This window comes from Pseudoalteromonas undina, assembly GCF_000238275.3.
In the GTDB taxonomy this organism is placed as follows: Bacteria; Pseudomonadota; Gammaproteobacteria; order Enterobacterales; family Alteromonadaceae; genus Pseudoalteromonas; species Pseudoalteromonas undina.
On sequence record NZ_AHCF03000004.1, the window covers coordinates 288,356 to 346,026 of the forward strand.

The window sequence follows — 57,671 nt, forward strand, 5'->3', positions numbered from 1 at the left end:
TTTCAGTGATTTCGGTTTGTTGCAATGTGGTATTTAAATTAACAGAAAAGCCAGATTCATGATTAAAGTTGTAATCAAGTTCAACACCATACGCTTCGTTCGTTAAAATTTCAGCCGGCACACCCGGGCGACTTACAAAGGTATCGCCTTTTACTTCATTGACAAAAAAGGTGGCGTAGAAGTCGGTAGAGTCTGAAATAAGCTTGTAACCTAGTTCACCTTGCGTTACTTCTTTAATTAGTTTTTCACCCCCTTGGTATGCGCCAAAATTATCTCTAAAGTCATCAAAATATGGCATTTTATAACCACGGTTAACACGTGCAAACACGCCCATGTCGTCATTAATTGAATAGTTTAGACCAGTTGTCCATGAGGTTTTACTTTCATCGTAATCAACAGTTTTAGTGATAATACCGTCAAGGTCTTCATCAACACTGTACTGCACATCATGGTTTTCTTTACGTACACCTAAATCAAGCGTAAATCCATCTGCAAATTTATATTGGCTTGTAAAGTAAAGGGCATTGGTGCGGGCATCGCCTGTTGAGCTAATATCGTAATTAAAACCACACCCGTCAGTGTTTTGGTTACATTCAATACCATTTAATAATTCACCACCGGCTTCCAGCACGTGATACGCCGTATTACCTAAGCTCCACCAATCACTCGCAGATGTGCTTGCGGTGTAATAACCAAAAGTGGCCGATAAATCGCCAAATTGCTTTGAAAGGGCTAAGTCGTTAGTAAACGAGCTTATTTCTTTTAATACTACCCAGCGACCCAGTTGCTGAATCGCGGTATCACTAGCATATTCGGTGTTAGTCACTGCACCGAATGCCGTTTGGCCATTGTCGGCAACTTCACCAACGGTTGTTGCTGAACCATTAGGTACTAGGCCAAATGTATTGGCATCGCCTTTGGTAATATTGAAGCGATCAATAAATTGCCAGCCATTATCAAATTCAAGTTTAATACTACCGCCGGATACATGGCCATCCCATCCTCGGCCATCACCTAGGTCAATGTCGTGTGCTTGCGCATTTGGGCCGGTAAAAATCGTCGCTTGACGGTTTAGTGTGCCAAGTTGGGTATATTCAGCATCAATGCCATTAACATTGAGTGGTGTTGGTAAGTACCATGCGCCATGATCGTCTGTTTGACGGGTATAAAAGTTAAGCTCGCCATTGTCTAACTCTTTAGTAATGTTAATTGTAAATTGGCTGCCTTTTTCAGAAGTAAAGCCTGCATCACGAATACCCGGTGAGCTTTTAACATAGCCGCCTACCATAAAATATAGGTCGTCAGTTATTTCACCACTTACTACAGCATCAACACGCTGTAAGTCGTAATCTGAGGTGGTGTATTTAAACAAGCCTTGAGTATCTTCACTGCCACGTTTTAACCTAAAGTTGGTTGTTAAACCAGGCTGACCATTGGATAGCACAGGATTAGGACCACCTCGCAGTGCTTCCATGGTTTCAATCGTTTCATCGATTCTAAATAACGATGAGTTTTCTAAAAATGAAAGAGTAGGCGCGGGGTAAACTGGCGAGCCTTCAATACTGAGTGTTAAAAATGGCGCATCACCACCTCCTGGAAACCCACGCACAAATACGTTGGCACCAGACTCACCGCCAGAGCTTTCAACCCACACACCGGGAACGGCTTTAAATAAGTCAGCAGTACTTTTAGGTGATAATTTTATAATTTGTGATGAATCAATATTTGTTACAGCGTAGCTGGCATCAATCTTTCTGATCCCAACACCTGCGGGGGTACCAGAAACGACAATTCGCTCAACTTTTTTTTCTTTTGCTTGTTCTGCTGCAAGAGCAGCGTGTGTGCTTAGGGCTAAAGTAATTGCAGAGGCTAGCATGCTTTTTGCTTTATTGAATTTCATGTGTGAGATCCCGTTTTTAGTGTGTTAAACAGTGTGTATTACAGCGAGATTGATTAAATTTTAATGTAAACAGGCTGTATAAATTGAAACTCTAGAGATAAATGCAAACGTTTGCAATATTTATTTGTAAATTATTTATTAATAAGGGCTGTTGTTTTATTGAGCGTAATTACACAAGAGCGTAATTTTTAAGTTAATGGGCAAGCCAGTAAAAAATAATAATGCTATATTGTCAGTAAGTTAGATATAGCAACAGCCGCAGTGGAGCGTTTAGGGTTTTATGAATAATAAAAAAATTAAATTAGCTGATTTAGCAAAGCTTGCTGGGGTGTCTACCTCAACGGTTTCGCGCGCGCTGAATAATAACCCGCTCATTAAGCAAGAAACCCGCGACAAGCTTCAGCAGCTTGCAAAAAAACATAATTTTAGCCTTAACACGGCGGCTAGCCGTTTGCGTACGCAAAAGACCAATGTTGTTGCCGTCATTATTAATCTTGATGAGCAAACCGAGCAATCAATCAGCGATCCATTTTTACTCAAGGTAGTGAGCGAAATTAACCTTGCGCTTAATCAACAGGGGTTAGAGTTGTTGTTATCTAACTCTATTATGGCGCAAGATGACTGGGCTAATTACTTTATTAATGGCCGCCGAGCAGACGGTATTATTGTTGTGGGGCAAGGAAAAAACCAAACTAATATAGAAGCGGCTGCCGATGCAGGTATTCCTTTAGTTGTATGGGGGGATCCAAAAACACAAAGCAATTATCCTATTGTCGGCAGTGATAACTACTTAGGAGGAATGCAAGCGACGGCTCATTTAATAGAACACGGTGCTAAAAATATTTTATTTTTAGGCGATCCTGAGCATGGTGAAATTAGTGAAAGGCATCGTGGTTACGCCGCTGCACTTTCTACCCATAAACTTGAGCAGCATGTTATATCCATTGATCTTACCAGTCGCTCTGCGTATCAAGCAATTAACCAGTTATTACGTGAAAAAGGGTTGTATTTTGATGCGATTATGGCCTGTAGTGACATGGTTGCACTGGGGGCGATGAAAGCGCTGAAAGAGCGCTACGTGAGTATTCCTAACGATGTGGCACTGGTTGGATTTGATGACATTGCCATGGCTGATATTAGCCATCCTTCACTTTCTACAATTAAACAAAACACCCAATTTGCTGCGACTTTGTTAGTTAAAAAGTTAATACAGCAGTTTTCAGGTGAAAAAGTCGAATCACAAGTTATTGATATAGAGTTAATTACTCGCCAGTCAAGCAAACGTTAATCTAGTATGCATGTATATTAATTGTTAAATTTAAAATGCAAACGATTGCAATGGTGTTTATTCTACTCTAAACTCAGGATTCACTGACTAACACACACGGTAATTTACCAGCTATGGGTAATTTGCTTTACAAACGTTATGGCGTATGTCGCTATAAACGAGGCACGCAATGAGTAAAATAAAAATCACACTGGCAATTGCTGCAAGCTATTTTATTTTCGCAATATTATTAAATAGCGTAGGCACTGTTATTTTGCAGTCTATAAACACACTAGGAGTAAGCAAAACCGAAGCGTCGGTTTTAGAGGGGTTTAAAGACTTATCTATTGCAATAATGTCATTTGTTGTTGCTTCATTTATACCACGTTTAGGCTACAAGCTTGCAATGCTGCTAGCACTGATAGTTGTCGCTATAGCGTGTTTGAGTACGGCTGTAATAAGTGACTTTTACATGTTTAAAGTGTTATTTGCTGCTGTGGGTTGTGGTTTTGCGGTCGTTAAGGTGTCGGTTTATTCAATTATTGGCCAAGTGACTGAGGATGCAAATAGTCACTCATCATTACTGAACACCATAGAAGGCATTTTTATGGTGGGTGTATTAAGTGGCTATTGGGTATTCACCGCATTTATAGAACCTGTTGATAGCAATGCCTGGTTGAACGTTTATTACGTATTAGCAGCGCTTACGCTTTTGGTGATTATCAGTGTCGTAATAGCACCAATAAAGCCTGCTATTAAAGGTCAAAAAAGCAACTCGGGTTGGAATGACTTTATTGCTATGCTCAAACTTACCTATCAACCGTTAGTGCTGATTTTTATTATTAGTGCATTTTTGTATGTGTTAATCGAGCAAGGGGTAGGGACTTGGTTGCCTACATTTAATAATCAAGTTTTGCAATTACCAGTAGCTATTAGTATTCAACTAGCGAGTATTTTTGCCGCAGCTCTTGCTTTAGGCCGCTTAGTGGCGGGCCAAGTATTAAAGCATATTCATTGGTTTGTAGTACTTAGCTGTTGTTTAGTTGCTATGGCTGCGTTGATCATTATTACCTTACCACTAACGGAAAACTTACCTAAAAGCGAGGTGAATAGTTTATTTGATGCGCCTCTGGCGGCGTTTGTTTTGCCATTAATTGGCTTTTTTATGGCGCCCATTTATCCGGTACTCAACTCAGTCATGCTCAGTGCGCTTCAAAAGCATCAACATGCTGCAATGACAGGGTTAATCGTTGTGTTTTCAGCACTTGGTGGCACCACAGGGTCGGTGATAACCGGGTATGTATTTGAGCACTTTAGTGGCCAGCATGCTTTTTATCTTTCACTTGTGCCCATTAGTTTAATTTTTATTAGCGTGATTATTTTTAAAAAACGCACCCATGCCATTTCACAACACGCAGTCAATAGTTAATAGATTAGGACAGTTATGAGTTTTTTTAATAGCCAATTATTTAAAGATGTACAAACACAGCACATATTTAGCGACTGTAAAACGTTTGCTGATGCAACCGCGCGTGTTGATTGGCAAAGTGCCTGTATACAGTATGAGCAAATAGCACCCCTTGATAAAACTCAATTAAGAGACTTTGTTGATGCGCATTTTATAACAACGCCTTTATTAACAATGAAAGGGGCTGCAAATACCACCAGTGTAAAAGGCTACATAAACTCACTGTGGAGCGGCCTTCGACGTGAAGCCGATATACCCAAAGCTAATTCTTTACTCGCTTTAAAGCACAGCTATATTGTACCTGGTGGACGTTTTCAAGAGATTTATTATTGGGATAGTTACTTTACTGCGCTGGGTTTAATTGATGCAGATAAAAGTGATGTAGTAGAAGATATGCTACAAAACTTCATAGACTTAATTAACGATTACGGCTGCATTCCCAATGGTAACCGCAGTTATTATTTATCGCGTTCACAACCGCCTATTTTAGCGCTGATGGTTGAGCTTTTATGGCAGCACACACACAGTAAAACACATAATTTAGCTTGGCTTAAATTGTGTGTTGAAGCTTTAATAAAAGAGCACGCATTTTGGATGCAAGGAGCAGGTACACTCGATGATGCGCAAACAAGTGTAAAACGCGCAGTAACAATGCCATGTGGTGGGGTATTAAATCGCTATTGGGATGATGAGGCGGCTCCTCGCGCAGAGTCATTAAGAGAAGACTTAGCGCTTGCATCAAGGTTTAGTGATGATAAAAAACCTGAGTTTTATCGTAATATTCGTGCTGCGTGCGAATCTGGGTGGGACTTTAGCTCGCGCTGGTTAGCCGAGTCAAACTTACTAAGCTCAATTCAAACGACAGATATTGTACCTATAGATCTAAATTGCCTACTGTACAATTTAGAAAATCAGCTTAGTGAATGTTTTAAATTGCTTGGCAATGAGCAACAATCACAAACGTACAGCAACTATGCTGTAAAAAGAAAGTCGCTTATTAATCAATATCTTTGGAGCAATGAGAAGCGTTTTTTTGTTGATTATAATCATAAGCTATCTAAGCCGTCTGCTATTTTAAGTGCAGCGGCAAGTACCGCGCTTTTTGTTAATTTAGCCTCGCAACAGCAAGCTGAACTGGTTGCAAACGTATTGAGCGAGCAGTTTTTAAAAGCAGGCGGCATTGTAACCACTGTTGTTGATACTCCACAGCAATGGGACAGCCCGAATGGCTGGGCTCCATTACAATGGTTTGCGGTAAAAGGCTTGCGTAATTATGGTATTGAACAATTAGCTACACGCATAATGAAAAACTGGCTAACAATGGTAGAACAAGATTTTATTGAAAATAAATGCTTGCTCGAAAAATATAATGTATGCACACCGCAAAAAAAAGCCAGCGGGGGGGAATATCAAGTACAACAAGGATTTGGTTGGACTAACGGTGTAACATCGCGCTTTTATATGCTTACTAAAGATTGATTTGCCTTAACTGCTTTACAGAGTAATCCACTACTAAGGTATACCAAAAGAGCATTGTGTTTTGTAGTTAATTTAGGTAATGTGACATAAACGTTTCAAGGATGAATTTTATGTTAAATAAGAAGTGTGCATTTATCAAAACAACGTTTAAATCTTCTGCTTATGCAGCTAGCTACACTACTGTTTTAAATACGTTAAATGTATTGTTTAAAGATATTAAAATGGATGATGCGCTTCCTAAAATTGGGCAACGAGATAATGTTGAGTTGTTCCTCATCGATGGTGCTGATAAAGATTGGCACTCATTGATCCCTGCCGAATTAATTTGTTTAGCTAAGCAACATAAGGTGATTTTATTTAATGTTGAATCAAGTGCTGTATGTGAGAAAAACTTATTATTAAACCACTTCAATGGTGTTTTTTATAGCTCAGATGCTGCAGAGGATATTTTTAAAGCGCTTGTAAGAATAACCGATGGCGAGCTATGGTTTACTCGTAAAGTGATTTCTGGTGCATTCAAAGATATATTAAATGCAGCCTCATCTCACAATTTATTGCACGACGACATAGTACTTAGTAAATCGGATTACGAAAACTTAACTAAACGCGAAAAATCGGTAATTCAATTAATAGCGCAGGGTGCGAGTAACGATAAAATAGCGAACAAACTCAATATTAGTGATCACACAGTGAAAACCCACCTTTATAGTGCGTTTAAAAAGACTCAATCGCGTAACCGTATAGAGCTTGCAAATTGGGCACAGCGCTATATTTCGGTATTACTTCCATTAGATAATTAAATGAAAAGGCTATATGTATAGCCTTTTATTTTTTAAGCTTGTTTTTTAGCCCAAAGTCCTCGATCTATGCCTTTAGTAATTAAATCAGTAAGCGCTTTTTCTATGGCTTGTGTCACGCAAATACTCATAGGTTCGTTATCACTAAATCCAGCTTCGGCTTCGGCTAAACGTTTGTAACTAACATATCTAAAGAAGCCTGCTCGCATTTCTTGGCTCAATACTTTTTTGCTGGTGGCTACTGATAACAGTACTTGCCCAGTTCTTACATCGACTGCGCGCAAATAAATTGAGATTGCATCTTCACGATATAGCTCAGAGGCACCAATACCAAAGTATTCCATCCCTAATCCGCCAGTTTTTACATTGGTATCGTAGCTAATAATGCCACCTTCTAAAATAATTTTAGCGGTGGTTAATGGCGGTAGCTCGCCTTGACTAGGGTTAGTCGCTTGTGCCGCTCTAATAATTTTTCGTTCAGTCAAAATATTTTGCAAACCCTCACGTTCAACCGGCGTAAACCAGTCAGACTCATGTAATGCTTGCACTAGAATAGAGTTTGCACCTTGAGTGACGGCCGTTGAAAACGAGCTAACATTAGTCTGTGGTTTATATTGACCGGTTTGATCGCGAAATGAATAAACCGAAACTGGAATGCTACCCGCAGGTTTAGGTAAGCTTTTTAAATCAGAAAAAACATCTGTTGGCTCTAACGTTACCGCACTTTGTTTTGACGGAGGAATTAAATTACCCATAGTAGAGCAACCACTAAGAGAAAGAGCGATTGTTATTATAATTACTTTATACATTATCCAAACCTCGGAACTTCAATGATCACCACAGAGTCATCAATTATGTTTGTTATTTTTACAGTGATTGTGTCGGTTGTGCTGGTGATGACTTCTATTTGATAATCACCACTCATAAATATAGAGTCTTGGTTAAAAATACTGTCTTCAATATTTTCGCCAAAGGCCATATCTGTTATTTCTCTAACCATACGGTTTAAGTATGTTCGCTCTAATGAGTCTTGAAATTGCTCAGCGTATCCTTTTTCGACAACCGGTGCTCTATGTTTATTTTGTGCTTGTGCCTTACTAAGTAACATATTGGCATTGAGTGGATTACCGCCAAAGCTCGGGTTAATAGGGGTATAAATAATTTCAGTAGCGGAGACTGAAAAGCTTAAAGTTGTTATTATTGTTAATGCTATTTTTTTCATTTTTACCATCCATTTAATGCCATATCAGGAGAGGAGACTTTCATATTGGAACGCGCCATGGCGTCTATAACTGTGTAAACAGCTTGTTCTACACGTTCATCAAGTGGCTCTAGTCTTCGCCCTAAGTATGTTGCATAAACAACTTGATTATTCATTATTAAGGTTAATTTCGTACCTGCTTTTGGAATGACGGTTTCTTTAATCTCTATATTAAAGCCAGCGGTAGAGGGGAGATCTCGCCAGTAATTAGAAAATTCGTAATAAAACTGATGACCAAAGCGACTAATACTACGATCGAGCAATAAACCATCTATCTCTAGGTCATCAGCAGCCGTTACCACTGGTGAACAAAAGAGTAAAACGGCAAGTAAGTAGGTGTGTTTTGTTTTTATCATAAAGAAAAAAGGGAGAGTCAATCTCCCTCTCATTTATCAATTACATTTGTGTAATTGTTGTTGTATTGCCATCACCCAATTGAGTAACAGAAACAGTGCTATTAAAACCAATAACAGCGCCTTCAACAATATTATCATTACCAGTTTGAGTAACATTAAATGCTACATTTTCACCACCGAGTAAAAATGCTGAATCATCAGTTCCAATAACCCAGTTTCCAATACCTTCTTGTGAAATATCAACGCTATGACCATTTCCTTCAACCATCATATCCACAAGGTTGATGTCGCCATTTTGGGCAATATCAATTTGGTTTGAGTTACTATCTAAGATACCAGCAAGAGTTACGATTGCCTCGTTCTGATTACCAGTTTGGTTAATATCGATATCATTATTGTTAGATGTTAATGCCATATTCGGGTAAGAAGACTGAACTAAAATTGCATTCTCATCACCGGCTTGAGTTAGATTAACGTCATTGTCTGAGCCATTAAAGTTAGCTAAATGCGCTGAATTTAAATTTCCCATTTGATTAATATCAAATTCGTTATTTGAGCCTAATACACCCATGTATGCTTCGTTAGATGCACCATTTTGGTTTGCTTTTAACTCATTATTGTCACCAATAAGTTCTGCAGTAACCATGTTCTCAGTATCAACTTGGGTAATTTCAACTTCATTACCTTGGCCTTCGAACAAAGCCGAATCGGCTACGTTATCAGTACCTTCTTGGTCGATATCAATGCTGTTTTCACTGCCGACTACATCAGTGAAGGCAACCGCATTTGTATTACCTTCTTGCTCAACGAGAATTTCATTAACATCACCTGAAATATTATTAAAAGTGACCGCATTTCTGTCACCTTCTTGCACAACATCAATTTCGTTATCATTGCCTTGTAGCGAAGTAACTTTAAATGTGTTCCAGAAGCCCGCTTGGCTAAGGTATATTAAATTATCATCACCGGTTAGCATTGATACTTCGGCTTCACTCCATTCACCGCTTTGAAAAGCAGTAATTTCATTGGCATTGCCTTGCATGTCCATGTTGTAAAACCAATGTCCACCAGAGCCTTGCTCTACTTCAACGTAGTTATCATCGCCAGTTACAATATTAATAGCTTCGTTGTTAACTAAAAAGCCTTGACCGTTTTGGCTAACGTAAACATTATTATTATTACCTGTAACCTCTGTTAATGCGCCATTTGCAGTACCATCTTGAAAATAGGCTTGATCGTTATTGTCGCCAACGGTCGTTACTTTAGTGTAATTGCCAAACTGTAATTGGGTGACTTCATTTGTATTGTTTTCACCAACGGTTTCTACAATCATGGTGTTACTGTCACCGTCTTGCATGAGCACCGCAGTATTATTGTTAAGGACTTGCTCTAAAGTAATTGAGTTTGAATCACTTTGAATTGAAACTTGTGCGCTTAAAGGTGAGGTCGATACATTTTTATCTGCCGTGTTGGCGTGAACAGCAAAGCTTGATCCCATTGCTATTGCAATAGCACAGCTAAGAATTGACTTATTTAGTCTCATTATTATTCTCCTTGAAATACAAAATTAAACACCTTGATTATTTATTGAGTTTTAATAAGGTGTTTGTCGTTACAGCATGCCGTGCTGTGATAATGTGTGATTAACTTTTTTATTCTTAAACGTAAGGTGCTTTTTAATTATGAAAGTAGAAACCGGCTTTTTGTACTTAATAAGTAAATTTACCGTTACCTAATTCATAACTGCTCAATCACTGTATTCTTCAATGAACTTATTTTGAATCATCTTTTTTAATGGTATTTAAAGTGCTTTATTTTCAATGTCTTGAAGTGTTATTTTGGGGTTTAATTAAATTTACAGTAAAATCTAGTAAAAAATAATGGGTTAATGGCATGTTAAAGTTTATGGGGTTTGCTCATTAAAATGGATGTTTTTTATGTTTTTATCGCTATATTTCTAGTTAAAAATGATGGTTTTGTACCTTGTTTTGCTTTTTTTACTTGAGTTAGTCGTTATTTAGCCGTTTTCTTAAAGCTTGCCACGTGATTTCTTAAATTCTTAGACGTAAATTTTCTACTTAGTAAAGCTAAGTTAACTTTATTACGGATAAAATGATGAAAACAAAATTATCTATTATTACACTTGCACTTTTACCTTGTTTAGCTGCAGCTAAATTACCTGATGCTAACAGTACAACTCAAAAAGTAACCGCGAGCAGTGACTCGATTATTGTTAAATATAAAAAGAATGCTTCGCCAGAAATGCGTAAGCAAGCTCGTTCGTTAGTTAAAGCAAAAATATCAGATTTAAACAGCGATGAAGTTGATGATAACTTCACTTCGTTATTTTCTGGTCGCCTTGCTAAATTTAAAATATCTGGAATGAGTGCTAAAGAAGCTATTGAGCGCTTAAAATCTCATCAAGCCATTGAGTATGTTGAGCCTGACTATCGTGTGAGCATTGCAGCAACACCAAACGATCCTCGCTTTGAAGATTTATGGGGCTTAAATAATGAAGGCCAAACTGGTGGCACTGCTGATGCTGATATTGATGCACCAGAAGCATGGTCAATTTCAACTGGTAGCCGTGATGTTGTTGTAGGTGTTATTGATACCGGTGTAGATTATAGTCATCCTGATTTAGCTGCGAATGTGTGGGTAAATAGCGGTGAAATTGCTGGCGATGGTATCGATAATGATGGTAACGGTTATGTTGATGACGTGCACGGTATTAACGCGATTACCGATGCTGGCGACCCAATGGATGACGAAGGCCACGGTACACATGTATCAGGTACAATTGGTGCCAGTGGTAACAATGGTGTGGGAATTGTAGGTGTAAACCATGATGTATCTATTGCAGGTTGTAAGTTTTTAGCTGCAGATGGTACAGGTTCTACATCTGGCGCTATTAAATGTATTGACTACATGGTAGGCCTTAAAAACTCAGGTGTTAACCTTCGTGTATTAAACAATAGCTGGGGCGGTGGTGGTTATAGCCAAGCACTTGCTGATGCGATTACTGCCAGTGAAGAAGCTGATATTTTATTTGTAGCTGCTGCTGGTAATGATGCGGTAGACAACGATGTAAACCCTCATTACCCATCTAATTATGAAAATGATAATGTATTATCTATTGCAAGCACAGATAGTCGCGACAATATGTCTGGTTTTTCACAATGGGGTTTAACCAGTGTTGATATGGGCGCGCCAGGTAGTGCGATTTTATCAACCATTCCTGGTGGCGGCTATGCAAGTTACTCTGGTACATCAATGGCAACGCCACATGTAGCCGGTGCTGCTGCACTTGTACTGTCAGTTAATCCTGATTTAACAACACTAGAGCTTAAAGAATTACTTATGTCTAGTGGTGATGCTAATGCGGCATTAAATGGTAAAACGGTTGCAGGTACACGCCTAAATATAAACCAAGCACTGATTGATGCTGATCCAACTCCTGGGTTTAAATTATCTGTATCGCCTGTTTCTCAGCAAGCAACTGTAGGTGATACAGTCACTTATACCTTTACGATTGGTTCAATTGCACAATGGGATGGCGATGTTTCACTGGCTTTGGCTGCTGATCTTGCTGATGCATCACTAAGCGCAACTACTGCTCGTCCAGGTGATGAAGTTGTACTTACAGTGGCAACTAATAGCGAAACTCAGTGGGGGAATTATGACTTTACTGTAACCGCGACAACAGACGAGCAAGTTAAAGAGCAAACAGTAAGCTTAATGTTGCAACCTGCAGGTTTGAATGACTTTACTTACACTAGTGATGAAAGTGTTGCGATTCCAGATAATTCTCCGGAAGGTGCAAGCTCTGTCATAACAGTGGCCGATGATTTAACTATTTTTGGTACCACTGCTGATGTAGACATTTCGCATACTTGGTCAGGTGATTTAGTACTTACACTTATTTCAGCGCAAGGTAATGAAGTGACACTGCAAAGCAATGAGGGCGGTAGTCAAGATGATATTGTTAAAGCATTTACTTCAAGTGCATTTAACGGGGAAGTTGCAACAGGTGATTGGACACTTCATGTTGAAGATACTGCAGGCTCAGATACCGGCACAATAAATGGTTGGTCACTTACATTTAGTGCTATTGGTGAAGTAAGCCCACAACCTCCTCGCGCTGGTTTTGATGTTGATACGCAAGGCCTTACAGCCACATTTGTAGATACAAGTCGTGATGCAAATGATGATATTTCACAGTGGAGCTGGGACTTTGGTGACGGTGCAACTTCAACTGATGCAAACCCTGTTCATGCCTACGCTGAATCAGGTAGTTATGAAGTTGAACTAACTGTAACAGATAGTGAAAACAACTCAGATACATTCACACAAACAGTTGTTGTAAGTGATGTTGAAATTGAGTTGAGTCTAAAACGCGCTAATAAGTCACGTCTTGATACTATGCGTGTAGAGTTAAACTGGGAAGAAGTGGGTGCTGAGTCACTTAGCTTATACCGAAATGGTGAACTAGTAGGCACCGTATCAGACAATGGTCGTTACCGTGACTACGTTCGTAACGCAACATTACCTGCATACGACTATCAGTTATGTGTTTCTGAAAACGTATGCTCGAATATTATTACGGTTTCATTTAATTAAACAGAACATACATTCCTAATGTAAACCAAGCCCAGTTTTCTGGGCTTTTTTATGCTCGATTGATAAGTGTCATTTATTTGAGCTTAGTATATGAATGGATTTTTATACGTATAAATAACTAGTCTTATATTATTAATTAGTTAATTAATACTTTTTTTGTTCATTAATTGCACTTTATTTACTTGATATTTACTTTGTTCATGCTAGTTTCATAAATGGAAACTGACAATAGCATTTCTTAACACACTAAGCGGAGGAGCAAATGAGCTCACGGAAAATAATAAAAAATGCCTTCAAATTAAGTGCCTTACCTCTAAGTGCATTTAGTTTAAATGTATACGCATCAACTGATTGCAGTACATTAACGGCATGGGAGTTAGGGCAAACTCATACAGCAGGAAGCCAAGTTAAGGCACAAAATAATGCCTATGAAGCCAAGTGGTGGACACAAGCCAATCCTTTGGAGAATGCAGGTCAATATCAAGACTGGTTACTTTTGGATGTATGTGACAGCGCTGTCAATGATAATCAATCGCCTATAATTACTGAGATAACACCTGGGAATGGTTCTTTATTTAACGATAAAGACAGCGTTGTCATTTTGGCGCAAGCAACTGATTCAGATGGCTCGGTTGCAGGTGTGGAGTTTTTTATAGACGGTACTTCAATTGCGGTTGATAACACTGCGCCGTTTAGTGTTAACTGGCAAGCTATTGCGGGCGAACATCAAATTAGTGCTGTAGCAACAGACGATGAAGGAGCGATGTCTGCTGAAGTTGTTAATACGATAAGTGTAAGTGATTCAGTGATTGTTGACCCTGTTAATCAAGCACCAGTTGCCGCTATTTCATTTAGCACGCTACCGGATAAACTGGTTGTTGGTTCGCAGGTGGTGTTTGCACTTTCTGGAACTGATGGTGATGGCCAAGTAACTGCTCTGAGCTTTGCAGCAAACGGGGTGGATGTTCATCAATCAAGCTCACCAGCGAGCAGTTTTGCATGGCAAGCAACGGCACTTGGTCAGGCAACTTTCACCCTAACGGTGACAGATAACGACGGTGCAACAGCGCAAGTAACAAAAGTATTAACGGTTGTTGATGAAAATACCGGCCCAGTTACGGGCACTGACTGTCGTCCCCAAGGTTTATATCAAACTCCCGGTGTAAACACGCCTTACTGTACGATTTATGACGCTGATGGCCGTGAGATCATGGGCCCAGATCATCCACGCCGTGTAATTGGATACTTTACTAGCTGGCGTAATGGCGCTAATGGTCAACCCAGTTATTTAGTGAACGATATTCCGTGGGATAAAATCACCCACATCAACTATGCATTTGCCCATGTTGATGCAAACAACAAAGTATCTATTGGCGATCCTACTTCAGTAAATAACCCTGCCACTAATATGGAATGGCCGGGCGTAGTTGGCGCTGAAATGGACCCAGAGTTTAACTACAAAGGTCACTTTAACCTGTTAAACAAATACAAAAAACAACACCCAGATGTAAAAACACTCATATCTGTGGGCGGTTGGGCTGAAACCGGTGGTTACTTTGATGAAACAGGCCGTGTTGCAAGCGGTGGTTTTTACACCATGACCACCAATGCTGATGGTTCAGTTAACCATGCAGGTATCAATGCATTTGCACAAAGTGCAGTTGAGTTTATTGAAAAATATGGCTTTGATGGGGTTGATATTGATTACGAATACCCATCATCAATGAATGACTCAGGCCACCCTGATGACTTCCCAATTTCTAATGCACGTCGTGGTGGTTTAAATGCCTCATACCAAGTGCTAATGAAAAAAGTACGTGAAGAGCTAGACCGTGCAGGTGAAGCTGCGGGTAAGCATTATTTACTCACGATTGCATCGCCTTCTTCAGGTTATTTACTGCGCGGTATGGAAACCTTCCAAGCGGTTCAATACCTTGATTATGTAAATATCATGTCTTATGACTTACATGGCGCATGGAACTCGCACGTAGGTCACAACGCGGCATTATTTGATACTGGGTTAGACTCAGAGCTTGCGCAATGGAATGTATACGGCACCAAAGAGTTTGAAGGTATTGGCTATTTAAATACTGATTGGGCAGTGCGTTACTTCCGTGGTGCGATGTCAGCGGGTCGAATCAATATTGGTTTACCTTATTACACCCGTGGTTTTAAGGATGTATCAGGCGGAACAAACGGTTTATGGGGCCAAGCGGCACTACCAAACCAAGCTGATTGTGCTAAAGGTACCGGCGTAGGTGAGAAAAACAAATGCGGTAATGGTGCACTAGGTATCGATAACCTTTGGCATGATAAGAACGATGCAGGCCAAGAAATGCCAGCTGGTTCAAACCCATTATGGCATGTTAAAAACCTTGAAAACGGTATTGTTGGCTCGTATTTAGGCGTGTATGGCTTAACACCTGATACAGACGCTGATGACCGCTTAACGGGTACTTATACTCGTCACTATGACAGCGTTGCCGTTGCACCTTGGTTATGGAACGCAGATAAAAAAGTATTCCTCTCGATAGAAGATGAAGAGTCGATGGCAACAAAAGTTGATTACGTTATCAACAATGGTCTTGGCGGTATCATGTTCTGGGAGCTGGCAGGTGACTTTGACTATGACTCAGCCAAAGGCGAGTACTTCATGGGTTCTACGTTAACTTCATTAGCATACGATAAGTTTAATCAAAGCGGTGTTGCATATGATGTGCATGGCGGAAATCCAAACTTCACAGTGCCTGCTGAAGCCGTAGATATCACATTTACAGCAAAAGACTTCCCAATTGGTGATGATAATTACCCAATCAGCCCAACGTTTGCATTTACTAATAACTCAAGTCTTGATTTAAGTGGTGCAAAAATCTCATTTGATGTGCCGGTATCAACTTCCGCTATTTTTAAATCTAACTGGAATGCACAAGAAAAACTGGGCATGGCTGTAGAAGTAAATGGCTCGAACGCAGCCGGTAACAACATTGGTGGTTATGAGAACGAGTTTCACCGTTTCTCAATCACATTAAACAATGAGTGGGGTGGTCAGCCAAAAGACTTTAGCGCTGGTGCAACTGTGAATGCACAAGTGATGTACTACATGCCAATCACTGGGCCTAGCAACTTTACCATTGAAAAAGATGGAAAAACTTACGCATTCAAAGCTGAATACCCAATGCTACCAGATGCAACACCAGGTGATGGTACGGGCAATCCGGATAACGGAGGAGGTGATCCTGTAGGTGTGTGTGAAGGAGTTGATATAGCCTCGATACCTGTTTATCCAAACTTTCCTCAAACTGACTGGGCGGGCAACCCAAGCCATGCTGCTGGCGGCGATCTAATGGTGCATAACAATGCAGTGTACAAAGCCAAATGGTGGACAACCTCTGAGCCGGGTGTAACAGCTGATTGGAGTTTAAGTTGTAGCCTGTAATTTACAAAACAATGAGGGGTAGGCCTGAGCTTGCCCCATGTATTGAGTCTTATAAAGGATAAAATAATGGCATCAATTAAACTTAACACGATTACGCTATCTGCAATTACCAGTGGTTTACTATTCAGTACACTAGCACCGCAAGTGCAAGCACATGGTTATATGGATAGCCCTAAAGCGCGCCAAGCAATTTGTCAGGTTGATGGCGGGTACTGGTGGCCTGAAGACGGCACAAATATTCCTAACCTTGCGTGTCGAGCCGCATATTTAGAATCGGGCACGGTGCAGTTTGTACAAGCGATTGAATTTTCGGTTAATACTCCTGACTATTTAAATCAAACTGCAGTTGAGGCCAATGTACCAAACGGCACTTTATGTGCTGGTGGCGATACAGCCAAACGGGGTATGGATTTACCATCACCACATTGGCAGCGCAGCGATGTAGTGCCCAATGCCAATGGTGATATTCAAATACGTTACCTTGCATCAACCCCGCACAACCCAAGCTTTTGGCAGTTTTACATTACCAAGCCAAGCTTCAATAGCGCAACTGACGTACTAACCTGGCAAGACTTACAGCTAGTGCAAGAGCACGACAACATTGAGGTTGTTAAAAACCCTGATGGTAAACGCTACTACGAAATGAGTGTTGCAATTCCGCAAGACCGTAGCGGCGAGGCCATTTTATATAGCCGTTGGCAACGTAATGATGTGGTTGGTGAAGGCTTTTATAACTGTAGCGACATCAACATAGTAAATGACGCAGGCCCGACAGATCCAAACTCGTGGACTAGCGTCGGTTATTTTGTTCGCCAAGGGCAAAATGCCATTGCAGGCGACATCGTATGGGCGCGATTATTTGACGAAACAGGCCAAGAGGTAATCAACCAACAGCTTAAAATCAATGCCGACAATCAAGCAAATTGGCAACAAGCATTGGCTGAACAACTTAACCTTGATTACGCGCATTTAGTGCAAATTGGGGTGCAAAACCAAGCGGGCGGCATTACGTTTGATGCAACCGACGTACTGATAAACCAAGTGTATAGCAGCGATGCAAATTATACCTATGCCTTGAGTATGCAAGGTGCGCCAACAAACACCGCACCCATTGTACACACCCCAGATAACCTAGTAGTTGATGAAAACACCACAACAGCAATTCATCTGCATGCCTTTGATGATGAGCAAAGTGAGCTAACTTACAGCTGGACAGTACCTACACCGCTAAGCTTTACAGGCTCTAGTGCCAACATCAACTTAACCACTGCAGAGGTATCAGCAAACACCGATTACACCATTGCAGTATCTGTATCGGATGGTCAATTAAGTACCCAAACCAGTTTTAGTGTCACGGTTAACGATGTACCTGTGGTCGATCCGGTTGACCCTGTTGATCCAACAGTACCTGAATGGGACAGCACTCAGATCTATCAAGCAAACGATAAAGCCCGTTTTGCTAACGTGATTTACACCGCTAAATGGTGGAACAAAGGCCAACAACCAGATACCTCAGCGGCATGGGAATCAGCCTCGAAAGCTGACACAGCAGCCACTTGGAATACCAGCAAAGCCTACCAAGTTGGCGCAGAAGTAACGTATCAAGGACAGCGCTATCGCGCTAAATGGTGGACTCAGGGCGATACGCCAGGGCAAGCCAATGTATGGACCAAACTTTAATAAAGCCTAAGTTTTGCAGTTCAAACTTATTAAATAATTACATAAATAATGGATAAGAGAGACCTATGAATATCAAACAACTAAGCGCAGCCATCGGTGTTGCTTTATTTGCAAGTACAGCATCTGCTGCACCGTCTACACCAAGCATTAATTGGGAACCACAGCAATATTCGTTTGTTGAGGTAGACCTTGAGGGAAACGGCTCTTATAAGCAGCTAGTTACCCGTGTTGAACAAGTTAATATCAACATTCAGTGGAGTGCATGGAGTGGTGATGGTGGCGATAGCTACAAAGTGTACTTTGATGACATGCTAGTGAATGAGGGCACGCTTGCTGCTGGCTCTAAAAGTGGCACTATCACATTCCCTTATGATAAAGCGGGCCGCCATACAATGTATGTTGAGCTATGTGAAGGTGGCACAACCTGTGCGCGTAGTGCAGGCAAACCAATTGTAATTGCTGACACCGACGGCGGACACCTAGCACCACTGCCGATGGATGTAGACCCAAATAACCGTGACATTGGTATCAAACAAGGTTTAGTTACAGGCGCTTACTTTGTTGAGTGGGGTATTTATGGCCGTGATTACGATGTAACAAATATGCCAGCACAAAATCTGAGCCATATTTTGTATGGCTTTATTCCAATTTGTGGTGAAAACGCATCGTTATCGGGTGGTCCTAAACGTGCACTTGAAACCGCTTGTGCCGGCTCTGCAGATTACGAAGTGGTTATTCACGACCCATGGGCAGCAGTACAAAAAGCACTGCCAGGGGTTGATGCAAAAGATCCTATCCGTGGTACTTACTCTCAGCTAATGGCGCTTAAACAGCGTTACCCAGATATTAAAATTTTACCATCTGTAGGTGGTTGGACGTTATCAGACCCATTCGGTGGCTTTACCAATAAAGCTAACCGCGACATCTTCGTTGCCTCAATGGAAGAATTTTTAAGAACATGGAAATTTTATGATGGTGTAGATATTGACTGGGAATTCCCAGGTGGTGACGGCCCCAACCCAGACATTGGCGATCCAATCAACGATGGCCCAGCCTATGTGGCGCTAATGCAAGAGCTACGCGCTATGCTTGATAAACTAGAAGCAGAAACAGGTCGTACTTACGAGTTAACCTCAGCCATTGGTGCAGGTTACGATAAAATTGAAGATGTAGACTACCAAGCAGCTAGCCAGTATATGGATTACATTTTTGCCATGACCTATGACTTTTATGGTGCATGGAGTAACGTAACCGGACACCAAACAGCACTTTACTGTGGCGAACATATGAGTGTTGGTCAATGTAATGGTACCGGGCTTGATGAAAATGGCGAACCTCGTAAAGGCCCTGCTTATACCACCGATAATGCAGTGCAGCTGTTACTTGCGCAAAATGTACCATCGAAAAAAATCGTCGTGGGCACAGCTATGTATGGTCGTGGTTGGGAAGGTGTTTACCCGCAAAATGCAGCGATTGATGGTAACCCAATGACCGCCCCTGGTAATGGCCCGTTAAAGGGCTCTACGGCACAAGGCGTATGGGAAGATGGGGTTATTGATTACAAGGGCGTTAAAGCCAATATGATTGGTGCTGCGGGCACCGGTATTAATGGTTTTGAAGTGGGTTATGATGAGCAAGCACAAGCCGCTTATGTATGGAATCGTTCAACCGGTAAACTAATTACTTATGATAGCCGTAAGTCAGTACTGGCGAAGGGAGCGTATGTTAATCAGTATAATTTAGGTGGTTTATTTGCATGGGAAATAGATGCGGATAATGGTGATATTCTTAATGCTATGCATGATGGTTTAGGGGGCGTAGTTGCTCCGCCAACAAATAAAAAGCCAGTTGTTTCTGTGTCTTCATCAGTGTCTGTTAATTCAGGCGAGAGTATTACAGTAACAGCTTCTGCAACTGATGCAGATAACGATCCACTTAGCTTTAGCTGGAATGCTGATAGCGCACTGGTGGTATCTGGACAAAATAGTGCATCATTAGTCATTACAGCGCCAACAGTGACTGCAGATACACAGTATGTGGCAACTGTTGCTGTATCAGATGGTCAAGCAACTGTTAATCGTGATGTTGTTGTTAATGTTATTGCGCCAACATCAGGAGGCGAAAACACAGCACCGAGCGTTGATGCTATCGCTAATATCAGCGTTGAAGAGGGCGCATCAGCAAGTGTAGCTGTAGTGGCTAATGATGCTCAAAACGACGCCCTTTCGTATACGTGGACAGTACCAGCAGGCTTAACATTAGTGGGCAGTGATGCAAATGTAACTATTGAGGCTGGCGCTGTAGATACCGATACAGACTTCACAGTGTCTGTTGCAGTCAGTGATGGCGCATTAACCACAACGCAAAGCTTTAGCGTAACAGTTATAAACGTTGATACTACAAATCCACCTACAGGAAGCTGGGATGCGAGTGTTGCATACGTTGGTGGTGATGTCGTTACTTATAACGGCGTTGAATATAAAGCAAAGTGGTGGACTCAAGGCGAGCGTCCTGATTTAGGTGGTGCATGGGAAGCAACAACACAACCTACAGATGGTACGGGTGTCGCAGTTTGGCAGCCAACGGCTATTTATAACAGTGGTGATGAAGTTTCTTATCAAGGTAATAAGTACCAAGCTAAATGGTGGACTCAAGGGAACGAACCTGGCTCAACCGATGTATGGTTAGCACTTTAATTTTAACCTGAGAATTTGGGTTTTAAAAAATCATGTAAATTACAAAAGCAGCTTTCGAGCTGCTTTTTTTTGTTAACGACTATTACGAGGGATTAAAACAACGCTTTAGAGCTAATTATTAAGCCGTTTACATCAGCATATACCCAATCACCGGTATTAATTGTGGTGTTTAACATATTAACCGGGTGATCTTTAGCACCTAAACCGCGCTTAGTGGTGCAGCGCGGTGTTGCGCCTAGCGCCATTACAGGTAAATCAAGTGTGGCAAGAATTTCAATATCGCGACAGCAACCATTAATAATTATGCCCTGCCAGCCATTTTTTAGTGCGCGCTCTGCAATCATATCGCCAATAAAGGCAAAACGTTTACTGGCAAAACCATCAACAATCAATACTTTTCCCTCACCGTTTTCATGCAGTATGTTACCAGCAAATGAGTTGTCGTCAGGGCAGGTGACGGTCACTACTTGACCATAAAAGTGAGTTTTATTACCAAAGTGTTGCAAGCCACTGTCAGCAACTTGCACATGGTCGCGATGTTCATCGTATAAATCGGGCGTAGTAAACGGTGTCATTGAGGGCATCCTTGTTTTTTGGCAAAGCCATGTAGGGCAAAGGCAGTAAATTTAAAGTAGTAATAATGTTTATCGTAGGCTAATTAATCACTCAGGTGTAGCTATTATTGCAAATTGGCGTATAGATTTTAGTCGCAATATAAGTACTTTTAACGTTTTTTAATGCTGTTTTTATGAGTAACTTAAGCTTTTACTTAGTTTTATTTTTTCGAATAAATTTCATTTTGTAAGCGCATTAGCCAAACGTCTCATTGTTGCGTGGTTTTTCATATGCTACGTTCAATTGTTATTTTAAATTTTGGGCTGCAATACTGTGCCCTATACACACATACAAAAAGAGAAGCGTGCTTTATGATCATCTTTTTTATTTGCCTGACTATTTTAATATTAGGCTATAAGTTTTATAGCCCGTTTGTTGAAAAACAAGCGGGTATGGACTCGACAGTAGACACACCACAGAAGCGTTTTAGCGAAGGTGTTGACTATGTTGCTATTCACCCTGTTCGTGCATTTTTAATTCAGTTTTTGAATATTGCAGGAGTAGGCCCCATATTTGGTCCCATACTTGGCGCCTTGTATGGCCCAGTAGCGCTGGTTTGGATTGTACTTGGTAACGTTTTAGGTGGAGCTGTACACGACTTTTTCTCTGGCGTAATGAGTATTAAAGAAGACGGTAAAAGTTTACCTGAAATTGCAGGCCATTATTACAACGTAGTATTTAAAGGCTTTATGCTTATATTTACTGCTATGTTGTTATTCTTTGTTGGTGTAGTGTTTATTATGAGCCCTGCAGGATTATTGAGTAACTTAGATGCATTTGAAGGCACCATTTTTGCTAGTAATACATTTTGGGTTCTCGCTATTTTAGCTTACTACTTTTTAGCCACGTTATTACCAATCGATAAAATCATCACTAAGTTTTACCCTATTTTTGGCTTGTTAATGATTGTAATGACAGTTGCTATTGCAGTCTCACTGTTAATCAACGCACCCCATTTACCAGTAGCTGGCGACTTTTTAGCGTATTTTGAAGCCGATCATGCCCACGACTTTTTAGCCCCAAATCCTGATGGACTGCCTACTTGGCCGTTGCTATTTATCACCATTACTTGTGGTGCCATTAGTGGTTTTCACTCAACGCAAGCACCTATTATTGCTCGTTGTTTAACTAACGAAAAATATGTACGCCCGGTTTATTATGGCGCGATGATGTGCGAAGGTATTGTAGGTTGTGTGTGGGCGCTTGCTGGTATTGCTGCCTTCCCTGAAGGTTATGCGGGTTTAAAATCGATGCTTGATTTAGGCGGTCCAGGCTTAGTGGTTAACCATATTGCAAACAGCTATTTAGGTGTATTTGGTGGTATTATGGCTATTATTGCTGTTGCTGTTTTCCCTATCACCTCAGGTGATACAGCGTTCCGCTCACTGCGCCTAACAATGGTGGATGCGTTTAGTATTCCGCAAAGTTTACGTAATCGTTTGTTGTTAGCGTTGCCAATTTTAACCATTGCTTACTTTATGACTAAGCTCGACTTCTCTGTTATTTGGCGCTACTTCGCGTTTTCAAATATGCTGCTTTCTACCAGTGTTTTATGGCTTGCTACTAAGTATTTATTTGACCGTGGTACATTCCACTGGATTGCTAGTATACCTGCTGTAATTGCTTCAGCTGTGACCCTGTCATACATAATGACTGCGGCAATAGGATTAAACTTATCAAGTGATTTAGGTAAACCAATTGGTGTAGCGGTTGCTGTTGTAGGCTTTATTGTATTGGCTTTTGTGCATTCAAAACATAAAGTGCGTCCAGCTTAAAACTACATAGTTATTAATGCAAAAAGCGAGCTTTATTTAAGCTCGCTTTTTTATGCTTGAACAAGTAGTAATTTAGTTAAAAGATTTATCAACTTTCTGATCACCAACCACTTATGTTGACTATCTACCGCTAAAAAGTCGCTTGTTCGAAGTAGCTAATATCATCTAGGGTTTTACTAATAATCATTGCCCCTTCTAATAAGCTAACTGTTTGTATTGCCGCCCGAGCAGGATTAAGCTCTCCATTTATTTGATGTGCTTGAGTTAACCAGGCTAAGTTTTTATTAAAAAACCGCTGAACTTCAACCCGCACTTTATCGGGTAGGCTGTCGCTTTCTGCACCGAGTAAGCCACATAAACACATCTTTTTGTCTATCACGAGCGCATTTCTAAATAACTGAGTGTAAATATCGATGGGATTTTTACCGTTTGCTTTATGTACATTCGGATCGCCAAGTACTGCAATAAAGGCATCGGTGTATTGATGCGCGAGTTCAGCGCCTAAATCAGCTTTCGTTGGAAAGTGATAATGCACACTGGCACTTTTTATACCAATCTCAGTAGCAAGTTCTCTAAAGCTAAAGTTGCTATAACCACCCAGTCGCACTTTATTTTCTGCGGCTTGTAGCAGGGCTGCTTTTTTACTCATTTTGATATTTCCTTGCTGTTATCTGAAAAAATTATCAACCAGTAGGTAGTTATTTTCAAGCTCTTTTGTTTTTAGTTTGCAAACATTTAGCGCTTGCTATAAATTACCTATCAGTAGGTAGTTTCTGTTTACCAATATAAACCTAAGTTGTCGTTAAAAATATAAGAGAGCATTATGAAAATTTATGACGTAGAAAATTACCCAAACCCATTGCAGGCTCGTATTGCACTTGCTGAAAAAAAACCGACTGAAAAAGTAGAGTTTGTTGCTGTCGATTTATTAAATGGGGAATACTGCAGTGAGGCATTTTTGGCAAAAAAACCTTAGCCAAGTATTGGCGTTTAGTTATAAATTAATAATTTGGAGTCAAATATGAAAATTGCTGCCGACTTTAGTCAACGTGTGGTGGTGCATAGTGAGTCACTTGAGTGGATAGCTTCGCCCATGCCGGGTGTTGATAGACGTCCACTTGACAGAGTGGGCGACGAGGTTGCTCGTGCCACTAGCATTGTACGTTATGCGCCAAACAGCCACTTTAGCCCACATACACATACCGGCGGTGAAGAGTTTTTAGTACTTGATGGGATATTTCAAGATGAGCATGGTGACTTTCCAAAAGGTACCTATATTCGTAATCCTCCACAATCAAAGCATACTCCTGGCTCAAAAGACGGTTGTATTATTTTTGTAAAACTATGGCAGTTTCAGCCAGAAGATCGCCAGCACGTGTGTATTCACACACAGCAGATGCAAGGGCAGAAAACCCCCGAGTTTAATGACCTAAATGTCATTTTGTTATATCAAGATACGTATGAAACAGTGAGTATTGTACAGTTTAATGCTAATCAATCTTTAACGCTCACGGTAAGTGGTGGCGCTGAGTTGTTGGTTTTGGATGGCACTTTACAAGAGCATAACGACACACTTGAAAAACACAGCTGGCTTAGAGTGCCTGTTAATAGCCAAATAAACGCTACCGCGGGTAACAATGGCGCAAGAGTATGGATAAAAACTGGCTATTTAAACGATGTAAAAAACCAAGTTAATCGGCTAAAAAAACATAATTAGCTCAAAAAATAAATCTGCATTAAGTGACTTTTTTGATCTGCTTCAAGTAAAAGCTTTTAACTATTGCCTATAATTTAAGCTCTTTTCATTCAAGGGTTGAGTTATGGTTAATTTAACACATGGTTTGTCGATTGGTATTGAGCGCTCAGGCAGTGAGTTTTTCTTAACACTTAAGGCAATTGGTACCTTAACTCACAAAGACTATGAAGTGATCACCCCGATGATCGATTCAGCGTTAGGCGAAGTTAAACATCCTATTGTTAATGTATTAATAGATGGCACTGAGTTAGATGGTTGGGAGCTTCGTGCTGCTTGGGACGATTTAAAACTTGGCTTAAAGCACAACAAAGAGTTTAAAAAAATAGCGATTTACGGCAATAAAGAGTGGCAATCTACCATAGCTAAGTTAGGCAGTTGGTTTATGTCGGGTGAAATACAATACTTTGAAAATGCCACTACCGCTCTAGAGTGGTTAAAAACCAATAATGCATGACGCTTAATAAAAAAGGCCAACAGTGGCCTTTTTTGTAAGTATCTTGGTTTATTTTGACAGTGTTTTTTGCGTGGGAAGCGCAGGAAAAGCGCCTTTAGCTAAGCATGCTTTTGAGCCACAGCGAAGACCAAAGTGAAGCGCTTTTTTTACTATTGACTCATCATTTAGCTTATCAGTAAGTGGCACTGCATTATCGCTGTGGTTTAAGTAGTACAGTACGCCAGCAATAAAAGCATCACCGGCGCTGGTGGTATCTACAGCGGTAATTGTTGGGGCTGCTTCACTGAGGGTAAAAGCGTTATGGTAAACAGTCGCTGGTGCCGGACCATCGGTTAAAAACACCAGCGTGACGCCTAATTCAAGCAGTGATTGTAAGTAGGCTTCAACTGATTGTTGGCGTTGCGTTGCTAAAAAATTTAACTCATCACGTGAGAGCTTAACAATATCGCAATACGCATAGCATGCATGCACGTTTTGCTCAATGTCATTGCTATTTTGCCATAAACTGTAGCGTAAATTTACATCAAAGCTAACGAGTTTGTGGTTGTTTTTAGCCTGCTTTAAAGCACACACAGTGGTTTTTGCTATAGCTGTATTGGTTAAGGTGTTTGAACAAAAGTGTAGGGTACTCAATTTATCCCAATTAATAAGCTTTAAATGCTCATTCGTTAACAGTAAATCGGCTGTTTGATGACGATAAAAGTTAAAGCTGCGTTCGCCGCTTTCATCTAGGCTGACAATAACCATAGCTGTTTGCGCGCCTTCTATGGTAAATAAATACTCAGTATCTACATTATATTGCTCAAGCGCATTAGTTAATTGTTTAGCAAAATAATCATCTCCCATACCGCCACAAAACGCAGCTTTGCCGCCGAGCTTTGCGTAACCTACTGCCACATTAGCTGGAGCACCTCCTGGAATGGGCAAATAAGCACTGTTTTGAGAGTCTTGAGGCAGCATATCAATAAGCAGTTCACCAAGGCTAAGTAATTTGGTCATAGTGTAAATCCTAAAAAACCTAGCATGGCTAGGTCAAAATTCAAGGGAGAATTATTAAAACTAGTGTAACAATCGCTGAACAAACATAGCTTCAGCGATTGTTACACTAAAGTTGGTTAGTTAAACGCGTATTTAAACGTCAATGACGTTGTACGGCCATTAATAGCACGTGCGCGTATAATGTTGTTATCAGGTATTGAGCCTTCTTCTGCTTCAGTAATACCTACCGTATCGAATAGGTTATTTACGTTTAACGCAATATTAAGGTTTTCTGATAAATCGTAGCTTACAAAGCCATTTACTTGAGTGTAACCATCAAACTTAAGATCGTTATTATCTTGAGCATAGGCATCGGTAGTACCAATAAAGCTTAGGCCTGCAGAGCCTTTTTCATAAGTGTAACGTGCCATTAATGAGTAAATTAAATCAGCTTGGCGACGAGGCGTATTACCAACCACTTCAGGGGTAAGTGCATCTTTTGCAATTTCAGCGTCTGTCCACGTTAAATTACCACGAAAATCCCATGCATCAATAAAGTAGGTTGATTCAACCTCAATCCCTTTTGCTTCATATTCGCGGTCAAAAAAGGTTTGTGATGTCGCTTCAAAGTTTTGCTCTTCAGTCTCAGCATAAAATGCCGTGGCAAAAACTGACAGTGAATCAAAGCGCTTTTTAATACCAAACTCATACTGGTTTACTTCATCAACGGCATCTTCATCGGCTACTGAGCCATCGGCGCGAACTTTACCAAATAAAAGTCGGTCAGCATTGGCGCGACCGCCTTTACTCAGTCGTGCAAACGTTGCAAGGCTTGAGTCAATTTGGTAATTGGCACCAATTGAATATGATGCGTAATCCCAGTCGTAATTAACAGGGCTAGCATTTGCAAGGTCAATACCTGCAACATTTTGTTCAGGAACAGAAATCACACCGTCGCGATTCATATCAACGGTTGAGGTAACCGCGCCTGCATAGTTACCACGTGCTTCACCGCTGTCATAACGGGCACTAGCATCAATACTTACGTCACCCACCTTAGTTGAAAATGCAACATAGGGTGCACGAGTGTCGTATTCTGTGTCGTAATCACGTTGGCAACAGTTACCCCAAAAAGGCGTGCCATAAGCGTATAAGCCATTTTCAGAGAATTCAGTCCCATCGGCGGCTGTTACATTTAATAGCGCAGCGTTATCACCTTTGAGCTCCATTAGGTAGGAATTCCATAACCACGACATAGCAATATTTTGGGTTGACGCATAATAGCCAAAAGTAACGCTAGTATCATCGCTTAGCGATTTAGTCAGTTTGAAGTCGTTAACAATTGAGTCAAAGTCGTTCATGGTTACGTCAAACGTATGAATACGCATGGCTAAATCATCGTTAAATGCAGCACCTGTGGTCGCATTACTAAGCGTTGCGCCCACACCACCAATACTTTGCGCTATAGCTGATGCATCGCCAACTTCAGCTGGGATCAATGAATTAAAATTACCGCTTACAGATGATTTACGAAAACGATTTTCAATACGCCAATCGTTGTCTAAATCAAATACAGCCTCAAAACCAATTGAGTCAACTTGCGGATTCATACCATCGCGAATATCGCCGTTGCTTATTTGATTTTCGCCGTTTAAGCGCACTGTTTTAGTAAATAATGCCGAATGCGGGGTATCTGATTGTGCGTCAAACCCAGGAATTGAGTCACCATTTGCATACATTGGCATAGGTAAGTAGCCAACACTTTTATCATCTAAATGTTTGTAATAAAGACGCACGTATCCATTTTCAAAATCTTTGGTCAGGTTGGCTTTAATTTGCCCACCTTTATTTGATGTGTAACCTGTTTCACGTGGGCCTTCACCTTGACGCACAAAACCACCAACATGAAAGCGTACAGTGTCATTTAAATAGGTGCCATATTCAAAGTCTGTTCGAATAGTATCGTAATCTAGACCAAGTGTAGTTGATACGCTGCCCGATTCGTTTTCGCCATTTTTTGAAATGAAATTAATTATGCCACCCGGTGCATTACTGGCTGCGGTAGAGGCTGAACCACCGCGAATAGATTCAATAGTTTGCACTGTATTATCTAAGCGCATAAAAATATCAGCATTACCAAATGCAATATCGCCATATTGTAAAACAGGTAAGCCATCTTCTTGAAGCTGTAAAAATTTAGCACCACCAGAGGCAACCGGTAAACCACGTACTGCAATGTTGGCGTTACCTTCACCGCCGGTTGATTCTGAGCGAACCCCAGGAATAATTCTAAATGCCTCAGCAGTAGAGCGAGGCGTAGACACCTCAACTTGCTCAAGCGACACACTGCTTACAGAAGAACTTGACGCCATTATCGTTGTACGGCGGGGAACACCGGTAACAACAATTGTTTCTAGCCCTTTGTTAGCTTGCGCTTGTGTATTTTGCTCTTGTTGTTGTGCATTAACGCCTTGGCTAACGGCGAGCGCTAAAGCACTGATCAGATATAAAGGTGTGTTGTGTGTTGTCATGTGAACGCCTCGTTTTAAACCCAAAGGGAAGTTGTTATTTTTACTTAATCGATTAAGTAAAAATAACAAAGTTTTTACAATAAGCAAATTGTTTTGTTAATTATTTGCTGTTTTTTTACTCAAACATTGATTTTTATAATGTTTTTATAGCATTAAAAGTTGTTTGTTTACTCAGCGACTAAGTTACTTTGCTCTAATGCTGTTGCTGATGGGTCACGAATATAATTAAATAGCATAGCCAAAAATAATATGACTGCGAAACCCGTAGCTAAATAAAAACCGTAGCGCACGTGTCCAAAGTAATCGCTGATCATACCCATAAATAAAGGTGCTAAGGCGGCTGACAGTGCGGTAAAAAATAATATAACGCCGGCTACTGCGCCGTGTTGATGCACAGGAAAACACGATATTCCCTTAGAATTTAAAGTAGGGTAGACCATCGACATAAATAAACCTGAGAGAGGCAATAAAGCCACAGCCCAATCAACGCCGCCATAAAGAGTGCCAACGTAACACAGCGCAATGCCAAAGCTTAAGTAAGCCATAACTCCTTGCCAACTAAACCTATTCAGTAACCATACCGCAATAAAACGCCCTGCAGCACGTAACACAAAAAAGATTGTAAGTGCGTAAGTGGCCAGCAGCGGCCATGAGCCAGTGTAATCTTTTAGTAGAGTAGGCATCCACACGTATATGGCGACTTCGGTGGCAACATATAAAGCAATTGCAAGTGAAAAACCCAGTGCATAAGGATTTTTAACCATTTTCATAGTCGTTTTTAGTGAGGCTGGCTTATCTGTACTTTTTACCACAGCAGGGTAATCGGCACGCCAAGCTAGCAATGCCAAAATCAAACACATAATGCCAGCAATAATGTAAAGGTAAGTCCAACTTACATTTTGAACCAGCAGCACGCCAACTAAAGCAGGGCCAACAATGGCACCAATGCCAAAAAAACCTTCTACTTTATTCATGGTTTTGGTGTGCTCTTCGTTGCTATTAGAAATATCACCTAAAAGCGCCAATGCACCGGTTTTAAATAAACCAATGGCGAGGCCAATACAGCACAGTAAAAAAACAAAAAATATAAAGCTGCTACTAATCGCAAACAAAAAACAACTTGCAGAGAATATTAATAATCCAAGCATAATCGTTTTTTTACGGCCAAGACTATCGGCTAAAAAGCCTAGAAATAATCCACTTATTGCAATCATGGCCATAGGCGCATAATGAAACGCACTGGCTTGGGTCATACTTAAACCAAAATCGCTTATGAGTTCGGGAATGATCATGTCAACGGCGTCAGAGGTCATGGCAAACATAAAAAACATCATGTATGTGAGCCAACGAATTTGTTGCAACGGATCGCTGCTTACGTGTGTGTGTGATTTTGTCATTTGCTTTTCCTCGTTAAATGCTTGGTAACACACATTAAGTTGTCAGTAACTTATTGTAGTATTAATCGAGCCACGATATTTGTATGTAAAATATTTAAAAATTACTTGTAAATTCTCACTTGCTAGTTAAAGATATATCTTAATCGATTAAGTTTCAACTTGGTAATCACACATGATGAAGAATAAAGTTCAATTGATCACATATGCTGATCGAATCACCGGTAAAGATATAAACGCATTAACAGCACTTCTAAAGGGTCCACTTAAAGACGTTTTTGCAGGGGTACACTTATTACCATTTTATAACCCAATAGATGGTAGCGATGCAGGTTTTGACCCAATTAATCACAGTGAAGTTGATGCCCGAATAGGAACTTGGTCAGATATTCAAGCACTTGGAAAAGACCATGATTTAATGGCCGACTTAATAGTAAACCATGTATCGGCGCAATCGTTTCAATTTCAAGATGTGCTGGCCAAAGGCAAAGGATCTGAATTTTGGGATTTATTTTTAACTAAAGAAGACGTATTCCCTAATGGCATGAGCAACCAAGAACAACAAGCCATTTACCGTCCGCGTCCTGGAAGCTGTTTTACACCAATGAAATGCGGTGATGGTCAAACGTATGATTTTTGGACCACCTTTACCGACAACCAAATTGATATAAATGTAAAAGTAGAAGCAGGCATTGCTTATTTAAATAACGTACTTACTAAATTTTCTGCTAACAACGTAAACATTATTCGTTTAGATGCAGCGGGTTACGCCATTAAGCAAGCAGGTACTAACTGTTTTATGCTCGATGAAACATTTGCCTATTTAGATAAACTCTCAAAGCAGGCAAATGATTTAGGCATGGAAACCATTGCTGAAATTCATAGTCATTATCAAACTCAAGTTGACGTGGCTAAGCGCGTAAACATGGTGTACGACTTTGCCCTACCACCGCTTATTTTACATAGCTTATTTAATAATGACGTAGACGCACTGCTTAAGTGGTTACAAATTTCACCACGTAATTGTTTAACTGTACTAGACACCCATGATGGCATTGGCATTATTGACGCGGGTCCAATGGGCGATAAGCCAGGGCTGTTAAACGCATCTCAAATAGATAATCTAGTAGAAACCATGCATGCCAACAGCAATAACCAGAGCCGTAAAGCAACAGGTGCAGCTGCAAGTAACGTCGACCTCTATCAAGTTAACTGTACGTATTACGATGCATTGGGCGCAAATGATTTTGATTACTTATTATCTCGCGCCATTCAATTTTTTGCACCGGGTGTACCACAAGTGTATTACGGTGGTTTATTTGCTTGCAAAAATGATATGGAGCTTCTGGCGAGCACGAATGTTGGTCGTGACATTAATCGCCCTTATCTAGATGCCGCTAAAATAGATGAAGCGCTAAATAAGCCGGTAGTAAAAGGATTAATAGCGTTAATTAAAATACGTAATGAACACCCTGCATTTGCTGGTGAATTTACTGCTCAAGGTGGCGCAAGTGTATGTTGTTTAATGTGGAAGCTTGAACAACAGTCAATTTCTTTGAGTATTGATTTTACAAGTCGTACCGCACTTATTACACAGGTTAATGGTGCTCAAGAAACCACTTTAAACTTACAAAGTTTATTAGTTTAAATAGCTTTATTTGTTGAAAACCAAAAAGCCAAGCAACTTAAGCTTGGCTTTTTTATCTGCGCTACTAACAGCGCTCAGCTACTTGCACCAATATCGAGTGCGTAACCTACTTCGTGTTGTTTTTCTTCTTTAGAAATAAATAAGTTAGCAGCTATTACACCTTTTTCTTGGCTATTTTGATGAATAGTCGTAAGGCGAGGCACAAAACGGGCTGCTTCTTCTATGCCATCAAATCCAACAATACGTAGCTCATTCCCTATTTTTATCCCTTGTTTTATTGCTTCTCGCATGGTGGCGAGGGCGATTAAATCACTCATACATATAATCACATCAGGGCGTGGTGAGGCGTTTAATACTTCTTTTGCAGCTATGCTGGCAAAACGCTCGCTACTTTCAGGAATATTCCAAATGCGGTCGTCGGCTACCGTTACATTCGCTTCATTTAACGCACGCTGATAACCTCGTAAGCGTTGGTGAGAAATAGATTGACCCGTTTCAAACTCATGATGTTCGTAAACTCGGCACAATACATTTTCATCGAGTAATCTCAAGCCCAATATTGCCACGTTATCAGTTGCACTGTGCAAAACATGTTTGGCTATTTCGTAACTGGCTTGTTCGTTGTTTATATTAATTGAGGCGTTGCGGGCAATATCAAAATCCACAGTGACCACATGTTTTTGTACTGTTTTTAGTTGCTCTACTAGTGCTTTATTGCGCGGGCGTCCATAACAAATAAAGCCATCAACAAAATCAACAACATTATTAAGGTTGTCGCTATTGCCTGAAAACAATAAAACATTAATGCCGTTTTTTTCAAGCACTGAGGTTACACCACGCATAAAGCTACTCGCGACAGGGTCTGACACCATATATTCCACGCTATCTGGCAGCACTAAAGCAACAATATTAAATGTGCCACTTCGCAAAGATTGCGCCGCTTTATTAGGGCCATAATAACCGAGCTCTTTACAAGCTTTAAGTATGGCTTCGCGGCGTTTAGCAGAGAGTTGATCAGGGCGATTAAACGCATTTGATACCGTAGCATTAGACACACCTAATTCTTTGGCAATACTCTTTAATGTCCAGCGGGTGGGTTTACTCATCGGCGACTCTTAACTACTTAGCAGGGAATTAGTAAATTAACATATTAGGCTGTTTAATATAACAAAAACTGTTGTATTGAGTTAATGCCGACACTGTTTAGGTGCAATACCAAAAGTTTGCTTAAATAAACGGCTAAAATGACTGGCGCTATTAAAACCAAGGTCGTAGCACACTTTACTTATAGCTTGGCCTTCTAATAAAAGCGTGCGGGCTTTTTTAAGCCTAAGTTGTTGCTGCCAAAGCGCAGGGCTGGTGCCAAAAGCGAGTTTAAATTGCTGGTAAAACTTACTACGACTCATACAAGTTATTTTGCATAAGGTGTCTATGTCGAGTGTGTCGCTTAAATGCTCTTCAATGTATTGCAGTGCATCACTCACGTTACTTTTTAGACGCAGTTTATCGCAGTTTGCCATTAATAAATCACGGCTTTGTTGTTGCAGTAAACGGGTGATCAATTCGTTTAACGATAAATCAATTAGGTAGTGTCGCTCGGCGCCTTGCTCACTAAATAAATGCACCATTCGCTCTAATAACTGCTGAGTTTGCGCATTATGTTGGGTATGCACTAAATTAGGGCTGTATTCAAATAAGGTATCACTAGCAAAGTTTTGCTGCATATTAAGCGCATTAGCCACATTGGTTATTTTATCTGTGCTGATTTCAATCGCTAAACAGGTGGTAGGTGAGTTGAGAGTTGCCTGTGGAAAATCAATCAGCACCCCTTGCTCGGGCGCTAATACAAACGATTCGTGGGGTAAAAACGCTTTATGATAATGACTATTCTCAACATGCATAATTTTCTTGCCACTGAGCATGGCACAAAACAGTAATTCGTTTGAATGCAGCGCCACTTTTTGCGCACTTTTATAAGTATCATAAATACTCAGTTCGCTGTTGTCGGCAGCAAAGCTCACTTTGTTTTCAATAAGTACATCAAGTTGTTGGCGTTTTTTATTTAACTGTGACGAATACATAATCAGCCTTTTTAATGATTAAATCGTTTGGACTCACAGACAATTTTTTTGGACTGCTAATCAAGTTTTTAAGCGCTTAATAGTCTAATGTCAATCAATACCGATTAAATATAAAGCAACTAGCTACATTACTCTAACAAGTTGCTGGTATTTCGGCTTAGACTTTTAGCTAACAACAAGAGAACACACATATGATTTACGCAAATCCAGGCACAGCAGACGCACTCATCACATTTAAACAGCAGTATGGTAACTATATTGGCGGCGAGTGGGTTGAACCCGTTAATGGTCAATACTTTGAGAATATTAGCCCTGTAAATGGCAAAGTGTTTTGTAAAATTCCCCGCTCTGACAAAGACGATATTAATTTGGCGCTTGATAAAGCGCATGCCGTAAAAACGCAGTGGGGCACCACCTCAGTTACCGAGCGCAGTAATATTTTATTAAAAATTGCTGATCGCATTGAACAAAATCTAGAGCTACTTGCAGTGGCCGAAACATGGGATAACGGTAAAGCCATTCGCGAAACCCTCGCCGCGGATATTCCACTTGCTGCGGACCACTTTCGTTACTTTGCCGGTTGCTTGCGTGCTCAAGATGGCAGTATTGGTGAAATAGACGAAACCACGGTGGCGTATCATTTTCATGAACCATTAGGTGTTGTAGGGCAAATTATTCCGTGGAACTTTCCAATTTTAATGGCTGCATGGAAACTAGCACCTGCACTTGCAGCTGGTAACTGTGTGGTACTTAAACCTGCTGAGCAAACACCCGCCTCAATATTAGTATTAATGGAAATTATTGGTGATTTACTACCCGGCGGCGTGCTAAACGTAGTAAATGGCTTTGGTAAAGAAGCCGGTGAAGCACTGGCAACTAATACGCGTATAGCTAAAATTGCCTTTACAGGCTCAACCCCTGTGGGTTCACATATTTTAAAATGCGCAGCTGAAAATATTATTCCTTCAACGGTAGAACTTGGGGGAAAATCACCTAATATCTTCTTTAACGATGTTATGGAAAAAGACGACTCATACCTAGATAAAGCAATTGAGGGCGCTATTCTTGCCTACTTTAACCAAGGTGAAGTATGTACTTGTCCATCACGCTTGTTCATTCAAGAAGATATTTATGAGCAATTTATAGAACGCATTTTAAAACGTACCAAGCAAATTAAACGCGGTAACCCGCTAGACAGCGAAACCATGGTAGGTGCGCAAGCCTCTAAAGCACAGTTTGATAAAATTTTAAGTTACATAGATATTGGCAAACAAGAAGGTGCTGAAGTACTCAGTGGCGGTCATGTTGAGCAACTTAGCGATGAGCTAAATGGTGGCTATTACATTCAACCTACTTTATTAAAAGGCACTAACGATATGCGCGTGTTCCAAGAAGAAATTTTTGGCCCCGTTATTTCAATGTCGACCTTTAAAGACGAAGCCGAAGCGCTCGAATTGGCTAACAGCTCAGAATTTGGTTTAGGCGCAGGTGTATGGAGCCGTAATATGAACCGCGCTTATCACTTTGGTCGCAAAATAGAAGCCGGTCGCGTATGGACCAACTGTTACCATATGTACCCAGCACACGCTGCGTTTGGCGGTTATAAAAAGTCTGGTATAGGCCGCGAAACGCACAAACTCGCGCTCGATCATTACCAACAAACTAAAAACTTATTAGTAAGTTACAGCGAAGATCCCCTTGGCTTCTTTTAATAAGGCGTTTTAGTTTAAACAAACAACCTATAAGTAATGAAAGCGCTGCATTGTTGTAGCGCTTTGTTTTTTTAAAAACTAATACTGATAGCATTTGATTAGTGGTTAATTATAATAATAAAGAAATGATTTATTAATGACGCGAAATAAAACCTCAGTGAATCATGCACAAAGAGGGTAATAAGGCGCTGGGTTGAAAAAGTAGATTAAAGGTTCTAGCTCAGGGCTGTTTGTACAAGCTCACAGCTCGTCACTCGAAGCCGGCTCATTTTCTCCTCTGTGTTTAAAAAGGCTTTAGTGAATTAATCACAAAAAGGATTATGGTGATGTTTGAAACGATTGCGATTTATTCAGGGTTAATAGCCACATTATGGATATTCATTGGTGTTTATGTAGCAAGTCGGTTTTATAAAGGTTACAGCCATTCTAAACAATTTTGTAGTGAATTAGGTGCAACAGGAAGCCCAACTGAAAAACTGTCACCGCTAATTAATAATTATCCTTTAGGTTTTCTATTTTGCTTTTTTGGCTGGTATTTGGCGCAATTGGCTAATGTTTCTATATTGGTTAATATCGCTGGTTGGTTAGTTATAGTGCATGGTATTGGTACCTGGGTTGCGGGTTATTTTCCTATGGATGCTGACCCATTTACTAAACATCCAACTTTTAGCTGCAAGGTACATTCTTGGGCTGGTTTTATTATGTTACTTTCGTTGGTTGTAGCACCAATATTAATAGCTATTAGTCCAACCACAGAAGTTATCTCTCTATACTTTCGTGTTTTTTCAATTGTTTCTGTTATCGCTACAGTTTATTATCTGTTTGCTATGGCTAAAGCAATAAAACTACAAAGTAAACCTGGTACCTATCAACGTATCTCTTATGGTATTCAATTAAGTTGGTTAAGTGTTTTTTCAATAGCATTAATTTAAAACAATCACTAGTGCCTATCATTTGTTTAAACGTTAGGCTTGTCAATCTAAGAAATACATCAGCATTGTGTTGATTTTAGCTCATTATTTGGGCTTATAAATTAAGGAAGACTCATGAATATAAACGATACCAAATTACGTTTTATTTTACTAAGAGGTCCTTTAGGCTGGGGAATTTCTACAGCTATTTTATTTCAATTAATCATGCACCTTACAGGTGAGCAAGATTTTTTTGATGGAATCATTTCATCTTTAATAATATTTCCTTTAGTAGGCATATTATTTGGATACTTTATGTGGCATTCAAAACATAAAAAGAACTAAATAACTGAGAGACCTACCTTAATTACTTGGTTTTTTTGAAAGTTTTTAGCTGTAATTACAAGGAGGTTTGAGTGAACATTTGTGAAACCCAAAGATTGCTTATTCGGCAGTTTTCAATTGATGATGTGCCGGCATTAAGTAAAATTCTTAGTGACGATGAAGTGATGAAATACTCAATTCGTGGTGTGTGCGATGAAGCCGCAACTGGTGAATTTATAAAGTGGTGTTTACAATGCTACGATTCATATGATTTGGGCCCATGGGCACTAATAGATAAAAACAGCGATTTATTGATTGGATTTTGTGGTATTTCCCCACAAAGTGTTGCGGGGAACGAAGAGCCTAATTTAGGGTATCGATTAGCGGTCGATTTTTGGAATAAAGGCTTAGCCTGCGAAGCGGCTAAAAGTGTTTTAAAGTATGTGTTTACTCAAACTACTCATCAATCCGTTGTTGTTATTATTGAACCTGAGCATATTGCGTCATTGAGAGTAGCAAAGAAAATTGGCTTTACAGATTATAGCAATCATGAATTTCACGGTCGTGCCGTACAGTTATATCGATTAACAAAGGCGCAGTGGAATGAATGGACTTCTTTAGATGTTGCTTATGTAGCTACCTAAAGCTCAAGATAGTTAACTTTGGTTTGTTAAAAGAAAATTTTTAATGGATATAGATTCTCACATAGTTCAGCTTGAAAAAAATAACCGAAAGTTATTTAGTGCCTCTCATCATTTGGGACTTACGATAGCGATGGCTGTTATTATTTTGTTGTTAATGTTTTATTTCAGCCCATTGATAGGGCTTGCTTGTTCAGGTTTTGCTGCTTTCTTTTTAAACTTTTTCTATTCACAGTATACCTTTAGAAAACTCAACGCCCGCATAACACTACTGCAAACCAAAATTGAACAAACCTCTAAGTAAGCTGTTGCTCTTAATTTAAAGCCAGTTCATTTTAAATGTTACTCATTGTTAGCTGCTTTTATTGTTGCTAAGTTATTGCTGTAAAAAAGTTTGCTGATACTTATTGGATTTAAGATATTTTTAGTTCCACCAAATGAGTTTACAGTAATTATATAGCCTAATTTAAAATGGATTTTCATGAACATAAAAACAAAAATAGTTAGCCGTACTTTATTGAGCGCTTTATTAATTACGCCTACCTTGAGCATGGCCGAATTATCGCTAACTCCTAAAACCCCAGAGCAATGGCGCAGTGTTACTGAGCGTGATATTGAAGCTGCTTACAGCATATCGGCAAAAAATCACCCTGGCATGTTTGATGTTAACAACCCAGCCTTTCCTGAATTATTAAAGCAAGCAAAAGCAGAAGCACTTGCACTTTCTGCTAAAGCGAGCGGACCACAGGTTCATGTTGCAGCAATTGCGCGTTTTAGTACTGTGCTACAAGATGGTCATGCCGGTGTGTTTTCACGCGTTGAACGACCTGCTCGTCGCTGGCCTGGTTTTCGTGCAGTTTGGCGAGGTGATGCATTAAAAGTGTATTACAGTGAAACAGATAATATAAATAAAGGCGACGTGATAAGTGGCTGCGATGGGCAAAGTACCGAGACGTTAATGCGACAAAGAGTGTTTAAGTTTCATGGACAGGTTACACAGCCTGGGCATTGGTGGCAGCAAGGTTGGCGATTACTTGTTGATGAGGGCAACCCATTTTTAACACCTCTAAAAGAATGTCAATTTTTTAGAGCCAATGGACAATCCTACAGTAAAACCCTTGATTGGTCTGTTCAGCCAAAGAGTGTAAGTAAGCATTTAACACACGCCTATAATGGGGATGAGCTTGCAACCGATTTAACTTGGCCTGCACAAAACACTGCGTGGATTGCTATGCCTAGTTTTGCAAATAACGATAAGCAAACTAAAGATTACAATAATCTTTATAAGAAGGTGACGAGTCAACGTTCCAAGTTACTCAGTGCAAAAGCGGTGGTTTTAGATCTTCGTCATAACCAAGGTGGCTCGTCGTATTGGAGCTTAACGCTTGCAAAAGCGTTGTGGGGTGAGCAAATTGTTGAACAAAAAATGGATAGCTACTCACAAAATAGCCGGGTTTGGTGGAGAGCGTCGAAAGACAATACTAACTATGTAAAATCGTTAATTGACGTGGTAAAAGATCAACCTGAAGTTCATGAACTGATTAAAGAAATAGCAGCAGGTATGGCGCAGTCACTTGAAAATAATAAGCCATTTTACATTGAAGAGCTGCAAAATAAATCAAACCTAAGCGAAAGTACGATACCAGTAAGTGACTTCAAAACACCGGTTGTTGTTATTGTACCGCCACAGTGTGCAAGTGCCTGTCTTGACGCCATTGATGTATTTAAGCAGTTTTCAAACACTCAGTTATTTGGCGCGCCAAGCAGTGCTGATTCATTGTATATGGATGTTCGATTAGCCGAGTTACCCTCAGGGTTAGGTAAAGTGATTATCCCTAATAAAGTGTATGTTAATAGAGCAAGAGGAAAGGGTGATTACTACAACCCCGATATTGCCTATAACGATATTGATTGGACAACCGACAAGTTATTAGAAAAAATTAAACATTTATGAAAAAAGCCGCTCAATGAGCGGCTTTGACTTTTCAATTATAGGGGGTAATCAAAACTGTGTTTGGGCAAGGTATTAATTGCCCATAGAGTATCTAACGCCAAAGGCATAACGAGGACCGTATTGAGCCGCGCTTAAGAACTGACTTTCGAAGCGGCTAAATGAACGCTCGGTTTCGTTAGTTAAGTTCACACCTTCAAAAAATACCGTTGTGCTTTCGTTAACTTCGTAGTTAACACTAATATCCCACTGCAAGTACTCTTCAGCATATTGTGGCGGAGCCGTAGCACCTGAATCAGGTAAACCCTGCGCAATTAAGTACTCATCACGCCATGCACCGGTAATTTTTACCGATAAGCCATTTTTTTCGTAAAAGCCTTGTAGGTTTGCAGAGTCACTTAGGCCAGCCAATACCGCTTGAGAGGCAAGGTAGTAGTTATCGTACTCAACATCACCATCAACAACTGTGGCATTAAAGCCTGCACCAAAGCCCGAGTCGCCAAACAAGTGCTGAACAGCAAATTCAAAGCCGTTCACCTTACGTGAGCCAACGTTTTCAGGTGAATTAATAGTCCATTCAATTAGCGGGTCGGTTGCTGGGTCTGGTAAGATACGGTTGTTTTCGCCAATACCCACACCATTAGCTACAATTTCATTGTAAATTGCAGTGTCCGTTGCTTGATCGCCACGACCTTCAATGGCGGCTACTGCGTTGTTCCAACGCTGACCTAAATACACATCATGTAAGCCTTCAAATGTTGTTTTAACCTGCGTGTTATCAATCCAATTATCTACGTCTTTCCAAAATAGACCAATAGCAGCGTAGCTGCCTTCGCTGTAGTAATACTCAAGGCTTAAATCTAAGTTCGTTGATTTAAATGGTTCTAAGTTTGGATTACCACGGCTACCACTTCTTGAATTTAATTTAGGTGAAGGTGTTAAAGCCAAGTTACCTAACATATCACCGAGTGTTGGTCTGGTGATTGTTTGACCCCATGAGGCGCGGGTCACTAGGTCATCCGTAAGATCGACTTTAATATCAATCATAGGAAGTAGTAAGTCGTATTGGCCTTCATAGTCTACTTCAACTAATTCGCCACCAGCGGCAAATTGAGTTAACCACTCTGAACCACCAGCCCAGTACACTTGTTCCGCTACACGGCTTTTAGCTGGGCTGACAATATCAGTTTCTTCATAACGAAGACCTAAATTTACAAATACTTCGTAGTCGCTAACGTCAAATACCCAATTACTAGAGAGATACACACTGATGGTTTCTTCTTCAACTTCGTTAGTTGGGAAGCCGTCAAAGCTACCAATTCGGTAATAATCACTGCCAATAACATCTTCGGTTAAGTAAGCGCTTTGGCGAGCAAATGCTTCATCAAGGTCATAAGTGTAAGCATAACCAGGGGCTACGCCGTTAGGGCCAAATGAAAACTCATCAAGGAATCCGCTTAAATCAACTCTTTCGAACATCGCATCCGGAAAAATTTCAGCGAATGTACCGTTGTTAAAGCCTGGTGCATTGGCGTTATTAGAACCACCCCAACCACTAAGTGTTTGTTTAGTGTAAGCCACACCAAATTTTACAGTCTCAAGACCAATATCTGTATAAGTAAATAGCTTACCATCTAATTGCACTTGAGAAACTTCTGACTCACCCGGTGTTCTGGTAAAAATACTGAAGTTAGAACCAATTTGATTTGGACTCACTTCTTGTGTGCCATTGTTCCAATTAATATTGAAACCGGGCACATCGCCTTCGCGGAAAAAGTATTCTTTAGTCGAGAGATCGGCTGAGCCCAAAATAATACGGGCATTAGAGTTTAAGCCTGGATCTTTACCGTTATCTGTAGTGGTTTTTGAAGTATGGGCATCAAAGTTAAAACTTAGATTGTCTGTTGCTAACCATTCAACATTAATACCAGTTGCTTTTGAGTCTACTTCTGAGGTTTCACGAAATGCAGTGAATGATGCGTCATCGCCAGCTGAGTTATAGTAAATAGCGGTGCCGTTTTCATCTAGCTCATAGGCATTACCATTGCCGCCAAACGACCCATTCCAAATACCCCACGATAACGAATTATTACCCGTTGTAGCATTTGATATTGTGTGATCTAGTGTAAACGTTAAGTTATCTGTTGGTGCAAACTGAAAAGTGGCTTGCGCGTTTAAACGTTCACGCTGAATGTCGTCTTTTGCAAAGCTGACTTCTTGTGGGAAGAAAGCGGCAGATACAAATTCACCACTCTCCCCAGCGTTAGGGTCGAAAAACTGCTTCGCTGGATTGCCATCAGCATCCATTGGGCGGTTATCAATTATGTTTTCAGCATCAACCGATAGGTTAGGGTTGACTAACCAAGAGCGCACATTGGCTGCTTGGCGCTGAAAATCACGACGGTGGTAAGAAAAGTTAGCTGAAAAACCAAACATTTCGTCAGCAAACGTGTTGCTGTAAATACCTGCTACTTCAGGAGTAACCTCATCACCTTCTTCTACCGATGTATCGTGAATACCTTTAGCCATTAATGAAAAACGTTGACCCGGCTTCTGTAGAGGTTTAGCGGTAACAATATTTACAGTTGCACCAAGGCCACCTGTTGGTGTATCTGCACGCGCTGTTTTCATAACTTCAAGTGAGCTTACACCCTCCGATGATAAGTTCTCAAAGTTAAATGAGCGCGTAAAGCCTGTGCCCGCCATTTGACGGCCGTTAAGTGTTACAAGGTTAAATGATGGGCCAAAACCACGTACGGTAATTTGGCTACCTTCACCGTTTGAGCGACTTACTGATACACCCGTAATACGTTGTAGCGATTCAGCTAAGTTAGTATCTGGAAATTTACCCATTTCTTCAGCAGAAATGGCATCGACCACGCCTGATGCGTCACGTTTTACATCCATTGAACGAATGAGTGAGCCACGAATACCTTTTACTTCAATAACTTCTAGTTCAGGTTCGGCAGTATTTTCTTGCGCAGCGTAAGCGAAGTTAAATGTGCTTGCAGCGATGATAAGTGACACAGAAGCCGCTAGTGGGCTTTTTTTAAACTTATTTGTGTTCATAATTGCTCTGCTTTTACTTAATTTATTACGGTAAGTAGGTACTTGTAATTTAGTACCTACCACTGAATTAGGGTTTATGGGTTAGCGATAACTACGTTGTCTATACGGTAAACTGCACCTTCACCTGTTCCCCACGCTGGGAACATCATCAGTACATTGATGTCGCTAATGTCTAAACCTGCATCAAATAATGATTGCAACGTAAACGTGTATGTTTGCCACTGTCCAATAACAGGTACTTCACCTTCAACGCTTTGTGCAAGAGGAAGCTCTACCGCTGTTGCTGCACCTGTTGACTCAATTTTAAATGTCCATACTGAGTCAGGGTCATTTGGTGGTGTCACCATTTTCATTTCAAATTGCACAACACCATTGGCTAATATTGCTGATGCATCAAAAGAGATACCGTCGTCCGCTAAAAAGCCCATTACTGTTGGTGTAGCACCAATAACAAACTCAGCCACTGTGCCGTGATCAGCATCGTCAGTTTCTTCAGTCGGTGTAGAGCCACCACAACAGTCCCAAATACTCCACATATCTGCAGCAGTATCTTGGAAAATAGTGATTTCATCGCCTGCTGATGCACTAGGATCGTACATTTTAGCGTTATCAACACGGTAAACCGCACCTTCACCTGTGCCCCATGCTGGGAATATCATCACTACATCAATGGCACTAACATCTAAACCTGCGCCCGCTAAGTCAGCGAATGTAAAGGTATAAGTTTTCCACTCACCTACAACAGGTGCATCGCCAGCATCTGTTAATGGTAATTCTACTGCGGTATCACCCTCATTAGATTCAATTTTCATTAACCAAGTTGCATCTGGGTTATTTGGGTTTGACATCACTTTCACATCAAACTGTAGTACACCATTTTCTAAAATGCTGGTTGCATCAAATGGAGTGTCGCTACCACCAGCAGATGAACGAGTATTAAAGCCCATTACAGTGGGGGCTTCGCCAATAGTGAATTCTGCAGTTAAGCCGTGTTCTGCATCGTCCATAACTTCTGATGGAGTAGAGCCGCCACAACAATCCCACATCGGCCAATCTAAGTTTTGCTCGTCAGTAAATAAATCTACTGATGGTGATTCACCTACATCGCCTTCAATAGCCACATTGGTAATTAAATATTCAGCGCCTGCACCTGTTTGCCATGCTGGGAATACCATTAATACATCAATGGCACTTAAATCTAAGCCTCTTTCTTGTAGTAAAGAAAGTGGGAAGGTGTAAGTTTGCCATTGACCAGTAACAGGAGTAACACCTTCATTACTATCGCTAAGGGCTACATCGCCGGTATTAGGACCACCATCGCCCGCTTCGGCTTTCAATAGCCATGTAGTATCTGATGTTGGTGGCGTTACCACTTTCATATCAAAAGTTAGTCGACCATTTAGATCAAGAAGAAGTGATGCATCAAACGGAGATGAAGTGCCGGTAAAATCATCAGGGAAGTGACCGCCTCGAGTAGAAAACCCAAGCACAGTCCCGTTATTATCGTTAATGTTAAACTTAATTACATCGCCTTTGTCAGCGTCAGTAATTGTTTCAGGTGTTGTTCCACCACAACAATCCCATGCGATCCAGTTGGCATTTAAGCTGCCATCAAAAATATCAAGATTCTTTGCAACACCATCACTTGGCGGAGTAGGTACAGGGGCTTTACCTTCTACAAGTGCATCGTCTAGGCTATCGTAACCTGGACGTACTGTTTCACAACCTTTACCAGTGGCCGGATCTGAGGCACATTCGTACACACGAACATAATCAATCTCAAAGCTTTGACCTTCTGCAAATGCAGCTGCATCAATACCTAAATTGTTTACATTTTCAGGCCAATCGCCACCAACAGCATGGTTTAATATAAGGTAAAAGTCTTTATCAAATGGGGCATTATCCCAGTGAGTGGTAAGTTCGCCGTTACCTTGTTCAAAGTATTCAGCAAACCAACCTTTATGTTTAAGACCAACAGGCTCATCTTTAGAGTTGTAACGTACTTCAGAACGACGTTGTGTGGCGTATAAATAGCCATCTACGTACCAGCGAATTTCTCCCTCTTGCCATTCGATTGCATAAGTATGAAAGTCATCTGCTGGGTTCATACCTTCAGGTAAGGCATAAGCTTTGCCTGAACTTGAGTTATTTGGCCACTCACGACCATAGTGAAGTGTGCCATGAATATTTGCTTCAACGGTGCCATCTTCAGCGACTGTTTTTAGATTAACTGCTTCTAAAATATCAATTTCGCCAGAGCGCGGCCAAGTGCCATATACTTCATCGGTTGGCATCATCCAAAATGCGGGCCAGCTACCTTGACCAGAAGGCAACTTTGCACGCATTTCAAAACGGCCATAAGTAAAGTCGGCGTTGTAGCGGGTGTTTAAACGGGCTGACGTGTATGGTTTTTCTGCACCTTCTTCTGCAGGTAAGGCGACTATATTTAGTACACCGTCTTTAATGAAGGCATTTTCCTCACTGTCGGTGTAACATTGTTTTTCGTTGTTACCACCGCCAGCGCAGTTTAATTCAAAGTTCCACTTGTTAGTATCAATACTAGTGCTGTCAAACTCATCGCTCCATACCATACGCCAGTCTGAGACTGGTTCAGTAGGGTTTACTTTTTCAATATCGGTAGTAGTGGTCGCTGCGTCACCACCACAACCCGCCAAAGATGCTAATGAAATAGCAGCCAAAAGGCGAGTAATGCGTGTTGTTTCAATGTTCATAACTGAACCCCGTTCAACTGATTATTGTCAGAATATAGTGTATTTGTTGATTTTTTCATTTTTGTAAGCGCTTACATTTTTCTGTGTGGTAAATGTAAGCGCTTACAAATAATATGGGGGATTCTCAACTGGGTCAAGAATTTGTTTAAATAATTTACAACTGGTTTACTTTTAGCGGGGTGTTTTTGTTAACAGGAACGGTTAAACGCCTAAGTAATGTTATAAATAGAGGTTTAAAAGGTGTACATGGATGTTTTCATTAGCTGTATTGCTATTTTTTAAATGGCATTATTAACAATTGCCTCAAGGATGAATTTTGTTTGGGGTTTGGGTATTGGCTTAAACCAAGTGCAATATTTTTATCAGGCTGACTTGCCTGTGATTTATAGCTGCCAAAAAGTCTATCCCACCAAGTTACACTAAAGCCAAAGTTACTGTTTGTTTCTTCGGGGTTTTGGCTATGATGAATACGATGCAGTACTTGAGTTACAAGCACTAAACGCAGCGGCTTTTCAATAGAGTTGGGTAAACGAATATTCGCATGATTAAACAGTGCTAACCCATTGAGTGCAATTTCAAATATTAATACTGCAATAGCAGGTACACCCAAAGCGGTAACGGCAATCAATTTTATAAGTATGCTGAGTACAATTTCAATAGGATGAAATCGCAGACCGGTACTGGTATCAATATGTGCATCAGCGTGGTGTACGCGGTGCAAACGCCACAAAATAGGCACCTGATGAAAAAGCCGATGCTGCCAGTAAATAATTAAATCAAGCAAAAGTAAGCTGAGTATCACTGCAATGAGTGGTGAGACATTGAGTTGATTAAATAGCCCAATTCCATGCTGCTGATAATAAGCAGCAACCGCAGTTAATCCAACCGGCACTGTAAAGCGTGCAAGCAGGGTAGAAGTAAAGGTTAATCCAAAATTAGCAAACCAGCGTGACCTATTTTTAATAGTTGATTGGCGTGCAGGCTTTTGCCATTCAAGCAGCATCATTATTGCTAGTACGCTAAAAAAGAAGCCTAGCCGCCAATATACTTCATGACTCATGGTTTACCTCGTTGAGTGCGGTTTCTTGCTGTTTTAAGGTGTAATAACCTCCATATATACGGGTGAAAATAGTTATCGCGCAGGCTATAGCAAATAAAACAGCAAGAATTGAAAAATACTGCGGCCAAATACAAAAGGCAATAAATAAGGCAATGGTTTCTGTGCCTTCGGTTAAGCCATTTAAGTAGTAAAAACTTTTGTATTTAAATTGCGGTTTATCGAGTTTAAATTTTTCAGCGGCTATAGCAAAAGCTAAAAAGCTTGAGCCGGTACCTATAAAAGTCACAAGCAATAGTGACCCAGCAAGTGCATTTTGCTCAGGGTTGGTTAAAATAAATGCAAAAGGAATAAGCGCATAAAATAAAAAATCCAGAGTAATGTCTAAATATCCCCCAGCGCTTGAACTGCTCTGAGCATAACGCGCGAGTGCGCCATCAAGACCATCAAAAATGCGGTTAATACAAATTACAGCTAATGCGCCATACCAATATTCAAAAATAATTAGTGGCACAGCTAGTAAGCCAATTAAAAAACCTATTAAGGTTAACTGATCGGCACTCACTCCTTTTTTGTGCAGCTGTTTTACGCACGGAATAAGCACCGGTTTTATAAGTGGGGTAATAAATTTATCTAACATTTATATCACTTTGTACGTTTAGATTGATGATTTTGCCATTTGTGGCTATTGCGTCACTTTCATCATGGGTGACCATAATGGCGGGTAACTGATATTCCCTAATTTGTGAAAACACCAGCTGACGGGTTTCAATACGTAATTGCTGATCAAGCTTACTAAAGGGTTCATCGAGTAAAATCGCTTTGGGTTTACTCAGTAATAGTCGCAGTAAAGCAACACGGGCTTGCTGCCCACCGGAGAGAGTGTCTGGATGGCGCTTGGCCATGCCTTTTAGCCCAACGTGTGTAAGTGCTTCATCTATTTTCTGCTGGCGTTGTGTTTTATCCATTTTTGGCATGGCAAAGCTAATATTACCGCCAACAGATAGATGCGAGAATAGTAATGGGTCTTGATATAGCACAGCAACATGGCGTAAATGGCTGGGCAAGGAACTAATATTAGTATCATTTAGCCACACCTCGCCAGTCGCATTAAAACCCGGAGGTAATGCGCCAGTAAGCCAATTTAATAAGCTAGATTTACCGCTCCCTGATGGCCCCATAATAGTAAGAATTTCACCACCTTTAACCTGTTCATTCAAGCTCAGTAACAACTCGTTTTGACGATAAAGCTGACAATTTTTAATTTGTAATGATGGCTGCATTAAACGCCCTTTGATGTATTCATATTATGCTTGCTTGTTATTAAAAACATACCGAGGTAGTCCCCATGCCAGTATAAAGCCGAGAAGAGGTAAGCCCATTTGCAGTATTGCATACACAGCACTGGTTCGCCTACTTGCACCATTGGCAAGTGTTACGGCTTCGGTGGTTATGGTGGCTATTCGGCCACCCCCTGCTAACTGGGTTGATAAATACTGGCCAAAACTTATTGCCAACCCCAGCGCCATCGCAATTAAAATAGGCGCAAATAGTTGTGGCAATTTAACTTGTATAAACACCTTCCATGGGCTTGAGCCTAAGCTTGCAGCAACACGCGCTAATCTTGGGTCTAAACGCCTGTAACTATCGGCAATAGATAAAAAAACATAGGGTAAAACAAACAGCAAGTGTACAAATATCACATTAAAAAAAGCATGCTGACTATTTAGCAATTGCTGTAGCCACACAATACCAAATAAAAAGGCGATACTGGGTACCAACAACGGCAGGTATATAATTAACAGTGCCCACTTCGCCAAAGGTTTAGCCGTGATTTGCTCTGCTTCTAAACATAGTAGCACCAAAATAGTGGCAAAACCCGAGCTAACCACGCCAACCACTAAGGTATTAAATAAAGGAGTGTAAATGTGTGTAAAGGCATTTTCAAAGTGTAGTAATACCAAACTTGAGGGTAAGGTATCCGGAAAACGCCAATAGCCAGCTACTGACCAAAATACTAATCCAATTAACGCAGCTGCAATGAAGACTAAAATTACGCAAGTAACGATATAAGTAAAAGCACGAACAAGTTGGTGAGCATAATGGCGTCGGCCGTTGATGAGTGACTGACTAAAAATCATGGCACTGATTTTTTCAAGCAATAGCCAAATTAGCAGTAGTCCAACAGTGATCGCTAATTGTAACAGAGCACCCGCTGAGGCCTTTATGCGCAGGGTTAAATCTACATCGTTAAACCAATGCATGATAGCAACGGCTAAAGTAGGGGGCGTATTTGGCCCAAGTATCAGTGTCATCTCAACGCTCGCACTAGCATAAGCAAGTACTGCAAAAATGGGCAAACGTAACAGTGGGTATAAATTAGGTAGCACCACTTTAAAAAATGCCACCATGGGGTAATAACCTAAATTAATGGCAATTTGATGCTGCATTCGTAGCTTTTTGCCAAGTTCAGGCTGCGCTAAAATACCCAATGCAATCAGTAGTAAAAAAGGCAGCTCTTTAAGTACAAGCCCAATAATAATGCTCCAGCCAAAAGCGTCATAAGGTAATGAGCCCTCAGGAGCTAATTGCCAGCCCGTTAACCAAGGCGAAAATAAGCGCGTAAATAATCCCGATGGCGCGATTAAAAAACTGACCGCAATTGCCGCTGCAGCGTGGGGAATAACCAGTATGGGACTCAATACATATTCAATTCGTTTTAGCCATACACTATTAAAAAATGCAGCCAGCATAATAATCATGAGCGCAAACGCTATTAATGTACTAATTAGTCCAGTGCGTATGCTCAGGCCTATCATTTGTGAAAGCCCCGGTGTATCCCATAAAACATTAAACCCAGCCAAACTCATGTTGGTTTTATTCAAGGCAGGCGCCCAGCCAAAGGCAGGCAACATTACTCCCATTAGGCCGCCTAATACAGGTATTGTTAACAGTGCCAGCAAACAGTAAGGGGTTACTTTGACTAGGCGTGAGAATAAATCAGCTGAATGGAGTACCTTACTCATTGGCTTGCTCCATAACGGGTTTCCCAGCCAGTATTAATTGCCTCCACCCAGCTCGGATGTGGCTCACTGAGTGTACGTTTAACACTATTTAGAGGCAGTGCGCTAGGATGCGGCTGTACGGTTTTAAATAAGCCCTGCTGCTCTGCGCTTAAGCTGGTTTGAATTAATACCGTTTTGTCACCCCATATAGCAGTTTTTTGTTTATGCGCTTGCGCTGCGGGGCTTAATAAAAAGTCAGCCACTAATTGCGCACTTTGCTGGTGGCTTGCATTATAAGGAATAGCGACAAAGTGAGTGTTACTTAAGCTACCATCGGCCATTGCATAACTTCTTATACTTTTTGGTAAATCATAGCGCTTTACCGCAGCCGGTACTTCTGGTGCCGAAAAAGTAAAGCCAATACTAAGCTCGGTATCGTCTATTAAGCGGCGCATTTGTATACCGCTTTGCATGAAGTATTCGCCATTGCGCCACAGATTAGGGTGCAATTTATTTAGAAACGTCCACAACGGATCAAGTACTTGGGCTGTGTTTTTATCATTAGCAGGTTGATTTAGTTTTGCTTGTAGCATTGCATCGCTATGTTGGTGTAATACCACTAATGCATATTTTAAAAAGCTCATCCCTAAAAAGTCAGGGGGTTTGGGGTAACTAAATCGGCCTGGGTTTGCTTTACTCCAGCTCAATAACTTATTAAGGGTTTGAGGAGGAGAGCTCGTTGCTAGCGTATCGTAATAAAAAGTCAGTGATGCCTGCCCCCAAGGGGCTTCCATTCCTTGAGTGGGTAAACCAAAATCAAACAACACGCTGGGATTGTTTTCTGGATTGGTGTAAATAAAATTAGGCAATTTATCAGCCCAGTCTTTTAGTAAAAGCCCGTGCTTACTCATAGCTGCAAAGTTAGCCCCATTGATCCAAATTAAATCGACACTGCCTTGAGTGTGATTATTTGCTGATTTTTCTGCGAGTACGCGGCTAACGGCCTCGCTGGTGTCGCTGAGCTTTATATGGACTAACTCAATGTTATATTTAGCTTTTACTTGCTCAGCCGCCCACTGAATATAGGCATTTATTTGCGCATCACCGCCCCAAGCATAAAAATATACGCTTTGGTCTTTACCTGAGCTTTCAACTTGCTGCCAACGGCTTTGTAATTGTGTATTTGCTAGGCTTTTAAAACTAAAAATAAGGCAAATACAAAACGCGACACAACATAAGCTGTATCGCGATAATGTTTGCCAAAATTTATTGGCGAGCATTTAAATCCCAGTTGTAGTCTAAAAACTTAACTTTCATGTTGTTATTTTTAAGTGCTTTTTGCTGAGCGGGTGTCAGCTTTAGTGCTTTAGGGTATTGCATAAAAAACTGCTGTAGCGTATTTGCGCCTTTAAAGCCTTGTTCAAAATCATCGCCGTACCACTTAAATATTGAAGACATAGTTAGCGTGTTATCTTGCGCTATATTTCGAGTCATGTCTGATAAAAAACGCATCGTTTGCTCTTGCAATTGGCTTTCTAAATCAGTGGCTGTGTAGGCTTCTTCACGTAGTGCTGGGCAGCCAATACTGGCACAATTTACAGCAAAGTGAATACGTGGGTCGTTGTACTTACCACTGCCACGTATTAAACCATGTTCTATATCATCAAGGCTGCGAGTTTTATCAAGTAATGGCACAAACTCTTTGCTCCACGGTGAGCTAAAAAAACTGCCTAACTCTTTAATTGATTTAAGATCTGGGTATTTTGTTAATATCAGCTCAACAGTAAAGGCGTTATACGCGTTGATTAAAAACGCCAGCTGCTTAGGTTTTTCCCATGTATCAAACTCATTTTGCGTAACAGCCGATAACGAATCTAAATAAGCTTTAAGTTCGCTGCGCTTAGCTTTTATTGCTGAGTAATTAACCTCAGTGCTGTGACCATGATTAATAGCTACAACATGCTTGTTTAATAATGCATTCCAGCTGTCATGCATATTTTGAGCTTTGCTTGCAAACGATGTTGCAAGCAAAGCAGAACCTAATAATAGCGCTTTTAAAGGTGTTTTAAACATATTAGCCTCTGCGCCAGGCGTGGTATTTTTCCAGCAAGTTAAGTACCTTTTCAGGAGCATGAGCACGTTTCCATTCGCCCGCCACATATTTGTTACCTTCAGCCCATGTTGGGTAGCTGTGAATGGTGCCCAATATTTTATTAAGTCCTAAACCGTGTTTCATGGCTAACACAAACTCAGCAATTAAATCGCCAGCGTGTTCAGATACCACAGTGACACCGAGGATTTTGTCTTTACCTTTAGGGGTGATCACTTTAATAAAACCATTGTTAGCGCTTTCGGTAATGGCGCGATCTAGCTCTTCAAATTCAAAGCGGGTGATTTCATAGTCTATGCCTTTTTCAATCGCTTCTTGTTCATTTATGCCCACCCGTGCTACTTCAGGGTCAATAAATGTGGTCCACGGAATGACACGGTAATCCACTTTAAACTTTTTAAGGTTACCAAATAAGCCATTTACTGCTGCGTACCAACCCTGGTGAGCAGCTACGTGTGTAAACTGATACGGGCCTACAATATCGCCTGCGGCAAAAATATTAGGGTAGAGTGTTTCAAGGTATTCATTTGTGACTACAGTGCGGCTCGTTTCAATACCTAGTTCTTCAAGGCCGTAACCTTTAAGGCGAGCGCTTCGGCCAACAGCACATAGTAGCTCATCGTATTCAATATCGATTTCGTTGTCGTTATGTTTTACCACAATGAATTTTTTGCCATCGCGCTCTTCACAGCGCAGTGCCTGATGCGAAGTTAAAATGTTTACGCCGCTTTGCGTTAGCGCTTCGTGAGCAAATTTAGACACCTCTAAGTCTTCTTTGATCATAATGCGTTCAGCCATTTCAATTTGTGTAACGTTTGAACCTAAACGCGCAAAGCTTTGTGCCAATTCGCTACCAATTGGCCCACCGCCAAGTACTACAAGCTTTTTAGGGGCATCGTCAAGCTCAGCAAACTTGCTCCATAACGTATCGCTGGTTACATAGCCGGTTTCTTCAATACCCGGAAGTGGCGGTACAAATGGGCGTGCGCCAGTGGCAATAACAATAGTACGGGCAGTGAGTGTTTGCGTGCCGCCATTATTTAATTTAATTTCCACCGTCCACGGGTCGATAAGTTTGGCGTAGCCTTTTACAACATCTACGCCTAAATTTGTGTAGCGCTCAACACTGTCGTGTGGAGCTATATCGGCAATCACTTGCTGTACACGTGCCATTATTTTTTTAAACGAAAACTGCGGTGTCGTGCTTTGTAGCCCATATTTTTCAGCTTGGCGCATTTGCTGGGCTACTTTTGCACTTTTAATAATAGCTTTACTAGGTACACAGCCAGTGTTTAAGCAGTCGCCGCCCATTTCGCCGGCTTCAATTAGGGTTACTTTGGCTTTAACCGCTGCTGCAATATAGCTTGTCACTAAGCCGCCAGCACCCGCGCCAATAACAATCATGTTACGGTCGAACTTTTTAGGTTTAGTGTAGTTTTTATAAACACGACGCTTTTTTATTGCATTTATAAGGCTTTTTGCAATTAACGGAAATACCCCTAATAACGCAAACGATAAAATTAAATCCAGCGATAAAATGCCAGATAAGCTCTCTATTTGCGCAAGTTGTGTACCTGCGTTTACAAATACAAATGTACCCGCCAGCATGCCTACTTGGCTTACCCAGTAAAAAGTCCATGACTTAATAGCGGTTAAACCCATTAATAAATTAATTAAAAAGAACGGAAAAACAGGCACTAAGCGCAGCGTAAATAAGTAAAATGCGCCTTCTTTTTCAACCCCAGTATCTATAGCGGCTAAGCGTTCAGGAAAGCGTTTTTTTATGGTATCGCGCAATAAATAACGTGACACTAAAAATGCTAACGTAGCACCAATGCTTGAGGCAAACGAGGCAACTAATAGCCCTTGAGCCAAACCAAATAATGCACCAGCGGCTAGCGTTAAAATGGCTGCACCGGGCAATGATAGCGCGGTCACTAATATATAAAGTAAAAAGAACCCTCCGATCACCAAAAGCGGTGATTGAGCTTTGTACTGATCAAATTGTGCCATTGATCCTTTTAGCCCGTCGAGGGTAAGAAGCTGGTTTAGGTCATAAAAAAAGAATAAGCCGACACCTATCGCCGCCAGTAATAACAAACTTAGTTTTTTTAACATGCTATCTCTCAAACGGTTTAAAAGTTATGGGTAAGCGTGAGCTTAGCGTTAATTGGTAATTCTGGGAACGCGAGTGTCGCGCCAAAATAGCCACCTTCAAATACAGGGCGCCAGTTTTGCTGATCGGTAATATTATTTACATCAAGCCTCAATTTAGTTGCTGAGGTAAACGCATAGCTGGTATTAACATTTAAGGTGTGCTGATCGCGAATGTATACGGTAGCCAAAAAATCTAAAGGGTAGCTTTTAGTATACAGGGCAGAAAATCCAGCTTGCCACTGAGAAGTAATTGTATAGTTAGCGTTTAAGCTTAACGATTGCTCTGGGATCCCTTGTACTTGACGGTTTGAGGGAGCAAAAGCTGTGTAACTGGGTGCGCCAATGCTGTTACCCGCAATAATATCGGGACGCGAATTATCAAACGCATCGGCTATTTGAGCTGAGTCTTGGCCTGTCGCAGAGTTATCATAACGGGCATCAATGTAACTGTAGCCTGCGCTTACCCAGTAAGGGTAAGCGTCGTAAAATACTTGGCTTTCGAATCCGGTTGTACGAATACCAGTATTGCTACCATCGCGATTACGTAAGCTGCGGCGTTGGCTAAATACAGCAGCATCTGCATACCAGTCGCTTTGTGTTGGCGCATATTTCACGCCAAACTCGACTAAAGTATTTTCCGTAGCAAAATTTTGTGCGCTAATTGTATTGTCACCACCTAACGTATTACCGCCGGCCATGCTGTTAGAGGTGGCTTCGTTATAACTTGCTGCCGCATAAGTGGTTAAATCGTCATTAACTGAGTAATTAACGCTCAACTGCGCTGATTGCAGGGTATCGTTAATGCTATCACTAGCCGCTATTTGACCTTGAGGCGCAATCGGGTCGCGTGCTTCTACATCATAGTAATCAACACGATAGCCAGCACTGGTGCGTAAGCTGTCAGTCCATTGTGAGTCTTGTTGAATGGCAATGCCGGTTTGCCATGAGCGTGAGTCTGTAGTGTCTGATAAATTAAAATCACCACTGCCATCATTGTTAATATCGTACTGACCACCAGGGGATACATATACACCGGGGCGTAGCTCTACCAAACGTGCTTTTTGAGTATCAGTTAATGGAATGCGGCGGTTTGAAAGTGGGCCGGTTAAATCAATAGGTGTGTCGGCTTCAGTAGTAAATTGGCTGTAACCCAATACTTTATTATAACGAACATCAACGGCGAATAAGGTTTGCTGCTCATCACTCCATTGATAGGTGAGTTCAGTGCGGTTTTGTGCGGTATCGGCGCCATCAATTATTTCAACAAAACTATTTTGTGCTATTTCTTCGCGCTGCAAATGTTGAAAGTAAGTAATGTTTTTAATCGACATTACATCAGACAGTGCGCGCTTATAAATACTGTGAACTAAATAAGTGGTTGCTTGATTGAGATTATCAGGATCGGTAAGCACACGGCTGGTGTCTATTTTGACTTGTCCTGTAGGCGATATAATAGACCCTGCGCTAGGCACTGTGCTGCCATTCGCTTGTAACCCTTGACCAGTAATATACAGATTATGATCGATAAGCGCTTGGGTTGGGCGGTTTATACCAGCGTTATCGGTAAATTCTGTTTGGTACAGTTCAAAGTTAATGTCCCAACTGCTTTTGTCATCCGGTAAAATTTTTAATGCCGCAAACAAGCTATCACTTTGTGTGGCTGAATAGTCATAATAACTACCCTGATCAATATGCTCATAGCTAACACGTAAGCCAATTTTATCCTCAACAATCGGTGCGTTGTAATCTACTTGGGCACTATACTTATCCCAACTTCCTGCAGACACCTTCACATTGCCTTTACGCTGATCAGTTGAGGCTGTTTTAGAGTGTAAGTTTACAAAGCCACCGTTACGTTGGCTTGAACCAAACAATACAGGTGGTGCGCCTTTAACCACATCGATTTGTTCTATCGCATTAAACGACAACGGCACACCAAAACCATTATTACCCGCTTGGCGTCGAGTACCATCTTGAAATAACTCACCTAACTGGCCGCGGATCGTCGGTAAACTTGGTGCACCAAAACCACTTGCAGCGTATGTATTAGGACTTACTGCCAGAACATCGTGCAATGTTGTTATGTTAAGTTGCTCAATTAACTCTTTAGAAATAGGGGTCACAGAGCGAGCTATGTCTTGCAAAGCTAGGTTGTCGCCAAAAGGACCGTTTACTGTGGTGTTTTTAATAGAGAGGTTTTTAGATTTAAGCGCTTGACCTGCCACTTCAATTCGCTCAATGGGGTCAGAGCTAGTTGTTTCATTAGCCTGAGCAGCTAAAGCTACATTTAATAGGGGGGCGAGGGTTAAAGCTAAATACGTGTATTTCAAATCGTGTTTCTCTATTGTTATATGTTGACGTACACAAAAGACCAAGACAGATAAAAATATCTTTCAATCAATTGCTAATATTTTTATTTTTTATCCTAGCGCTTAAATAATAGTGCCTTTAAATAACTCAACTTAAGATCAGTTTAGGTTTAATTTTAATTAATTGAAAATAAAAATACGCTTATACGGTCTTACTTGCCAATTAGTTTATTTATATCTTTTTTAAGGAAATTTTATGACAGATTCAATCAATACAGATTTACAAACTCGTTTGCAATGGTCACTTTTATCGCTGCGCTTAGGGGTTTTCATAGTTATGGTAATGTGGACACTGGATAAATTTGTAAATCCGGGGCATAGCGCCCGTATCTTTGAACATTTTTATGGGATCAGTGGCTCTACCGATACTATTGCTTATATTTTAGGTGCACTGCAATTATTGCTAGTAATAGCATTTTTAGTCGGTTTTAAAAAACGTATTACTTACGGTGTTATTTTTATAATGCATGGACTATCAACGCTGTCTTCTTACAACCAGTACATAGATGGCTTTAATAATTTACTGTTTTTTGCAGCATGGCCTATTTGGGCTGCGTGTTTTGCGCTTTATTTATTACGCGATCAAGACGTAAAATTTACCGTTAAATAATAAGCAAAAAAAATGGTTATAAGCGTTAGCCTATAACCAATAAAGTACACAGGGAGTGTAGGAAGTTCTGTTGTGCACAGTAAGCGCTTAGCAAGCCATTTACTGTGTGTAATTAAAAGCACTTTTTGGTGCTTTAAGTTGCTTTAATAAATACGTACAATAATAAAAGCAAAGCTAATGCCAATTTTTAACAGTATGAATTTTATAGGTTTTTATATTGTTTGGATTGTGGCTTTGCATAATGCAGGTAAATTTTTCTATATTGCAACGGTAAAAGTTACCTACTTTGCAATATGAAAAAATGGCACTGTTTTGGAATCCGATTCGACTAAAAGCAGCGCTGATTTAAAAATCAGCGGCTACTTCAAATTCTAATCGTTCATGACTAATAGGATGGGTAAAAGCTAAATACTCGGCATGCAAATGTAATCGGTCTGATTTTTCACCGTAGTGGGTGTCGCCTACAATAGGTGTATTTAACCCTAAGTGGTGGGCACAGTGAACACGCAATTGATGAGTACGTCCTGTTTTTGGATAGAGTTGTAAGCGGGTGGTATTATTTTTACGTTCCAGTACCTGCCATGTTGTTAATGACGGCTTCCCCGTTTTGTAACACACCATTTGCCGTGGCTTATCATCAAAATCAAGCACTAAAGGTAACTCTATGCTACCACTATCAGCAGCAATGTTACCTGCCACTAAAGCAACATATCGTTTTTCTACACTACGCTCTATAAATTGCTTTTGCAGTGCTTTATGTACCCGTTTATTTAGCGCAATCATTAACAGCCCTGAAGTCGACATGTCTAATCGGTGCACAATAAGTGGCCC

Annotated in this window: 42 protein-coding genes and 1 pseudogene (2 of these 43 running past the window's edge); 20 read left to right on the forward strand and 23 right to left on the reverse strand. The window is 40.7% G+C overall.

The features are described 5' to 3' along the window. Positions 1–1,900, reverse strand: the 5' portion of a protein-coding gene (locus tag PUND_RS16320) for a TonB-dependent receptor (RefSeq protein WP_010389327.1). It extends 350 nt beyond the left edge of the window; the window shows 1,900 of its 2,250 coding nt (coding positions 1–1,900); it begins with the start codon at positions 1,898–1,900; its stop codon lies beyond the left edge, outside the window. Positions 1,901–2,180: 280 nt separating this feature from the next. Here PUND_RS16320 and PUND_RS16325 point away from each other — a divergent pair, with 280 nt between their 5' ends. The 4 genes from PUND_RS16325 to PUND_RS16340 all read left to right on the forward strand — a co-directional run bounded on the left by PUND_RS16325 (position 2,181) and on the right by PUND_RS16340 (position 6,914). Next, complete coding sequence (locus tag PUND_RS16325; RefSeq protein WP_010389326.1) at positions 2,181–3,188, forward strand: LacI family DNA-binding transcriptional regulator; 1,008 nt, start codon at positions 2,181–2,183, stop codon at positions 3,186–3,188. A gap of 169 nt (positions 3,189–3,357) precedes the next feature. Beyond that, complete coding sequence (locus PUND_RS16330; RefSeq protein WP_010389325.1) at positions 3,358–4,596, forward strand: MFS transporter; 1,239 nt, start codon at positions 3,358–3,360, stop codon at positions 4,594–4,596. A gap of 15 nt (positions 4,597–4,611) precedes the next feature. Beyond that, entirely contained in the window at positions 4,612–6,114 is a 1,503-nt protein-coding gene (gene treF, locus PUND_RS16335) for an alpha,alpha-trehalase TreF (protein ID WP_010389324.1), read from the forward strand. Between the two features lie 110 nt (positions 6,115–6,224). Continuing rightward, positions 6,225–6,914: a response regulator transcription factor gene (locus tag PUND_RS16340; RefSeq protein ID WP_010389322.1), complete on the forward strand. Its 690-nt coding sequence runs from the start codon at positions 6,225–6,227 to the stop codon at positions 6,912–6,914. Between the two features lie 32 nt (positions 6,915–6,946). On the opposite strand, the gene PUND_RS16345 is transcribed toward PUND_RS16340, so the two are convergent. The 4 genes from PUND_RS16345 to PUND_RS16360 are packed head-to-tail and all read right to left on the reverse strand — an operon-like array spanning position 6,947 to position 10,071. Next, positions 6,947–7,720, reverse strand: coding sequence for a CsgG/HfaB family protein (locus tag PUND_RS16345; protein WP_010389319.1), 774 nt, complete (start codon positions 7,718–7,720; stop codon positions 6,947–6,949). After that, entirely contained in the window at positions 7,720–8,142 is a 423-nt protein-coding gene (locus PUND_RS16350; protein WP_010389317.1) for a curli assembly protein CsgF, read from the reverse strand. Before PUND_RS16350 ends, PUND_RS16345 begins: the two co-directional genes overlap by 1 nt. Beyond that, the gene (locus PUND_RS16355; protein WP_010389316.1) at positions 8,136–8,528 is read right to left on the reverse strand and encodes a curli production assembly/transport protein CsgE; all 393 of its coding nucleotides are present in this window, start codon (positions 8,526–8,528) and stop codon (positions 8,136–8,138) included. The genes PUND_RS16350 and PUND_RS16355 overlap by 7 nt, the downstream gene beginning before the upstream one ends. Before the next feature lie 40 nt (positions 8,529–8,568). Further along, complete coding sequence (locus tag PUND_RS16360; RefSeq protein ID WP_010389315.1) at positions 8,569–10,071, reverse strand: curlin; 1,503 nt, start codon at positions 10,069–10,071, stop codon at positions 8,569–8,571. 572 nt (positions 10,072–10,643) lie between these two features. On the opposite strand from PUND_RS16360, the gene PUND_RS16365 reads away from it, so the two are divergent. The 4 genes from PUND_RS16365 to PUND_RS16380 all read left to right on the forward strand — a co-directional run bounded on the left by PUND_RS16365 (position 10,644) and on the right by PUND_RS16380 (position 20,960). After that, entirely contained in the window at positions 10,644–13,148 is a 2,505-nt protein-coding gene (locus PUND_RS16365) for a S8 family serine peptidase (protein WP_010389314.1), read from the forward strand. Positions 13,149–13,410: 262 nt separating this feature from the next. Continuing rightward, positions 13,411–16,584: a glycosyl hydrolase family 18 protein gene (locus PUND_RS16370; protein WP_010389313.1), complete on the forward strand. Its 3,174-nt coding sequence runs from the start codon at positions 13,411–13,413 to the stop codon at positions 16,582–16,584. Between the two features lie 66 nt (positions 16,585–16,650). Continuing rightward, positions 16,651–18,264: a lytic polysaccharide monooxygenase gene (locus PUND_RS16375; RefSeq protein WP_010389311.1), complete on the forward strand. Its 1,614-nt coding sequence runs from the start codon at positions 16,651–16,653 to the stop codon at positions 18,262–18,264. Between the two features lie 65 nt (positions 18,265–18,329). Continuing rightward, positions 18,330–20,960 carry a glycosyl hydrolase family 18 protein gene (locus tag PUND_RS16380; protein WP_010389310.1) on the forward strand — a complete coding sequence of 877 codons (2,631 nt, stop codon included), beginning with the start codon at positions 18,330–18,332 and terminating at the stop codon, positions 20,958–20,960. A gap of 92 nt (positions 20,961–21,052) precedes the next feature. Here the strand turns inward: PUND_RS16380 and PUND_RS16385 are convergent, their stop codons facing one another. Further along, entirely contained in the window at positions 21,053–21,535 is a 483-nt protein-coding gene (locus tag PUND_RS16385) for a putative 4-hydroxy-4-methyl-2-oxoglutarate aldolase (protein WP_010389309.1), read from the reverse strand. A gap of 351 nt (positions 21,536–21,886) precedes the next feature. On the opposite strand from PUND_RS16385, the gene PUND_RS16390 reads away from it, so the two are divergent. After that, positions 21,887–23,350 carry a carbon starvation CstA family protein gene (locus PUND_RS16390; protein ID WP_010389308.1) on the forward strand — a complete coding sequence of 488 codons (1,464 nt, stop codon included), beginning with the start codon at positions 21,887–21,889 and terminating at the stop codon, positions 23,348–23,350. 130 nt (positions 23,351–23,480) lie between these two features. On the opposite strand, the gene PUND_RS16395 is transcribed toward PUND_RS16390, so the two are convergent. After that, positions 23,481–23,999 carry a TetR/AcrR family transcriptional regulator gene (locus PUND_RS16395; protein ID WP_010389306.1) on the reverse strand — a complete coding sequence of 173 codons (519 nt, stop codon included), beginning with the start codon at positions 23,997–23,999 and terminating at the stop codon, positions 23,481–23,483. Positions 24,000–24,173: 174 nt separating this feature from the next. Between PUND_RS16395 and PUND_RS16400 the strand changes: the two are divergent. From PUND_RS16400 to PUND_RS16410, 3 genes and pseudogenes are all read left to right on the forward strand, one after another. Beyond that, positions 24,174–24,323 (forward strand): annotated as a pseudogene (locus PUND_RS16400) (thioredoxin domain-containing protein); the annotation flags it as partial. A 48-nt stretch (positions 24,324–24,371) separates the two neighbouring features. Then, positions 24,372–25,067 carry a cupin domain-containing protein gene (locus PUND_RS16405; protein WP_010389303.1) on the forward strand — a complete coding sequence of 232 codons (696 nt, stop codon included), beginning with the start codon at positions 24,372–24,374 and terminating at the stop codon, positions 25,065–25,067. A 103-nt stretch (positions 25,068–25,170) separates the two neighbouring features. After that, on the forward strand, positions 25,171–25,560 hold the full coding sequence (locus PUND_RS16410; RefSeq protein WP_010389301.1) for a SpoIIAA family protein: 390 nt from the start codon (positions 25,171–25,173) through the stop codon (positions 25,558–25,560). Between the two features lie 48 nt (positions 25,561–25,608). Here the strand turns inward: PUND_RS16410 and PUND_RS16415 are convergent, their stop codons facing one another. The 3 genes from PUND_RS16415 to PUND_RS16425 all read right to left on the reverse strand — a co-directional run bounded on the left by PUND_RS16415 (position 25,609) and on the right by PUND_RS16425 (position 30,466). Next, the gene (locus PUND_RS16415; RefSeq protein WP_010389299.1) at positions 25,609–26,559 is read right to left on the reverse strand and encodes a carbohydrate kinase family protein; all 951 of its coding nucleotides are present in this window, start codon (positions 26,557–26,559) and stop codon (positions 25,609–25,611) included. Positions 26,560–26,675: 116 nt separating this feature from the next. After that, the gene (locus PUND_RS16420; protein WP_010389296.1) at positions 26,676–29,069 is read right to left on the reverse strand and encodes a TonB-dependent receptor; all 2,394 of its coding nucleotides are present in this window, start codon (positions 29,067–29,069) and stop codon (positions 26,676–26,678) included. A 167-nt stretch (positions 29,070–29,236) separates the two neighbouring features. Further along, positions 29,237–30,466, reverse strand: a complete 1,230-nt coding sequence (locus tag PUND_RS16425) for an MFS transporter (RefSeq protein ID WP_010389293.1) — start codon at positions 30,464–30,466, stop codon at positions 29,237–29,239. A gap of 172 nt (positions 30,467–30,638) precedes the next feature. Here PUND_RS16425 and gtfA point away from each other — a divergent pair, with 172 nt between their 5' ends. Continuing rightward, complete coding sequence (gene gtfA / locus PUND_RS16430) at positions 30,639–32,111, forward strand: sucrose phosphorylase (protein ID WP_041709293.1); 1,473 nt, start codon at positions 30,639–30,641, stop codon at positions 32,109–32,111. Between the two features lie 74 nt (positions 32,112–32,185). On the opposite strand, the gene PUND_RS16435 is transcribed toward gtfA, so the two are convergent. Together PUND_RS16435 and PUND_RS16440 are read right to left on the reverse strand one after the other, a co-directional pair. Then, positions 32,186–33,217, reverse strand: coding sequence for a LacI family DNA-binding transcriptional regulator (locus PUND_RS16435; protein WP_010389289.1), 1,032 nt, complete (start codon positions 33,215–33,217; stop codon positions 32,186–32,188). A gap of 81 nt (positions 33,218–33,298) precedes the next feature. Then, a complete protein-coding gene (locus PUND_RS16440; RefSeq protein WP_010389287.1) occupies positions 33,299–34,192 on the reverse strand; it encodes an AraC family transcriptional regulator in 894 nt (297 codons plus the stop codon). A 191-nt stretch (positions 34,193–34,383) separates the two neighbouring features. On the opposite strand from PUND_RS16440, the gene exaC reads away from it, so the two are divergent. The 6 genes from exaC to PUND_RS16470 all read left to right on the forward strand — a co-directional run bounded on the left by exaC (position 34,384) and on the right by PUND_RS16470 (position 39,734). Next, the gene (exaC, locus tag PUND_RS16445; RefSeq protein WP_010389285.1) at positions 34,384–35,904 is read left to right on the forward strand and encodes an acetaldehyde dehydrogenase ExaC; all 1,521 of its coding nucleotides are present in this window, start codon (positions 34,384–34,386) and stop codon (positions 35,902–35,904) included. Positions 35,905–36,230: 326 nt separating this feature from the next. Then, a complete protein-coding gene (locus tag PUND_RS16450) occupies positions 36,231–36,836 on the forward strand; it encodes a DUF998 domain-containing protein (protein ID WP_010389283.1) in 606 nt (201 codons plus the stop codon). Positions 36,837–36,950: 114 nt separating this feature from the next. After that, complete coding sequence (locus PUND_RS16455) at positions 36,951–37,160, forward strand: hypothetical protein (protein ID WP_010389281.1); 210 nt, start codon at positions 36,951–36,953, stop codon at positions 37,158–37,160. Positions 37,161–37,231: 71 nt separating this feature from the next. After that, positions 37,232–37,783 (forward strand): GNAT family N-acetyltransferase, encoded by a 552-nt coding sequence (locus PUND_RS16460; RefSeq protein ID WP_010389280.1) that lies wholly within the window; start codon positions 37,232–37,234, stop codon positions 37,781–37,783. Between the two features lie 43 nt (positions 37,784–37,826). Then, positions 37,827–38,084 carry a hypothetical protein gene (locus PUND_RS16465; protein ID WP_010389279.1) on the forward strand — a complete coding sequence of 86 codons (258 nt, stop codon included), beginning with the start codon at positions 37,827–37,829 and terminating at the stop codon, positions 38,082–38,084. Between the two features lie 177 nt (positions 38,085–38,261). Further along, complete coding sequence (locus tag PUND_RS16470; RefSeq protein WP_010389278.1) at positions 38,262–39,734, forward strand: S41 family peptidase; 1,473 nt, start codon at positions 38,262–38,264, stop codon at positions 39,732–39,734. A gap of 72 nt (positions 39,735–39,806) precedes the next feature. Here the strand turns inward: PUND_RS16470 and PUND_RS16475 are convergent, their stop codons facing one another. The 10 genes from PUND_RS16475 to PUND_RS16520 all read right to left on the reverse strand — a co-directional run bounded on the left by PUND_RS16475 (position 39,807) and on the right by PUND_RS16520 (position 56,191). Then, complete coding sequence (locus PUND_RS16475; RefSeq protein ID WP_010389277.1) at positions 39,807–42,800, reverse strand: TonB-dependent receptor; 2,994 nt, start codon at positions 42,798–42,800, stop codon at positions 39,807–39,809. A gap of 74 nt (positions 42,801–42,874) precedes the next feature. Beyond that, positions 42,875–45,532, reverse strand: a complete 2,658-nt coding sequence (locus PUND_RS16480) for a glycoside hydrolase family 16 protein (RefSeq protein ID WP_010389276.1) — start codon at positions 45,530–45,532, stop codon at positions 42,875–42,877. 271 nt (positions 45,533–45,803) lie between these two features. Beyond that, on the reverse strand, positions 45,804–46,592 hold the full coding sequence (locus PUND_RS16485) for a sterol desaturase family protein (RefSeq protein ID WP_010389274.1): 789 nt from the start codon (positions 46,590–46,592) through the stop codon (positions 45,804–45,806). Next, complete coding sequence (locus PUND_RS16490; protein WP_010389273.1) at positions 46,582–47,229, reverse strand: CDP-alcohol phosphatidyltransferase family protein; 648 nt, start codon at positions 47,227–47,229, stop codon at positions 46,582–46,584. The genes PUND_RS16485 and PUND_RS16490 overlap by 11 nt, the downstream gene beginning before the upstream one ends. Continuing rightward, complete coding sequence (locus PUND_RS16495; protein ID WP_010389272.1) at positions 47,219–47,872, reverse strand: ATP-binding cassette domain-containing protein; 654 nt, start codon at positions 47,870–47,872, stop codon at positions 47,219–47,221. Before PUND_RS16495 ends, PUND_RS16490 begins: the two co-directional genes overlap by 11 nt. A gap of 24 nt (positions 47,873–47,896) precedes the next feature. After that, on the reverse strand, positions 47,897–49,615 hold the full coding sequence (locus PUND_RS16500) for an ABC transporter permease (protein ID WP_010389271.1): 1,719 nt from the start codon (positions 49,613–49,615) through the stop codon (positions 47,897–47,899). Beyond that, positions 49,612–50,874 (reverse strand): ABC transporter substrate-binding protein, encoded by a 1,263-nt coding sequence (locus PUND_RS16505; RefSeq protein WP_010389269.1) that lies wholly within the window; start codon positions 50,872–50,874, stop codon positions 49,612–49,614. The genes PUND_RS16500 and PUND_RS16505 overlap by 4 nt, the downstream gene beginning before the upstream one ends. After that, a complete protein-coding gene (locus PUND_RS16510) occupies positions 50,861–51,667 on the reverse strand; it encodes a DUF547 domain-containing protein (protein WP_010389267.1) in 807 nt (268 codons plus the stop codon). Before PUND_RS16510 ends, PUND_RS16505 begins: the two co-directional genes overlap by 14 nt. A gap of 1 nt (position 51,668) precedes the next feature. Further along, positions 51,669–53,822 (reverse strand): FAD-dependent oxidoreductase, encoded by a 2,154-nt coding sequence (locus tag PUND_RS16515; protein ID WP_010389266.1) that lies wholly within the window; start codon positions 53,820–53,822, stop codon positions 51,669–51,671. Between the two features lie 17 nt (positions 53,823–53,839). After that, a complete protein-coding gene (locus PUND_RS16520; protein ID WP_010389264.1) occupies positions 53,840–56,191 on the reverse strand; it encodes a TonB-dependent receptor in 2,352 nt (783 codons plus the stop codon). A 235-nt stretch (positions 56,192–56,426) separates the two neighbouring features. On the opposite strand from PUND_RS16520, the gene PUND_RS16525 reads away from it, so the two are divergent. Next, on the forward strand, positions 56,427–56,840 hold the full coding sequence (locus tag PUND_RS16525; protein ID WP_010389263.1) for a hypothetical protein: 414 nt from the start codon (positions 56,427–56,429) through the stop codon (positions 56,838–56,840). Positions 56,841–57,185: 345 nt separating this feature from the next. On the opposite strand, the gene PUND_RS16530 is transcribed toward PUND_RS16525, so the two are convergent. After that, a protein-coding gene (locus tag PUND_RS16530; protein WP_010389262.1) for an RluA family pseudouridine synthase crosses the window boundary here: on the reverse strand, positions 57,186–57,671 show its final stretch. 1,182 nt of this gene lie beyond the right edge of the window; only the last 486 of its 1,668 coding nucleotides appear in the window; its start codon lies beyond the right edge, outside the window; its stop codon occupies positions 57,186–57,188.

Bases quoted from the DNA above. Each gene is read 5' to 3' on its own strand.
- PUND_RS16325 (WP_010389326.1), top strand. From the start codon at position 2,181: ATGAATAATAAAAAAATTAAATTAGCTGATTTAGCAAAGCTTGCTGGG.
- PUND_RS16330 (WP_010389325.1), top strand. From the start codon at position 3,358: ATGAGTAAAATAAAAATCACACTGGCAATTGCTGCAAGCTATTTTATT.
- treF (WP_010389324.1), top strand. From the start codon at position 4,612: ATGAGTTTTTTTAATAGCCAATTATTTAAAGATGTACAAACACAGCAC.
- PUND_RS16340 (WP_010389322.1), top strand. From the start codon at position 6,225: ATGTTAAATAAGAAGTGTGCATTTATCAAAACAACGTTTAAATCTTCT.
- PUND_RS16345 (WP_010389319.1), bottom strand. From the start codon at position 7,720: ATGTATAAAGTAATTATAATAACAATCGCTCTTTCTCTTAGTGGTTGC.
- PUND_RS16350 (WP_010389317.1), bottom strand. From the start codon at position 8,142: ATGGTAAAAATGAAAAAAATAGCATTAACAATAATAACAACTTTAAGC.
- PUND_RS16355 (WP_010389316.1), bottom strand. From the start codon at position 8,528: ATGATAAAAACAAAACACACCTACTTACTTGCCGTTTTACTCTTTTGT.
- PUND_RS16360 (WP_010389315.1), bottom strand. From the start codon at position 10,071: ATGAGACTAAATAAGTCAATTCTTAGCTGTGCTATTGCAATAGCAATG.
- PUND_RS16365 (WP_010389314.1), top strand. From the start codon at position 10,644: ATGAAAACAAAATTATCTATTATTACACTTGCACTTTTACCTTGTTTA.
- PUND_RS16370 (WP_010389313.1), top strand. From the start codon at position 13,411: ATGAGCTCACGGAAAATAATAAAAAATGCCTTCAAATTAAGTGCCTTA.
- PUND_RS16375 (WP_010389311.1), top strand. From the start codon at position 16,651: ATGGCATCAATTAAACTTAACACGATTACGCTATCTGCAATTACCAGT.
- PUND_RS16380 (WP_010389310.1), top strand. From the start codon at position 18,330: ATGAATATCAAACAACTAAGCGCAGCCATCGGTGTTGCTTTATTTGCA.
- PUND_RS16385 (WP_010389309.1), bottom strand. From the start codon at position 21,535: ATGACACCGTTTACTACGCCCGATTTATACGATGAACATCGCGACCAT.
- PUND_RS16390 (WP_010389308.1), top strand. From the start codon at position 21,887: ATGATCATCTTTTTTATTTGCCTGACTATTTTAATATTAGGCTATAAG.
- PUND_RS16395 (WP_010389306.1), bottom strand. From the start codon at position 23,999: ATGAGTAAAAAAGCAGCCCTGCTACAAGCCGCAGAAAATAAAGTGCGA.
- PUND_RS16405 (WP_010389303.1), top strand. From the start codon at position 24,372: ATGAAAATTGCTGCCGACTTTAGTCAACGTGTGGTGGTGCATAGTGAG.
- PUND_RS16410 (WP_010389301.1), top strand. From the start codon at position 25,171: ATGGTTAATTTAACACATGGTTTGTCGATTGGTATTGAGCGCTCAGGC.
- PUND_RS16415 (WP_010389299.1), bottom strand. From the start codon at position 26,559: ATGACCAAATTACTTAGCCTTGGTGAACTGCTTATTGATATGCTGCCT.
- PUND_RS16420 (WP_010389296.1), bottom strand. From the start codon at position 29,069: ATGACAACACACAACACACCTTTATATCTGATCAGTGCTTTAGCGCTC.
- PUND_RS16425 (WP_010389293.1), bottom strand. From the start codon at position 30,466: ATGACAAAATCACACACACACGTAAGCAGCGATCCGTTGCAACAAATT.
- gtfA (WP_041709293.1), top strand. From the start codon at position 30,639: ATGATGAAGAATAAAGTTCAATTGATCACATATGCTGATCGAATCACC.
- PUND_RS16435 (WP_010389289.1), bottom strand. From the start codon at position 33,217: ATGAGTAAACCCACCCGCTGGACATTAAAGAGTATTGCCAAAGAATTA.
- PUND_RS16440 (WP_010389287.1), bottom strand. From the start codon at position 34,192: ATGTATTCGTCACAGTTAAATAAAAAACGCCAACAACTTGATGTACTT.
- exaC (WP_010389285.1), top strand. From the start codon at position 34,384: ATGATTTACGCAAATCCAGGCACAGCAGACGCACTCATCACATTTAAA.
- PUND_RS16450 (WP_010389283.1), top strand. From the start codon at position 36,231: ATGTTTGAAACGATTGCGATTTATTCAGGGTTAATAGCCACATTATGG.
- PUND_RS16455 (WP_010389281.1), top strand. From the start codon at position 36,951: ATGAATATAAACGATACCAAATTACGTTTTATTTTACTAAGAGGTCCT.
- PUND_RS16465 (WP_010389279.1), top strand. From the start codon at position 37,827: ATGGATATAGATTCTCACATAGTTCAGCTTGAAAAAAATAACCGAAAG.
- PUND_RS16470 (WP_010389278.1), top strand. From the start codon at position 38,262: ATGAACATAAAAACAAAAATAGTTAGCCGTACTTTATTGAGCGCTTTA.
- PUND_RS16475 (WP_010389277.1), bottom strand. From the start codon at position 42,800: ATGAACACAAATAAGTTTAAAAAAAGCCCACTAGCGGCTTCTGTGTCA.
- PUND_RS16480 (WP_010389276.1), bottom strand. From the start codon at position 45,532: ATGAACATTGAAACAACACGCATTACTCGCCTTTTGGCTGCTATTTCA.
- PUND_RS16485 (WP_010389274.1), bottom strand. From the start codon at position 46,592: ATGAGTCATGAAGTATATTGGCGGCTAGGCTTCTTTTTTAGCGTACTA.
- PUND_RS16490 (WP_010389273.1), bottom strand. From the start codon at position 47,229: ATGTTAGATAAATTTATTACCCCACTTATAAAACCGGTGCTTATTCCG.
- PUND_RS16495 (WP_010389272.1), bottom strand. From the start codon at position 47,872: ATGCAGCCATCATTACAAATTAAAAATTGTCAGCTTTATCGTCAAAAC.
- PUND_RS16500 (WP_010389271.1), bottom strand. From the start codon at position 49,615: ATGAGTAAGGTACTCCATTCAGCTGATTTATTCTCACGCCTAGTCAAA.
- PUND_RS16505 (WP_010389269.1), bottom strand. From the start codon at position 50,874: ATGCTCGCCAATAAATTTTGGCAAACATTATCGCGATACAGCTTATGT.
- PUND_RS16510 (WP_010389267.1), bottom strand. From the start codon at position 51,667: ATGTTTAAAACACCTTTAAAAGCGCTATTATTAGGTTCTGCTTTGCTT.
- PUND_RS16515 (WP_010389266.1), bottom strand. From the start codon at position 53,822: ATGTTAAAAAAACTAAGTTTGTTATTACTGGCGGCGATAGGTGTCGGC.
- PUND_RS16525 (WP_010389263.1), top strand. From the start codon at position 56,427: ATGACAGATTCAATCAATACAGATTTACAAACTCGTTTGCAATGGTCA.